The sequence below is a fragment of the Pseudomonas sp. Eth.TT006 genome (genome assembly GCF_054456575.1).
On the sequence record NZ_JBTJEN010000021.1, the window covers coordinates 1 to 55,505 of the forward strand.

A 55,505-nucleotide genomic window follows, 5' to 3' on the forward strand; every position below is an offset into this window, starting at 1 on the left:
GCCAATTCAGCCTATTGTGCGGCAACTCAGGCCACGCGTTCTTCGCCCGGGCTGCGCTCGAAGTAGCGCTTGTACTCACGACTGAACTGCGACGTGCTCTGATACCCCACCCGATGCGCGACCTGCGCCACGCCCAGCCCTTCTGCCACCAGCAACGTCTGCGCCTTGAGCAAACGCAAGCGCTTGAGGTACTGCACCGGCGACAACAACGTGCTGCGTTTGAAGTGTTCGTGAAACGACGAAACGCTCATGTTGGCGCAACTGGCCAGAGTCTCGACATTCAGCGGTTCGGTGTAATGCGCGTGCAGATGGCTGATCGACGCCGCGACCCGGGCGAACTGCCCCTGTTGTTCCACCAGTGCGCGCAACACATCGGCCTGCGGTCCGCGCAGCGCGGTGAACAATAATTCGCGCACCCGCGCCGGGCCGAGAATCTGCCGCTCCAGCGGATCGTGCAGGCAACGCAGCAAGCGTTCGACGCAGCCGCGCATGTCATCGTCGAGCACCACTGACGTCATCGACTCCGGGGTTTGCGCCGGAATGTGCCGCCCCGGCGCCAGCCCCATGGCCAGCACCAGTTCGCCGAGCAGCACGCGGTCGATGGCCACCGACACCCCAAGCAACGGCGCGTCGGGCAAGGCAAAGGTTTCGCACTCGAACGGCACCGGCAGCGCCTGAATCAGGTAGTGCCCAGCGCCATATTCCATGGTGCGCGGGCCGAGGAACGCCAGTTTGCTGCCCTGGGCGATGATCATCAGGCTCGGCTCATAAATGTGCGGGCCGCGCGCGACGTCGCAACTGGCGCGCAACACCTGCACGCCGGGCAACCCGGTCTGGCTGTAACCATCGCACAGCGCCAGCGGCTCGATCAGCGAAACCAGTGTGGCATTGGCATCAAGGTGGCGGGTCAACTGCATCGGAGGGGTCTTCAAAAAAGTCACGGAAAAAGGCAGGCAAGCATCATCGCAGATCCTTTCGCCAATGCGTTTGCCCAGACCTGCATGCCGGAGGATTAGGCATGAGACCCGGAGGAATCGTCATGGCCGCAGCGACAGACGGCGCCCAGAATGTGCCACCTCACCTGTCACTGCTTTTGCGAGGTTCCTCATGTACACCGCTATCGGCTATGCCGCTCAATCGGCCACCACCCCCCTCGCCCCGATGAAATTCGAACGCCGCAGCCCTCGCGCTGACGACGTGGCGATCGAGATTCTGTACTGCGGCGTCTGCCACTCCGACATCCACCAGGCGCGCAACGAATGGGGCATCGCCGTGTACCCGTTGATGCCCGGCCACGAGATCGTCGGCAAAGTCACCGCCATCGGTGCCAACGTCACCCAACACAAAGTCGGCGATCTGGTCGGTGTCGGCTGCATGGTCGACTCCTGCCGCACCTGCGCCGCCTGCCAGCAGAACCTCGAGCAATACTGCCTCGAAGGCCCGACCATGACCTACGCCACGCCGGACCGGGTCGATGGCAGCAACACCATGGGCGGCTACTCGGACAGTATCGTGGTCAGCGAGCACTTCGTCGTGCGCATTCCGGAGAAACTCGATCTGGCCAGCGCCGCGCCGATCCTCTGCGCCGGCATCACCACCTACTCGCCGCTCAAGCACTACGGGGTCAAGGCTGGCGACAAGGTCGGGATTCTCGGCATGGGCGGCCTCGGGCACATGGGCATCAAGTTCGCCAAGGCCATGGGCGCGGAAGTCACGCTGTTCACCCGTTCGGCGAGCAAGGCCGAGGAAGGTCGTCGTCAGGGCGCCGATCATGTGATCGTCTCCACCGATGCCGAGCAGATGGCCGCCGCTGCCGGCCGTTTCGACTTCCTGCTCGATACCATTCCGGTGCAGCACGACCTCAACCCGTACCTGCAAACCCTGCGCTTTGATGGCGTGCACATTCTGGTCGGCCTGATCGAACCGATCGATCCGCCAGTGCATGCCGCCAACCTGGTGCTGGGCCGTCGTGTGCTGGCCGGTTCGTTGATCGGCGGCATCGCCGAAACCCAGGAAGTGCTGGATTTCTGCGCCGAGCATGACATCACCTGTGACATCGAAATGCTCGACATCCGCCAGATCAACGAGGCTTACGCGCGGATGATCGCCGGTGACGTGAAATACCGTTTCGTGATCGACATGGCGACGCTCAAGGTTTAAATCTTTAAACCCAGCTCCGCCGACAGCCGGGCTGTGACCCCTTTGATCAGGGGGATCAGCTCGGCCATTTTTTCCAGCGGCATGTACGGCACGGTGCTGGCGATGCTGATCGCCGCCACAATGCGCTTGCTCGCGTCACGAATCGGCGCCGCCACGCAGCGGATCGACGGTTCGTTGTCTTCCAGATCGAAGGCGTAGCCCCCGGCCACGTACTCGGTCATGCGCTGCTCAAGCTGTTCCCACGATTGCTGGGGATGCTGCGGCCAGAACTGACTTTTCCCACCCGCCGGCAGGCTGAGATCATACAGCCGCTGCCAATCCTGCGGCGCATCATCGAGCATCAACGCCTTGCCGATTCCGGTACGCGCCAGCGGCATGCGATGGCCGACCCGCGAACGCATTTCCGGGCCATAACGTCCCGGATTTTTCAGCAGATACAAGACCTCGTCGCCTTCGCGAATGCCCAGATGCACGGTGTCACCGGTCAGCGCCGACAACTCGTCCAGATACGGCGCAGCCAGACTCACCAGCGGCAACTCTTCGCGCGCCTGAAACCCCAGCTCGATCAGCTTCGGCCCCAGCAGGTAGCCGATTTGCGGGACCACGCGCAGATAGCGTTCGTCCACCAGACAACTGGCCAGACGATGGGTGGTGCTGCGCGTGGTGCCGATCAGCCGGGCGATCTCTTTCAGATCGCGCGCGCCACTGGCCACCGCCTGCACCACCCCCAGTCCGCGAAGCAGCGTCTGGGTGCCGGTGGGCGCGGCGTCCTTGGTTTTTTCCGGGGCGTCTTCCTGCATATCCAGCCTTTACCGTTGAGCGAGGGAACGGGCGGCATTATGGTCGCCCGACGCGAAGCACTACAACTCGATACGCTCGACCTTGCCCACCAGCAGCACGTAGGACAACGCACCGATCAACGCCAGCACGGCAATGTAGGTGATCGCCGGGGCAAACGAATCGCCGCTGGCGAGGAAACCAATGACGATCGGCGTGGCAATCGCCGACAGGTTGCCGATGAAGTTGAACACCCCGCCGGTCAGCCCGAGCAAGCGCGCCGGTGCCAAGGTCGAAACCAGTGACCAGGTGATCGACGCCAGCCCGTTGCCGAAAAACGCCAGCGCCAGAAAGGCAATCACCAACGGCGTCGACTCGACGAAATTGGCGCCGATGATCGAGGTGGAAATCAGCAGCCCGCCAATGATCGGCAGCTTGCGCGCAAAACCCACACTGCAGCCGCGTCGAATCAGCAGATCGGAAAAGAACCCGGAACACAGCACGCCCACGAACGCGGCGAGAAACGGCAACGACGCCAACAGGCCGGACTTGATGAAGTCCATGCCGCGATATTTCACCAGGTAGGTCGGAAACCACGTCAGAAAAAACCACAGCGTCGAGTTCAGGCAGAACTGGCCGAGGTAGATGCCCCACAACTTGCGCTTGCTCAGGACGATGCCCAGATCAGTCCAACTGAACGCAGCCTTGGCGGTTTGCGTTTGAATGTCGACCAGCCCGCCACCCTCGCGGATCAGCTCGATCTCCGCGTCGTTGGCGCCCTTGAAATCGCGCGGCTCGCGATACACCGCGTACCAGATCGCCGCCCAGACAATCCCCGCCGCGCCGGTGGCGACGAACACCATGTGCCAGCCGAATTCATGTTGCAGCCACGCCAGCACCGGGGTCAGAAACGCCAGCCCGACGAATTGCCCGGAGGTGTAGAAACCGATCGCCGTGGCCCGCTCGCGCTCGGGAAACCAGGTGGTGACCACGCGGCTGTTGATCGGATAGGCCGGCGCTTCCAGTGCGCCGACCGCCATGCGCAATACGAACAGCGCGATGAAGCTGGCAGCGAAACCCAGCAGCACCGTGGCCAGCGACCACAGCAGCAGCGCGACACTGTAGAGAATGCGCGGCGGCACCCGATCCACCAGCCAGCCGCCGGGGATCTGCATCGCCGCATAGGTCCAGCCGAACGCGGAGAAAATCAGCCCGACGTGCACCGGATCGATGCCCAGTTCGCTGGTCAGCGCGGGGGCGGCAATCGACAGGTTGCTGCGGTCGAGGTAGTTGATCACCACGGTGATGAACAGCAGCACCATGATGAAGAATCGCTTGCGGCTGGGCGTGACTAGACACGCCTGCCCGGTAAGGGTTTGCGGTGGCATGGGGGTGCCTCTTTTTATGATTATTTGAGGACAGTCTTGAAGCTGAACCGGCCCCTGTGGGAGCTGGCTTGCCAGCGATAGCGGTGCATCTGTTACATCAGTGTCGGATGTGCCGCCGTCATCGCTGGCAAGCCAGCTCCCACAGGGATTGGGGTGGATCAGAGGGTGCTCACCACTCGGCAAAACTGCCATCGGCATGGCGCCAGATCGGGTTGCGCCAGCGGTGGCCGACCGCCGCGCGTTCGATCACGTATTCCTCGTTGATCTCGATGCCCAGCCCCGGGCCGTTCGGAATCTTCACGAAGCCCTGGTCGTAGTCGAACACCCGTGGGTCCTTCACGTAGTCGAGCAAATCATTGCTCTCGTTGTAATGGATGCCCAGGCTCTGCTCCTGGATAAACGCGTTGTAACAAGCGGCGTCGAGTTGCAGACACGCCGCCAGCGCAATCGGCCCCAGCGGGCAATGCAGCGCCAGCGCCACGTCATAGGCTTCGGCCATGTTGGCGATCTTGCGGGTTTCGGTGATGCCGCCGGCGTGGGAAGCATCCGGCTGGATGATGTCGACGTAGCCTTCGCTCAACACCCGTTTAAAGTCCCAGCGCGAGAACAGCCGCTCACCGAGGGCAATCGGTGTGCTGGTCAACGGCGCCAGTTCTTTCAGCGCTTCGTAGTTTTCGCTGAGCACCGGTTCTTCGATGAACATCAGTTTGTACGGATCGAGTTCCTTCATCAGCACCTTGGCCATCGGCTTGTGCACCCGACCGTGAAAGTCGACACCGATACCAACGTTCGGCCCGACTGCGTCACGCACGGCGGCCACGTTGGCCAGCGCGAGATCGACTTTCTCGAAGGAATCGAGGAATTGCAGCTCTTCGGTGCCGTTCATTTTCACCGCCGTAAAACCCCGGCTCACCGCCTCTTTCGCGGCGCGAGCGGTGTCGGCCGGACGGTCGCCGCCGATCCATGAATACACGCGGATCTTGTCACGCACCTGACCGCCGAGCAGATCGCTGACCGACACCCCGAGGGCCTTGCCTTTGATGTCCCACAGCGCCTGATCGATACCGGCCAGCGCGCTCATGTGGATCGCGCCGCCACGGTAAAAGCCGCCGCGATAAAGCACGGTCCAGATGTCCTCGATATTGCGTGGGTCTTTGCCGATCAGGTAGTCGGACAATTCCTCGACCGCTGCAGCCACGGTGTGGGCGCGGCCCTCGACCACGGGCTCGCCCCAACCGGTCACGCCCTCGTCGGTTTCGACCTTGAGGAAGCACCAGCGCGGCGGGACGATGAAGGTGGTGAGTTTGGTGATTTTCATCTTCTTGTCTCTCTTGTAGATGCGCCAGAAATGTTAGCGAAGGGCTTTCCAGGCGGCGACGTAGGCCTTGGCATTTACCGCTACTTGCTCAACTGTCATGCCCGGTTTGAACAGACCGGAACCAAGGCCGAAACCTTTCACGCCGGCATCGATGAACGCCTGCATATTGTCCGGGGTGATCCCGCCGACCGGCGCCAGCACCGTTCCCGCAGGCAGCACCGCGAGCCAGGCTTTAACCACCGCCGGCCCCATCTGCTCGGCCGGGAACAGCTTGAGAATGTCCGCGCCCTCCTCCAGCGCCGCGAAGGCTTCGGTCGGCGTGGCAACCCCCGGTGACAGGTACAGCCCCGCCGCTTTCGCCGCGCGCAGCACTTTGGCGTCGCTGTGCGGCATGACGATCACCTGACCGCCCGCGGCTTTCACCTGCTCGACCTGTTCGGCGGTCAGCACCGTGCCGGCTCCGATCAGGCAATCGGCAGGCAAGGTCTGACGCAGGATGCGGATACTGTCGTACGGCGAAGGGGAATTGAGCGGTACTTCGATGACGCGAAATCCAGCCGCATACAGGACTTCTCCGACAGCGGCGGCTTCCTGCGGATGCAGGCCACGCAGAATCGCGATCAGACCGTTTTCTGCCAGTGCTTGTTTGAGCATGTCAGGCCTCCAGTCAGGGTTAACGGGATGAGGAATCGAGCAGTCCGGCGGCCAGCGCCAGTTGCCACAGGCCACGCTCGGTGGCCTGCTCGGCCAGCGTCACGTTGGCGAAACCGCAGGCATCGAGGGCGCGGCTGTAGCGGGTGCAGAGTTGCGCGTTGCCGATGAGGATGATCGATGGGAGATGCGGACTGTTACGCCGACGGCGTTGCCCTCCAGCCAGTGCTGCCAGCTCATGGCCGATCATCAGCCCCGAGAGGTAATCCGCCTGCGCCGTCGGCGCCAGTTCGCCGGTCAGGCCCAGGGTACGGGCACTGAACAGTGTCGAGAGCACGCCGAGTTCGCCGTCCGCTGACTGCGCGACCTGCACGCCACGGTCAAACGCCGGGCCATCGAAGGACGCAGCCGGTTGCTGGGTGCGCCCGAGAATGCTGTGTTCACTGAGTACGGCGAACACTTCGCCGGTCATGAACGTATCGAAATGCGTGATGCGGCCATCGACCACTTCCACCCATTTGGAATGGCTGCCCGGCAGACCGATCAACAGATCGCCGCCCGCCTCCGCCGGCAGGTTCTGCAGCACGCCAAGTACCTGAGTCTCTTCCCCGCGCATCACATTGGGCAGCCGTGAGCGCTGAATCACGCCCGGAACGATGTGCACCCGAGTGCCGCGCAGACTGATCAGGGTTTGTAGGGAGTTTCCGAGATTGGCGACGTTCGCCGGCGTTTCGCAGTAGGCCGCTTCGCGCCAGCCCTGGGCGCTGCCGACCATGCCGCAAGCGATTACCGGTAGCTCCGGTTGCGCGGCGAGCCAGTCACCACAGGCCTCTTCGAAAGCCAGTTCAAAGCCGTCGGCGCATTCACGGCCGTTGATGACGCGCGGCGTCTTCGGTAGCTGCATGATCCCGGACGACAGCGCACGCTGCTCCAGCACCACCCCGCCCGCCGCGAGTTTGTAAGCACGTAATGAGGTCGTCCCCCAATCGAGCGCGATCAATTGCGCCTGCATCGCTTCACCTGTTTTGTTTTTTGGCAGTGAGTGCGACGGACTATAAACCTTGGCGTGATAAAATCTCAATATATAAATATCATTCCCATATTATGGGATTAGAGTAAAAAAGATCGCAGCCTTCGGCAGCTCCTACAGGGATGAGCATGTAGGAGCTGCCGCAGGCTGCGATCTTTTCTACAGGGTCAGCGACCCTCGGCGAACTCGCGCAGCACCTTGCCATCCATGCGATAACGCACCCATTCTTCCTGCGGCTGCGCGCCGAGGGATTTGTAGAATTCGATGGCCGGGGTGTTCCAGTCCAGTACGCTCCATTCGAAGCGCCCGCAGTCGTTGTCGCAGGCGATTTTCGCCAGATGCCGCAGCAGGGTTTTGCCGGCACCGCCGCCGCGTTGTTCGGGGGTGATGTAGAGGTCTTCGAGGTACAGGCAGTTGCTGCCCAGCCACGTCGAATAGCTGAAGAAGAACACCGCAAAACCGATCGGTACACCGTCGCGCAGGCAGATCAGGCCGTGGGCGGTAGCGCCTTCGCTGAACAGGCTGCGTTCGATGTCGGTGACGCTGGCGATGACTTCGTGGCGGGCCTTTTCGAAATCTGCCAGTTCGGTGATGAAGGCGAGGATTTGCGGCGCATCGCTGGGAGTCGCCGGGCGGATTTCGATCGTCATGAACAGGCCTTGTCGGAAAAGGAAAGCGCCATACTAAGGCCGCGGACCGCGCTCGTCACATGCCAAACCAGGTAGAGAACCTTGTGGTGAGGGGATTTATCCCCGATGGGGTGCGCAGCAGCCCTGAAAAAATGGGACTGCTTCGCACTCCATCGGGGATAAATCCCCTCACCACAGAAGTATCATTCGCTGCAAAATTTGGCTAAGCCTGCAAGGAGGCTCATGAACGCCACTGCTTTTACGCCGCTCACCTCACTCGCCGCCGAGTTGTTGCCCCACGCGCTGGAACCCTCCGGCGACGGCGCCCACGACCTCGCCCATCTGCAACGGGTGTGGCACAACGCGCGCACGCTGCAGGCCGAAGAAGGCGGCGAGCTTGAAGTGTTGCTCGCCGCCGTATTGCTGCACGACTGCGTGGCGGTGGAAAAGAATTCACCGCTGCGCTCGCAGGCTTCGCGGCTTGCCGCAGACAAAGCCGCCAGCGTACTGGCCGACCTGAACTGGCCGGAAAGCAAAATCAGCGCCGTCACCCACGCCATCGAAGCCCACAGTTTTTCCGCCAATATCACTCCGCTGACACTGGAGGCAAAACTGGTCCAGGACGCCGACCGGCTAGAATCGTTGGGCATGCTCGGCGTCGCCCGTACCTTCTACGTGGCCGGGCGCATGGGTAGCGCGCTGTACGACCCGCTCGACCCCGAAGCCAAGGCCCGCGACTACGACGACACGCGCTATTGCCTCGACCATTTCCAGACCAAACTGCTGCACCTCGCCGACGGTTTCCAGACCGCTGCCGGGCAGCGTCTGGCGCAAGTTCGTCATCAGCGTCTGAAAGGTTTCATGGAGCAGTTCAAGGAAGAAATCGGTATCGACTGGTAGCCGTTACTCCGGCGTGCGGTGATCCTGAGATCAGCAAGCTCAGAACTAATCCGCGCCGATGGCATGTTAGATAGTTGAAGCTCAACTCTGCCGGTCAAGGAACCGCGCCATGCCGTCAGCAACACCCCTGGTCTCGAGCCGCCTGTTCGGCCTGTTCTGCCTCGCCAGTTATCTGTTGTCACTGTCGTACGGGTCGACGTTTTTACTGTCGCTATTGATCAGCTCACGCGGGGGTAACGAACACGATGCCGGCAGCGTGATCAGTGCGGCGATGCTCAGCACGTTCGTCGCGGTGCTGGTCTCAGGGCACCTGTCGGATCTTCTCGGTGCGACCCGTTCAGTCGCTTTGTTCGGCCTGTTGCTGGTGGTCGCCAGCCTGGGTTTCGCGCTGACGCCGGGGTTCGGCCATCTGCTGCTGTTTTTCGGTTTGCTGTTGGGTCTGGGCTGGGGCGTTTTCTACACGCTGGGGCCGATCATCGTTGCCAGTCTGGTGACCCCGGCGCAACGGGCGAAATACTTTGCGCTGTTGTCCGGGAGCATGATGAGCGGCATCGGCAGCGGACCGTTGCTCGGGCGGGCCGCCAGTGCCTGCGGCCTGCCCCTGACCTCGGCCTTCTACCTGGCGGCGCTGGCGAGCCTGATCGGCGTGCTGCTGTTCTGGCGTCTGGGAGCACGCCTGCAAGGTACGCAAACCGCTTCGGCGGCCAGGATTAGTTGGCAGGCGACAACTTCGGTGCTCGGCTCCCGGGCCCTGTTCCCGATCATCATGGTCGGTCTGGGTGGCTGCGTATTCGGCGGGCTGTCGAGCTTCCAGACCAGTTACGCCACGGCTCGCTCGCTGGACTACTCACTGTTCTTTCTGGGCTTCATGAGCGCCGCTATCAGCAGCCGAATGCTGATCGCAGGCTTTGTGGTCAAGCGCGATCCTCTGTGGGCTTCGTGTCTGTTGTCGGGGCTGATGCTGGGCTCGATCGTAATGTTCGCGTTCGGCGTAGAAAGCGCTTTCAGCTATCTGCTGGCAGCACTCATGCTCGGCGTCGGTTATGGCCTGACGTACTCGGTGATCAACGGCCTCGCCGCCAACGAAGCGCCCCACGGCGCCACGTCCCAGGCGCTGTTAATGTTCAGCCTGGCTTACTTCATCGGCGTGTTCGGCTTCCCTTTGCTGGCCGGGAAAATCATCGTCGAACACGGCTTGCCAACGTTGCTGCTCGCTGTGCTGGGCGTGGCACTGATGAACTGGCTGATCACGGTTGGCCGACTGCTGTGGCGTTACGCCGGAATCAAAACCCTCGCGCCGGAATAGACCGTTCGTCGTTCATCAGGCACCAATCCAGTTTCAGGGCAGACCAATCAGAGGTAAGGAATTCAATCACTGGAGAAGCCCTATGATCCCGTCAAGGTTGACTGCCCTCGTTTTCGCCGCCCTGCTCAGTCCTGCGGTGTTTGCCGCTTCGACCACCGCAGCAGGCACCGGTCCTACCGACCCGGTTCCATCGCCACGTGCCCCCGCCATCAACAGTGCACCGGGGATGAACACCGATGGTTCCGGCGTGCCATTGATCAATCAGCCACCCGCCACCGGCACCGACCCGCGCACCCAAGGCAGCGATCCTGGCCGCCAGGGTGGCATGAACACCCCTGACGCCCCTGCCACCCCCGATAACGCCGGCCCCGGCGTCGGCTCGAAAACCACCACCGGTGGTTCGGGTTCCGAGGGCGGCAGCCAGTAGTTCGCCGACGCGAGCGTCCTATTCACATCCATGAAGAGGTAACCATGAACGTCGATAAAAACCTGGAAAAAGAAGTCCTCACCCGCCTGCTGCACGCCCATCCGAGCGGACTGGGCAAAGAGGTGCTGGACAACTATCGCGGTGAGAAAGTCGTGGCCAGCGCCCTCGCCGCCCTGCAGGATCGCGGACTGATCCACCATGGCCATGTGACCTGCAACGAGGCCGGCGAACACTCGTTGAATCTGCCGATCAAGCTCAGCGCCGCTGGCGTCGAAGCGGCACGCAAGCTTGAGAACTAGAAAGTCGTGAACGCGTAACCCTGTAGGAGCTGCCGCAGGCTGCGATCTGTTGATTTTAAAATCCAGATCAAAAGATCGCAGCCTGCGGCAGCTCCTACAGATGACCACGTGTGAATCTCATCTACCGACGCAAGGAGAAATCCCATGCCTCGTGGAAGCAAAGACAAATACACCGCCGAGCAGAAGCGCAAGGCCGAACATATCGAAGACAGTTACGAGCACAAGGGCCTGTCCAAAGACGAGGCCGAAGCCCGTGCCTGGGCCACGGTCAACAAGCAGTCGGGCGGCGGCGAGAAGGCCGGCGGCTCCGGGCGCAAGAAGCCGGCGAGCGCCAAGTCCGAGGATCGCAAGGAATCATCGCGACGTGCGGTGGCCAGCCGCAAGGGGCATGCGCGGGACAGCAAAGCGTCGCGCGATGAGCAGACTGTCGACAGTTTGCGCAAGGAGGCTCGGGCGAAGAACATTCCGGGGCGTTCTTCGATGCGCAAGGATGAGTTGATTGCGGCGTTGCGCAAGGCCAGTTGATTTTTGTTGGGAGGCTGATGGCCCCTTCGCGAGCAAGCCCGCTCCCACATTGGATTTGTGTCGTTCAAAAATCCAATGTGGGAGCGGGCTTGCTCGCGAAAGCGTCAGATCAGGCGCCGCAGGACTCACGGATAAACGCATCCACCTCTGCCGCCCCCGGCGCAGTCGCCGGCCCCCACCGCGTCACCGCCAAAGCCGCCGCCGCATTTGCCCTTGAAGCCGCCTCATACATGTCCAAACCCCGCGCCAACCCAGCAACAAACACCCCGGCATGCGCATCCCCAGCGCCATTGCTGTCCACCGCTTTCACGGTAAACCCCGGCACCTGCCGACGCTCCCCGGCCTGTTGAATCCAGCAACCCTGCGGCCCATCGCGGACCACGATCAAGACATCGGTCGGCAAATGCTCGGCAAGCCGATCCAGCGCCTCGGCGATGTCCGCTGCCCCGGTAAAGCGCAGCGCCTCGACACTGTTGCTGGTCCACACATCGATGCGTGGCAGCAGCGCCTGCATCAGCGCTGAATCCGGCGACTCGACCAAGGGACCCGGATCAAACACCACGTTGATCGCCTGCGGCAATGCCAGCGTCCAGTCCAGCAGCGCCTGCGCCTTGCCTGCATGCAGCAGACTGTAACCGCTGACATAAACGTAATCGCCCACCTCGGCCGCCACGCTGTTCAAGTCCTCCTCGGTCACCTCCCCTTCGGCGCCGATGTAGGAAATAAAACTGCGCTCGGCCGAGGCATCGGTCAGTGCCACGCAGATTCCGGTGTCGCGTGGCGCAGGCGTGTGGATGCCGATGTGAATGCCTTCGTCATGCATCGCTTGCCGCGCAAGGTCGCCGAATCGCCCGCTGCCGTGACGGCCGAGATAAACCACCGGCAAGCCATTGCGCACGGCAGCAGCCATCACATTGAAACCGCCACCGGCCTCGAAACCGGCGGACTGCGCCAGCACATCACCGCCGACTTGCGGCAAGCGATCCACGGTCATGACCAGGTCGATAATGACCTGGCCGGTGTGCAACAGCTTAGGCATGAGCACCCTCGACTTGCGCGGCGCGACGGTCTTTTGCCCCGCCCAGCACCAGATAAATACCACCGGCCACGACGAAGGTCACGATCCAGCCCAGCCCGTTGTGGCCCAGCCATGAGTCGGACAGAAAGCCCTTGAACCAGACGTTCTCGGCAGTGGTACCGATGGTGGTGAAACTGAAGCCGAGCACGATGGCAATCGCCCACGCGCCGAACGCGCGCCACTCGACGCCGCCGCGATACCAGTAGGCGCTGCTCGGGCTGACGTCGAGCAGGTCTTGCGGGCTGTAGTAGTGACGATGAATCAGGTCGACCACGAAGATCCCGACCCACGCGGTAATCGGCACCGCCAGCAGGGAAATGAAGGTGATGAACGGGCCGTAGAAGCTGTCGGCGATCAGCATGAAGTAGATCGAGCCGGCGAAGATCGCGACGATGTCCACCACAACCGCGTACACCCGTTTGACCTTCAGGCCGAGCGTCAGAGTGGTCAGACCGGCGGAGTACACCGAGAGGTTGTTCGACAGCAGCAGGCCACCGAACGCGGTGATCAGGTACGGCACGGCCATCCAGGTCGGCAGCATGTCGCGGATCGCCACGATCGGATCCGTCGCCGACGCCAGGTCGTTATTGCCCACCGACAGCAGGCCGCCGAGGGTGATCAGCAGCACCAGCGGAATCCCCGCGCCGAACGCCGCCGACGCCACCAGACGCACGGCTTTGACGCTGCGGTGCTGGTAGCGCGACATGTCCGCACCGGCGTTGGCCCAGCCGATCCCGGTGCCGGCGGCCATGGTGCCGATGCCGATGATCATCGCGCTCAGCGGTGCCGGGGTGGCGTTGAACACGGCGCTCCAGTCGATGGTGGCGCAGAGGAAGCCGCCGACCAGAATGTTCAACGCGCCGAACACGTAGGTCGCCCACTTCTGGATCACCAGCAAGGTGGCGTGGCCGAGGCCGGACACCGACAGCGTCAGCAGGACGAAAATCGCGATGAAGATCAGCGTCAGCACGGGTGCACTCTTCGCCTCGACTGGCGAGCCAAACAGGATCGAGCACAGCGACAGCAACACGAACGCCGCGGTGGTGGTGTTGACCGTTTCCCAACCCAGACGCGACATCAGCGAGACCAGCGTCGGGCCGATGTTACCGCGTACGCCGAAGATCGCCCGCGACAAGGTCAGGCTTGGCGCGCGGCCACGACGGCCGGCAATCGAGATGATCCCCACCACCGCGAACGACCCGGCGGCACCGACAATCGCGACGATGATCGCCTGCCAGATCGCCAACCCGCGAAACGCCACCAGCGTGGCGCCCAGCGGCAGCCCGAGGATGGAAATGTTGGCAGCGAACCAGACCCAGAACAGCTGCAGCGGGTGACCGTTGCACTCGGCTTCCGGCACCGGTTCGATGCCCCGGGTTTCCAGTTGCCCGACGCTTTGCCCGGCGTTTGATGAACTCATGAACGGTGCTCCTGTTTGCCTTTTTTGTGGTTGTGGCAATGATGCAAACGACAAGACATCCGGCCTTCCTGGGCCTGTCTGCGCGATCCATTGCGGGTGAATATTCGATTATGCGGTGTGCCAATCGCTGGCAAGCCAGCTCCCACATGTCCAGAGTGAACCTTAAGGTATGCACTATCCCTGTGGGAGCTGGCTTGCCAGCGATGGCGTCAGTTCAATCAGCGCAAGGCCAATAGCCCCTGCACCAACGGTTCAAGCTCCAGATGATTGACCGCCTTGACCGTGGCAATCATCGGTGCCGGCCAGCTCTCCAGGCCCAGGCAGGCCCCGAGCATCGCGCCCAGAATCGCCGCGATGGTGTCCGTGTCACCACCGAGGCTGGCGGCCATGCACAATGCCTCGAACGCATTCATCTCGCCGATCGCCACTTGCTGCGCCAGGGCGAACGAGACCACCACCGACTCCTGCGACGCTACTGATGTACCGATCACGTCGTACAGCAGATCGGCGAGTAACGCCTTGTCACTGTCGACGCTGATGGTCCGCGCCCAGCCGATGCGCGAAGCGATGCGTCCGCCAGCGACCCAATGCCCGTGGGTTTCTGCCTGTTGCGCAATCTGCTGGCCGAGGTTCAGCGCCTCGCCCAGATCCACGCCGTTGATCCCGGCCGAAACCACCGCCGCCACCGCCGCCGCGCTGGAAATGCCCAGTGTGGTGTTGTGGGTGACCTGACAGGCTTGTACCACGGCGGCGATGAAGCGCTGCGGATCGGCAACATCAGCGGCGATCCCCACCGGGGTGATGCGCATCGCCGCGCCGTTGGTGGTGCCATAGCGCCCGGCCTCTTCCGGCGAGTGGCCGGCGAGGATCATTTCAATCGCACGCTTGGTCGACGGCCCGAGCAGATCCTGCGAGCCCTTGGCCTGCATCTCGGCTTCCCATTCGATCAGACGCTGCGCGAGGATCGCCGGCTCGATCCGGCCCTTGCCTTCGAGCAGCAACTCGCCGACCAGAATCGCCTGTTCGGTGTCATCGGTGATCGAGCCTTTGGGCATATTGGCGGCGATCGGTTGCAGGGGGCCGGCGTCCTGCAGATCGCTGATGCGGCCGAAACGGGTCTTGATCGTTTCGCGGCTCAGCGATTGTGTGGGCATGCCCAGCGCATCGCCGAGGGCCAGGCCATAAAACGCACCGAGGGCGCGGTTGAGGGCGTTCATTTCGACTCTCCGAACTGCAGGTGCAGGCGGAAATGCACGGGATCGAGCAGGCTTTCGACCTGCTCCATGAAGCGGTTCTGCCGGTCGTAGGTGGTGCGCAGAGCCTTGAGGAAAACCGTGCCCACCGGACGCCCGAGCAGTTCGGCGTCTTCGGCATTCAGCGGTTCGGCGCCGATCCATTGATCGCCGCGCTCGCCGATGTAGCCATAGGCGGCCAGGGTGATGGTCAGCGAATTGTCGATCAGACCGACGCGCGGCAGGCTTTCCAGGCCGCCGGTGGCCGGCATCAATGAGCGTTCGAGGGAGACCAGCGTGCCGTCGTTGGAGCGCCGACGCCGGTCGAGAGTGATGAATTGGTCGGTGCCGAAACGCGAGAGCAGATCGGGCCGGGTCACGGCTTCCAGCCGCAGCACTTCGGTATTGATCAGCACCCCGCTGTCGGCCAGCGCCTGCGCCCAGCCGCTGCGCTGGTCGAGTACCACCCCGTCGAAGGTGACGATCGAGCCGACGCCGCTTTGCGTGGCGATGTAATTACGCCGCTTCAGCTCGGCCAGCGCCTCGCGCAGCGTGCCGCGGCTGACTTGGAATTCCTGAGCCAACTGATGTTCGCCGGGCAACAGAAAGCCGTCCTCCATGAGGCCGCTTTCGATGCGCCGGACGAGCTCGTCGACCACCCGTTGTTTCTTGTCAAATCGTACCTGTCTAATCATGTACAAATTGATACCCGAAACGGGTGTGGGCGGGCAAGGGAAATTTGGGGGTCGTGACGAAAGGCGGGAAGATCAAAAGCCCCCCTCACCCTAGCCCTCTCCCGGAGGGAGAGGGGACTGATCGAGGAGTTTGTTCTACTTACATCGACCTGAAATATCGAGTCGAACTCAGGTTTTGAAAATCCAGGAGATCTGCTCCCTTTCCCCTCTCCCGGAGGGAGAGGGAACTGATCGAGGAGTTTGTTCTATTTACATCGACCTGAAATATCGAGTCGAACTCAGGTTTCGAAAACCCTGGAGATCTGCTCCCTTCCCCCTCTCCCGGAGGGAGAGGGAACTGATCGAGGAGTTTGTTCTATTTACATCGACCTGAAATATCGAGTCGAACTCAGGTTTCGAAAACCCTGGAGATCTGCTCCCTTCCCCCTCTCCCGGAGGGAGAGGGAACTGATCGAGGAGTTTGTTCTATTTACATCGACCTGAAATATCGAATCGAACTCAGGTTTTGAAAACCCATGAGATCTGCTCCCTTCCCCCTCTCCCTCTGGGAGAGGGCTGGGGTGAGGGGCTCTTGATCTTAGCGTTGTTTCAGGCGGTCAATCACCACGGCCAACAGCAGAATCGAACCCCGAATCACGTACTGATAAAACGTGTCGATGTTCTTCAGGTTCATCGCGTTCTCGATGATCGCCAGAATCAGCACCCCGGCAATCACATGGCGGATCATGCCGATGCCGCCGCTCAGCGACACCCCGCCGAGCACGCACGCGGAGATCACGGTCAGTTCGAAACCCTGGCCGATCATCGGCTGCCCGGAGGTCATGCGCGAGGCCAGAATCACCCCGGCCAGCGCGCCGATCACACCGTGCACGGCGAAGATGATGATTTTGGTCCGGTCAACGTTGACCCCGGCGAGCAGCGCTGCTTCCTGGTTGCCACCGATGGCCATGGTGTTGCGCCCGTAGGTGGTGTAGTTCAGCAGCCAGCCGAAAAACAGGAAGCAGACGATGGTGATCAGGATCGGCACCGGCACGCCGAACAACTGGCCGTTGCCGAAGACGAAGAACGATTCCTGCGAGACGCCCACCGCTTTGCCGTTGGCAAAAATGTAGGCCAGACCACGGACGATCTGCATGGTCGCCAACGTGGTGATCAGCGCATTCACCCGCAGCTTGGCAATCACGATGCCGTTGATCAGCCCGACAATCAGGCCCATCACCAGCGCCGCGCTGACCCCGAGAAACACGCTGTTGGTGTCGCGCATCACCACTGCCGCCACCACCCCGGCGCAGGCAATCACCGAGCCTACCGACAGGTCGAAATGCCCCGACGCCAGGCAATACAGCATGGTGCACGCGGCAATGCCGGTGGTGGAAATCGCCAGGCCCAGCCCGCGCATGTTCAGCGGCGAGAGGAAGTTATCGATCAGCAAGGTGCAGGCGACGAAAATGCCAATCGCTGCCAGCAGCATGACCCAGTCGTCGAGGAAGCGCCGCAGGTCCAGCGGTTTGCGGGGAGTCGGCAGCGCCTTGTTTTGGATGGTCATCATGTTCACCTCTCAGTTCGCCACGCCGTCAGCGCGATGGCGCGGCAAAGCCAGTTGCAGCAGGTTGGATTCATTGGCCTGGTCGCGGCTGACTTCGCCGCGCAACGCGCCTTCGCACAGCACCAGAATGCGGTCGGAAATGCCCATCACTTCCATCAGATCGCTGGACACCACGATCACCGAAATGCCGTCGGCGGCCAGGTTATGGATGATCTGGTAGATCTCGGCCTTGGCGCCGATGTCGATGCCGCGGGTAGGTTCGTCGAGCAGCAAGACCTTCATCGGCATCGACAGCCAGCGACCGAGAATGGCCTTCTGCTGGTTGCCGCCGGAAAGGAATTTGATCGGCTGCCCGGCATGCGGCGTCTTCACTTTCAGCGCCTTGATCTGCTTGTCGGCGTTGCCCTTCTCCCACAGTCCGCGCAGCAGACAGCCGAGACTGGCATTGGCCCCGCGCGCGCTGATGTTGATGTTCTCCGCGACGCTGGCCAGCGGGATGATTCCCTCTTTTTTGCGGTCCTCGGGACACAGCAGAATCCCGGCGGCAATCGCGTCGCGCGGCGAGCGCAGCTTCAGTTCATGACCGCGCAATTCCAGGCGTCCGGCGCTGCTGCGTTCGAGCCCGCTGAGCAGCCGGAACAACTCGGTACGCCCTGCGCCGACCAGGCCGAACAAACCGAGAATCTCGCCCTTGTGCGCTTCGAAACTCACCGGTTCACGCAGGCCCGGACCGAGCAGACCATCGACTTTCAGCGCCACCGCACCACGCGGGCGGCTGCGGTAATCATAGATGTCCTCGATATCGCGCCCGACCATGCAGGTCACCAGTTGATCATGGGTCAACTGGCTCATGTCGTCGAAGGTGCGCACATAGCGGCCATCCTTGAACACCGTCACCGCGTCGCAGATGCGGAACACCTCTTCCATGCGATGCGAGACGTAGAGCACCACTTTGCCCTCGTCACGCAGGCGCCCGATGATCGCCATCAAACGGTCGATCTCGCGGGCCGAAAGGCTGCTGGTCGGCTCATCGAAGGCGATCACATGCGCGCCACGGGACAGCGCCTTGGCGATTTCCACCAGTTGCCGCTGGCCGAGCGACAGGCGCCCGACCTTGGTCTGCGGATCGATTTCATCAGCCAGGCCCTTGAGGCAGGCCAAGGCGTTCTGGCGCAGGATGCCGCGATTGATCAGGCCGAAACTGGCCGGCAGATGGCCGAGAAACAGGTTCTCGGCCACGCTCATTTCCGGCACCAGATGCAGCTCCTGGTGAATCACCGCGACGCCACTGCCGATGCTGTCGGCGGTCGACTTGAACGCCATGGTCTGCTCGCCGATCTGCAACTCGCCGCTGCTCGGGATGTAGGCCCCGCCGAGGATCTTCAGCAGGGTCGACTTGCCGGCGCCGTTCTCACCCATCAAGGCATGGACCTGCCCCGGGTGGGCGACGAAGCTGATGGCGTCCAGCGCCTTCACCCCGGGAAAGGTCTTGCCGATCCCGTTGAAGCGCAGGCTGCCGCCGCTGCTGCGTTGTTGTGTCTGTACTTGCGCGTGCATAAAGCCACCTCTTTACACCGTTCGTGCCGCGATCAATTCCACAGGCCGATTTTTTCCAGCTCTTGCTTGAAGTTTTCGCGGGTGATCAGGGTGACGTCGTCCATCGCCGTGTACTTCGGTGGCTCTTTGCCGGTGGTGACCCACTCGTACATCATCTCGGCGGTCTTGTAGCCTTCGATGTGCGGGCTCGGCAGCATCGAACCGAAGAAGCCGCTGTTGGGTTTTTTCAGCTCGCCGATGGCGTCGGTGCCGTTGATGCCGATGCCGATCACGTTGGTTGCAGCGAACCCGGCCGCTTCGGTCGCGCGCACGCCGCCAAGCACAGTGTTGTCGTTCATGCCGCCGATGATCAGGTTCTTCGCCGCACTCGGCAGTTTCACCAGCGCCGAGTTGGTGGCGTCCATGCTGCCCGGCACGTCGAGGGTCTTGAGCGCGGCGAACAGGATGTGATCCTTCGGCAGGCCGGCGTCTTCCAGGGATTTGACCGAACCGTCGGTGCGTTTCTTGCCGGTGTCGAGCTCGTTGTAGGTGTTGACCACCGCGTAGGTGTCTTTCCAGTCCCAGTTGCGTTTCTTCGCTTCGGCGACCATCGCGTTGCCCTGCTTCTGGCCGACTTCGAACGCGGCCATGCCGAGGTACGGCACGTCCTCCATGAACTTGCCGTTGGCGTCGACAAAACGGTCGTCGACGGCAATCACTTTGAGGTCATTGAGTTTGGCTTTGGCCATGATTGCCGGACCGAGCGACACATCCGGCGGGCAAATCACGAAGCCCTTGGCGCCGTTGGCGGCGAGGCTGTCGATGGCCGAGAGGGTTTTCTCGCCGTCCGGCACGGCAATCTTGATCAGTTCGAAGCCCTTGTCCTTGGCGGCCTTCTCGGCGAAGGCCCACTCGGTCTGGAACCACGGCTCTTCAGCCTGCTTGACCAGGAAACCGATTTTCACGGCATCGGCGGCCAACAGCGAACTGCTCAGGCTGAACGCGGTGACCGCCAGCGCGGCACTGCACAGGGTACGAATTCCGAATCGACGTTTCATAAGCTGACTCCTTGTTATTTTTTTTGAGCATGTTTTTGAAAAGCTTGGTGTGGTGTTACTGGGTATTCCTGCAATCTGTCGACAATAGTCATATCGTATGATGATTGGATTTCAGGCGTACTTTAACGCCTTAAGCCCGATCCGCTCAGTCGTGGTACATCACCGAGCGCCCACCATCGATGGTGATGCATGAGGCATTAATAAAGGGTGCTTCATCACTGGCCAGAAACACGGCGGTCATCGCCACTTCAATCGGCTGGCCGATGCGTTTGGGCGGGTGCAGATCGAATGCGCGTTGACGCTCGGCGTGCGGGTCGGCAAAACCGTTCCAGTAATCGACGTTCAGTTGCGTCTCGATGTAGCCCGGGGCGACCGCGTTGACCCGAATCCCCTGCGCCGCGTACTCGATGCCCAGCGCCCGGGTCAGTCCGAGCAGGCCGTGTTTGGCCACCGGATACGGGAAGCAGCCGGGAATGATATGGCTGGAATGGGTCGAGGCAATGTTGATGATGCTGCCGACGCCTTGCTCGATCATCTGCGGCAAAACGGCTTTGCAGCCGTACCAGGCGCCGTCCAGGTCGATGGCGAAGCAGCGGCGCCAGTCCTCTTCGGTCATCTGCAGCGGGTCGCGGAATACGTTGACCCCGGCGCAGTTGACCAGCACATCGATACGCCCGTGCAACTCGACCGCGCGTCTGGCCATGGCGTGCAGATCCTGCTGGCGCGACACGTCGGCCTTGATCGCCTGGACGTCGGCACCCTGCTCGCGCCAGTGGGCGGCGACCTTCTCGACCTTATCCGCCTGAATATCGCTGATCACCAATTTTGCTTGCTGCGAGGCGAAGCTGGCGACGATCGCTTCGCCGATGCCTTGGGCAGCGCCGGTCAACAGCACGACTTTGTTCTTCAGACGCTCGCCCCTCGGCGGTGCGGGCACCGGCGGCAAGGTAAGAGGTTCAGCCATGAATCAGGACTCCTGTTTGTTCAGCACAAAAAAACCGGGCATCTGCCGATGTCCGGTCTGGAAGGCTGTGAAAAACAAACAGGCAGGCGCGGCGAGCGACGCCGGGCCGTTGCGAAACGCTGACTCCGCTGGGGAGTGCGATGGAAATTCGCTGCATCACTTCACCTGTTTTGTTTTTTTAAGTGTGAGTGCGTGTTACTGCTGGAGCCGACTATAAACCCGACCGCCAAATAATCTCAATATATAATTTTGCATCCCATATTTTGGGATTTAACCCGCAAATCGCGTGCAGAGCTTGCCCGGCACGTCGACCCGCATTGACAGCACCGCGCCATCCAAAGGATGGTTGTGCGGACTGCGCGCGCTGGTGATGTACAGGGTTTTCAGGTCTTCGCCGCCGAACACGCAGCTGGTCGGACGGCGGACCGGCAAATCAATCCTGCGCTCGACCTTGCCGTCCGGTGTCAGGCGCAACAGGCAACTACCGTCCCAACGAGCGTTCCACACGTAACCTTCGGCATCCATCGCCGAACCGTCAGGCCCGCCCTGCCCGTCCGCGCCGTACCAGAGCTCGGGAGCGCCGAGCGTGCCGTCGGTGTGAATGAAATAACGATTGAGCGTGCCATCGAGACTGTCGCCGAACAGCAACCTGGTGTCGCCGTCGCTCCACAGCAGCGTGTTGGGAATGCCCAACCCAAGCAGAAGTGGCGTGACGCGCTTGTCAGGATCAATGCGGAACAAGCCACCGGAGCGGCGCTCGATCGGCAGGTCTTCACCGTTGTCGCCGATGTTGTTTTGCATGGTGCCAAGCCATAACCGGCCCAAGGCATCGCAACGCGCTTCGTTGGGCCGATTGCCCGGTTGCGGATCGGCGATGCAGAACAGGGTCAGGCGTGGTTCGAGGCCGGGGGAATCCAGATCGAGGCGATAGACGCCGCTGCTCAGGGTCACCAGCGCATCGCCGCTGGCACAGGGAATAAACGCGGAAACGTGCTCGGGCATCTGCCAGATCTGCACATTGTCGCCGATCAGCCGCAGCGCCTGTTTGCCGGCGATATCGACCCAGTACAACGCCTGCGTCGGGGCGTCCCAGAACGGGCCTTCACCGAGTCGGGCGCGGTGTTGGGTTACGGCGGTCCACGTCATGGCAACTCCTTGGATCATATTGTTTTCACTGTGGGAGCGAGCTTGCTCGCGAAAGCGGAGTGTCAGTCAACAGTGAAATATCTGACTTGACGCATTCGCGAGCAAGCTCGCTCCCACAGGGGATGTCGGTGTGTTCAGCTGGCTTTTCTGTCGGCCATGACTTTCGGGTAAAAACGCTTGATCGCCAGGTCGGCGTTGTCAATCAGGGTCATGCAAGCCCACACGCCGCGCGCGGCATCGCGGGTGGCGATGGCGTCGGCCATGTCCTTGTGAATCGGCAAGGTGCGGCGCAATTCGTCGGGGTCGGCGGCGGACACTTCAAACGACACCGCGAGCAGCGCACCGAGGGCCGGGACCATTTGCTCGATGAACTGATTGTGGCTGGCCGCCAGAATGCATTCGTGGAACACCTGGTCGGCGCGGTTGTAATCGATGCCGCTATCCACCGCCCGCTCCAACGCGTTGTAAGCCAGTTGCACTGCTTCGATCTGCGCCAGGCTGGCGCGTTCACACGCCCAGCGCACGGCCATTGGCTCGATGGTGCGGCGCAGATCGAGCAGGTCGTCGACAAAGTTTTCCGGCAAGCCATTGCGTGACAACCAACCGACCACTTGCGGATCGAACAGGTTCCAGCGCCGCACCGGTAATACCCGGGTGCCGACTTTCGGCCCGACTTCGAGCATGCCTTTGGCGACAAGGGTTTTGATCGCTTCGCGGATCACCGTACGACTGACGCCGAGCTGCTGGCCCAGATCCGCCTCGACCTTGATCGTCTGCCCCGGTCTGACCTGGCCGGCAGCGATCCAGCTGCCCAGCCAGTCGACCGTTGACGCATGAAAGCTGCTGGACATGAAAACCTCAAGGCGAGTCGCGATGGGTGAACACGCTAATGATCATATGATTGGCTGTCAACGACAAAAAAGATCGCCGCCTTCGGCAGCTCCTACAGGTATACGTCATGCAGGAGCTGCCGAAGGCTGCGATCTTTTCAAGGTTCAAGGCCGATGCGAAAGAACTCGCCGCCACTCCACACGCCGAGCCAACGCTGCCCGTCGATTTCGCGGCTGACCGCCAGTTCCACCAGTTGGTAGAACACGTTGCGGTGGATCAGCGCTTCGAGGTTACTGCGCACGTGCACGTAAGGCGCGGGTTCCTGGGTCTGCGGATCGATCTCGACGCGGATCGGATGTTCCGGCCCGGCCTCGGCGGTCTCTTCGACGTTGGTGGTGAAACGCAGCAATTGCGCCTCGCCCTCGCCTTCGACTTCCACGGCAATCGCCACGAATGGCGCATCGTCAACCGTGATCCCGACCTTCTCCACCGGAGTAATCAGGAAGTAATCATCGCCATCGCGGCGGATGATGGTGGAGAACAGTTTGACCATCGGCTTGCGCCCGATCGGCGTGCCCAGGTAATACCAGGTGCCGTCGCGGGCGATGCGCATGTCGATGTCGCCGCAGAAGTCCGGGTTCCACAAGTGCACCGGCGGCAGGCCTTTGGTTTTGGGGATCTGTCCCAACAGGTCATTGGCTTTTTGCGGGCCACTCATGGCGTACTCCTTGGGTTATTGGTCGCCGACTCCCAGCAGGCTGCGCGCGTATTGCGCCAGTGGCGGGCCGATCAGGTCTTCCGGCTTGTTGTCGTGGAACGTCAGTAAACCGCCACGACTCTTGATCCGTGCAGTATCAATCAAATACTGGGTGCTGGTCTCGATCAACATGATCTGAATCACCCCGCTGTCGATGCCCAAGCGATCCACGGCTTCCTCATCGAGCCACTCGTCGGAGTTGCCGATGCGGTCGTCAGCCTTGGCGAAACGGGTGTACAGCAGGTAGTGAGCGCCGGCATCGCGGGCTTCGCCCATCGCCTGATCAAGACCCTCCGGCGCCCGCGCGCGGCGGACCATCGGGAAGTATTCGACAAAGCCCTTGAAGGCTTCTTCGGCGACCACGTTCGGCCGCGGGTAGGAGCCACCCGGCGGCGCAAAAGCGCCCTGGGCGATGTAAATGAACGAGTCCGGCTGAATGCGGAAGTTGTTCACCCGGCGGCTGTCACTGTGATCCAGCAGCCCCGCGTCGCTCATCTGATAGCGAGTGCCTTCGGCCATATCGCTGACAGTCATACAGCCGCCAAGCGCCAAAACGGCCAGCAGCAAAACCAGGCTACGCATCCTCATCCTCCAGAAGCCGGTGACGGAAAACCGGCGAATGGCCGTTGAATGCAGCTTTTGCGCCAGCTCAGGATCTTCGGGGGTTTATAAAATGCATTCGCGAGCAAGCTCGCTCCCACAGGGGAACACATTCCAAAGGTGGGAGCGAGCTTGCTCGCGAAAGCGGTTGATCAACCGCCGATAATCTTCATGACGGTAGCGCCACCGGAGAACGCCACTTCCTGCTTGTCGCCCAGCGCCTTGACCAGCAAGCGCTGCAATGCCGGCAGCGCCTGATGGCGTGGTTTGTCGAGCAGGTCGCCGACATAGTGGCGGTTGCTCGACGACAGGCAGCCATGCAGCCAACCGGTCGAGGACAGGCGCAAGCGCGAACAGGTGCGGCAGAACGGCACGCTTTCGTTGGCGATCACGCCGAAATGACCGACACCAGGAATCGCGTAACGCACGGCGGTAGCATCTACCGGCGCATCGGCCTGGGCGTATTCGTAGCGCTCGCCGATCAGGCTCAGCAATTGTTGCAGGCTGACGAACTGTTGCAGGAAGGCATTGCCGTCGCTGGCCAGATGGCCCATACGCATCAACTCGATGAAGCGCAGCTCGTAGCCGCGCTCCAGACAGTATTCGAGCAGCGGCATCACCTGATCCAGGTTCTGCCCGCGCAACGGCACCATATTGACCTTGATCTTCAGCCCGGCGGCCTGCGCCTGATCCATGCCATCGAGCACGGTGGCCAGATCGCCGCCACGGGCGATGCTGCGAAAGGCTGCCGCGTCGAGGGTATCGAGGGACACGTTGATCCGGCGCAGACCGGCGTCCACCAGCAGCGGCAGTTTCTTCGCCAGGAGTTGACCGTTGGTGGTCAGGCTGATGTCGTCCAGGCCCATCTTGCCGACGGCGCTCATGAACGATTCGAGTTTGGGGCTGACCAGCGGCTCACCGCCGGTGATGCGCAAGCGCTCGATGCCGGCGGCTTCAATCAGGTAGGCCACGCCGCGTGCCATGGCCTCGGCCGACAGCTCATCCTGCGCAGCCACCAGCCGCTTGCCATTGGGCACGCAGTAGGTACAAGCGTAATTGCAGGCGGAGGTCAGGCTGATGCGCAAATTGCGAAAACGCCTGCCTTGACGGTCAACGATCATGATCACTCCGGCGATAGAATTTCGAGCCGCTAAAACTTGACTCACAACTCAAGTTTTAGCAAGCCCTATGCCTGAGTATATTCCTGCGGTACTGCGTCATGTTCGAAATCATGGCGCAATAAGGCCGCTGAATGATTCAGCTGCTCGGCGTTTCCGGATCACGCTTGCGCTTGTTGCCCATGCGCACGCCGATGTCCATCAGGAACTGGAAGAAACCTTCCTGATCTTCCAGCACGTTGCTCCAGAACGGCGAGTGATACAGCGCCACGGCGCCGTGCACCAGCGCCCAGGCCGCGCAATAGTGGAAGTACGGCGGCACGTCTTCGAGCTTGCCTTCGCTGATCCGGCCCTTGATCAGCAAGGTCAGGCGTTCGAAGTTCGAGGCACGGATCTTGTGCAGCTCCTCGACCATTTCCGGCACCTGATTGCCTTTTACGACCTTCTCTTCGAGACGATCGAACAGGCGATAACGCTGCGGGTCGCGCATGCGGAATTCGAAGTAGGCACGGGACAGCGCTTCCTTGTCCTTGTCGACATCGGCCGAATGCAGCAGCTCGTTCAAATCGCGCTCGTAATCGAGCATCAGCCGCAGATAGATCTCGGCCTTGGATTTGAAGTGCTTGTAGATCGTGCCTTTGCCGATACCCACGGCATCAGCAATCATCTCGACGGTGACACTGTCTTCACCTTGTTCGAGGAACAGCTTGAGCGCGGTATCGAGAATTTCTTGCTCGCGGCGACGAAACTCACGGACCTTACGGGGTTCTTTGTGCATAAGAAAAGGTCTGTAGGGGTCAAAATTCGAAGCCGCGTATTATGCCTAACTTGCACAAAAATGCACGGATCATCCGACCATATCTGTGTTTCTTGTTCATTTTGCGAACGCGCGGGGTGGAATGAGAACTCAACTGAAGCGCGCGTATTCCAAATTTGTTTAAAAACTCCGACCGGCTAACTGGACTGCACGCCAGACTGATCAATACTTGAACTGTCGGGCGGCATCTCCCCCAAGTGCCGCGCCGGTAAAGGTACCAAGGGACCGCGTGCCTTTGTTTTACTCCTAATGGTCTTAACCCGGATTCACCCCCCAGAACCCGGGTTTTTTTTGCCTGCGATTTGGCGCAAATCCCTGTCACTTACGCACATCGCACCCTGTAGGAGCTGCCGCAGGCTGCGATCTTTTGATCTGTTTTTTTAAAATCAAAAGATCGCAGCCTTCGGCAGCTCCTACAGGATCAGGTTTCTACATGGGCCAGCGGAAACAGGCGCTTGAAGTTCTCGGTGGTCTGCTCGGCAAACCGCTCGTAGTTTTCCCCGCGCAGCATCGCCAGAAACTCCGCCACCTCACGCACGTACTGCGGCAGGTTGGGCTTGCCGCGATACGGAATCGGCGCCAGGTACGGCGAATCGGTCTCCACCAGCAAACGGTCGGCCGGCACTTTGCTCGCCACATCGCGCAGGGCATCGGCATTGCGGAAGGTGACGATGCCCGACAGGGAAATGTAATACCCCATGTCCAGCGCGGCTTTGGCCATGTCCCAGTCTTCGGTGAAGCAATGCAGCACTCCGGCCTGGGGCAGTGCAGCCTCGCGCAGCAGGTTCAGAGTGTCGGCACGGGCGCCACGGGTGTGGATGATCACCGGTTTGCCGGTCTGCTGCGCCGCTTGCAGGTGCAGACGGAACGATTCCTGCTGCAATTCGGCGGCCTCCGGCTCGTAGTGGTAATCCAGACCGGTTTCACCGATCGCCACCACTTTCGGGTGATCGAGTTCGTGCAGCAGCCAGTCCAGCGCCGGCGCAGCGCCCGGCTGCACATCCAGCGGATGCACGCCGACCGAGCAATCGACATCGGCATAGCGCTCGGCGAGGGCTTTGACGTCGGCCGCATTGTCGGCACTGACGCCGATACACAGGAAGTGCCCTACCCCGCGTTGCCGGGCGGCATCGAGTGCGGCATCCAGCGAGCCGTCATGGGCGGCGAGGTCGAGGCGGTCAAGGTGACAATGAGAATCTACGAGCATAAAAGGGCTGCAACTTACATCGTATGAGTGGGACGGTCGGACTTGAGGGCTCCGGCCAGATGGGTTTCGATGCGACTGCGGGCGGTGTTGTCGCCATCGTTGAATTGCACGCCGACACCGGCGGCACGATTGCCCTGCGCGCCTTTGGGCGTGATCCACGCGACCTTGCCGGCGACCGGTATCTTTTCCGCCTCGTCCATCAGGTTCAGCAGCATGAACACCTCGTCGCCCAACTTGTAGCTTTTGTTGGTCGGGATGAACAGGCCGCCGTTCTTGATGAACGGCATGTAGGCGGCGTACAGCACCGACTTGTCCTTGATAGTAAGGGACAGAATGCCGTTGCGCGGCCCCGGGCTCATGGGTTCATTCATGTTGACCTCCTCTGCTGATCTTCAGAGTCTAGGCGCACACAGCCGTTCCGGGGCGATTAACGTCGGCCCGGCAAACTCGCCCATTGCACCAGCAACGCTTCCAGCAACAAGGCCGGATTGAGGTTGGCCTTGCTCAGAACTTTCTGCCGCTGCGCGAGAATCCAGTCCTGAATCTCGAGGACTTTGCCCTGCGCGCTTTTCTGCGCCAGATACTGCACGACCTTGCGCATGTCGGTCAGACCCAGGCCGTTTTCATCCTCGGTCAATTGATAACGCAGGATCAGGCTCGACCAGTCACAGAACCAGTCGAACAGGCGCAGCATGGGAATGTTTTTCCATTCTTCGGCCAGTTGCGTCGGCGATTGCTGCTGTTTGAGCAACTTCTTCACGCCTTCGACCACTTGCGCGCGCTGCTCGCGCACGCCCTGAGCCTGCAGGCTGACCGCCGCCAATGGCGAACCCGCCGCCAGCGTCAGCAGTTCGACGCGCTCTTCTGCGGAACATTCCGGCAGGGCCTGTGCCAGCCATTGCAGGCTCATGGCCTCGCCCGGCAACGGACACGCCTGCTGCACGCAACGACTCTTGATCGTCGGCAGCAAACGGCTCGGCTGGTGGCTGACCAGCAACAGCACAGTATCACCGGAGGGCTCTTCGAGGCTTTTGAGCAAGGCGTTGGCGGCGTTGATGTTCATCGACTCCACCGGTTCGATCAGCACCACTTTGCGCCCGCCCAGTTGCGCGGTCTGCACCACGAAGCTGACCAGATCGCGCACCTGATCGACCTTGATCGCCTTGTCGGCCTCCTCCGGCTCAAGGATGTAGTTGTCCGGGTGGCTGCCAGCGTTGAGCAGCAGACAGGATTTGCACTCGCCGCAGGCCTCGGGCGTCGGCCGCTGGCACAGCAGGCTGGCCATCAACCGTTCGGCGAGCGCGCGCTTGCCGATCCCGGCCGGGCCATGCAGCAAGTACGCATGAGCATGCTGCTTACGGCCGGCCAGTTGCTGCCAGAGACTGTCCTGCCATGGATAGGCCTCAGCCACGGCTCAACTCCAGCAGACGCGGCAATAGCGCGTCCAGTGAGCGCTGCACGTCGACCAGCGGCTGCCCGGCATCGATCCGCACATAGCGTGCAGGATCGGCTTCGGCCCGCTTGAGAAACGCACCGCGCACTGCTTCGAAGAACGCCCGGCCTTCGAGTTCGAAGCGATCCAGTCGGCCGCGAGCACTGGCACGGGCCAGACCGATTTCCACCGGCAGATCAAAAATCAGTGTCAGATCGGGGCGCAAATCGCCCTGGACGAACGTCTCCAGTGTCGCGATACGTTCCAGCGACAAACCGCGACCGCCGCCCTGATAGGCATACGTCGAGTCAGTGAAACGATCACACAACACCACCGCGCCACGGGCCAGTGCCGGGCGGATCACCTCGGCCAGATGTTGGGCGCGGGCGGCGAACACCAGCAACAGCTCAGTGTCGGGGTTCATGACTTCGTCGGCGGGGGCCAGCAGCACATCACGAATACATTCGGCCAGTGGCGTGCCGCCCGGTTCGCGGGTCAGCACCACTTCAATACCTTCGGCGCGCAGACGCTCGGCGAGGTATTCGCGGTTGGTGCTCTTGCCGGCGCCTTCCGGGCCTTCCAGGGTAATAAACAAGCCAGTCACAGGCAGTCCTTAATCAAAGTCATTGCGCGTTTTGCGGTGCCGCAAGCTCTGGCTCGGCAGCAGGCGCCGGCGCAGGATCCTGAGGCGCGACCTGCGGCAGCACTTGCGGCGCAGTATTGGGCGACGCAGCGGGAATCGCCTCTTCGGTCGCGGTGGCCGGTGCAGCCGGAGCATTGGCCGGGGCCGGGCTGGAGCGGTAATCGGCGCGACGCTTGAGTTGGAACTCGCGCACCGCACTGTTGTGCGCCTCCAGATCATCGGAGAACACGTGGCTGCCGTCGCCACGGGCGACAAAATACAGGCTGTTGCCTGGCACCGGATTCAGTGCGGCATGAATCGCTTCGCGTCCGACCATGGCGATCGGCGTCGGCGGCAAACCGGGAATCACATAGGTGTTGTACGGCGTCGGCTCTTTGAGATGGGCGCGGGTCAACTTGCCGGTGTAGCGATCGCCGAGGCCGTAGATCACCGTCGGGTCAGTCTGCAGCTGCATGCCCAGCGCCATGCGGCGCACAAACACGCCGGCAATCTGCCCGCGCTCCTGCGGTACGCCGGTTTCCTTCTCCACCAGCGACGCCATGATCAGCGCTTGATAGGGCTCGCTGTAGGGTGCGTCCGGCGAGCGGTTTTCCCACTCCTTGGCCAACACCTCGTCGAGGCGGTCGAAGGCTTTTTTCAGCAAATCGACGTCGGAGAAACCACGTACGAAACGGTAGGTATCCGGGAAGAACCGACCTTCCGGGAACAGTCCGCGATGGCCGATTTTCTCCATCACTTCGCTGTCACTCAGGCCCTTGAGGGTCTGTTCGATCTTGTCATCCTTGGCCAGGGCGGCGCGGACCTGATGGAAGTTCCAGCCCTCGACCAGGGTCAGGCTGTATTGCACCACTTCGCCACGCTTCCACAGGTCGATCAGACCGTTGACGGTCATGCCCGGCTGCATGCGGTATTCGCCGCTATGGATCGGCGTGCCAGCCAGATTGAAGCGCCAGTAGATGCGCAACCAGAAGGCATCCTTGATCACGCCGTCGGTTTCGAGCTCAAGAAAGGTACGGGTCGGCGTCGAGCCTTTCGGCACATCCAGCAGTTCTTCCTGCGTGATGTTCAGGGGCTGTTCCAGCGCCGAATGAATCTTCCAGGCGCTGGCGCCCATCAGCAGCCCTGCCAGAACCAGTCCGGTTTCCAGCAGCAGCAAGAGTTTACGTCTCACGTATCAGGCATCCAGTAGAGCGCGGGAAATGGTTTGCAGTTTACGGGTGAGCGGGCCAACCGGCCAGCTCAGCGCAGCGTAGGCACGTACCGGCCAGACGCCATACACGCTGTTGCAGATAAACACTTCATCAGCCCATTGCAGCTGTTCGAGGCTGATGTCGCTAATTTGGGTGGGGATGGCCAATGACTCGGCCTGAAACAATATTTCAGCACGCATCACACCGGCAACGCCGCAACGCCTCAGATCCGGCGTGATCAATACGCCGTCGCGCACCAGAAACAGATTGCTGAACACACCTTCGATGACGCGTCCGGCCTGATCAAGCATCAACCCTTCGGCATGCTCGCTGTCGCGCCACTCGGCACGGGCGAGCACTTGCTCCAGACGATTCAGATGTTTGAGCCCGGCCAGCAGAGGCTGGTTCGCCAGCCGCGTGACACAGGGAAACAGACGCACGCCTTGTTCGCCATGCGCGGCAGGGTAAGCAGCAGGCGGATTGCCTTGCAGAATGCGCCGACCCGGCGCTGCAGGATCGGGCGCATAACCACGCAGGCCGTCGCCGCGGGTGAGAATCAACTTGAGCACGCCCTCGCCCATCGCCGCCGCGTAGCTCAGCAACTCCTGGCGGACCCGCTCAAGATCAGCCGCGAGGGCCAGACGCGCGCAGCCCTCGGCCAGACGCGCCAGATGACGGTCCAGCAACACGGGCTGGCCACCGTGCACGGCAATGGTCTCGAACAGACCATCACCGTAAGCCAGGCCGCGATCTTTCAGCGACAGAGCGTCAGCCGGCTGACCGTCGACCCAGCTGTCCATCAGCCAGCGAACCGACGGAACGCCAACGTGCCGTTGGTGCCGCCAAAGCCGAAGGAGTTGGACAGTACGACGTCGATATCCATGTTGCGCGCGGTGTGCGGCACAAAGTCGAGATCGCAGCCTTCGTCCGGCTCTTCGAGGTTGATGGTCGGCGGCGCCACCTGGCTGTTGATCGCCAGTACGCTGAAGATCGCCTCCACTGCGCCCGCCGCACCCAACAGGTGACCGGTCATCGACTTGGTAGAGCTGACCGCCAGCTTGTAGGCGTGCTCGCCGAACACCGACTTGAGCGCATTGGCTTCGGCGAGGTCGCCAGCCGGCGTCGAAGTACCGTGGGCGTTGATGTATTGCACCTGATCGGCATTGATCTTCGCATCGCGCAGGGCGTTAGTGATGCAGCGCGCTGCACCGGCGCCATCGGCAGGTGGCGAGGTCATGTGGAACGCATCGCCGCTGGTGCCGAAGCCAATCAGCTCGGCGTAGATGGTCGCGCCGCGCGCCTTGGCGTGCTCGAGTTCTTCAAGTACCAGCGCGCCGGCACCGTCGGACAGCACGAAGCCGTCACGGCCCTTGTCCCACGGACGGCTGGCGCGGGTTGGCTCGTCGTTGCGGGTCGACAGCGCACGGGACGCGCCGAAGCCACCCATGCCCAGACCGCACGCGGCCATTTCGGCACCGCCCGCGATCATCACGTCGGCTTCGTCGTACATGATGTTGCGCGCCGCCATGCCGATGCAGTGCGTACCGGTGGTACACGCCGTGGCGATGGCGTAGTTAGGCCCCTGCGCACCCAGGTGGATGGACAGGAAACCGGAAATCATATTGATGATCGAGCCTGGCACGAAGAATGGCGAGATTCGACGCGGGCCCGTCTCATGCAGGGTACGGCTGGTTTCTTCGATGTTGGTCAGACCGCCAATGCCCGACCCCATGGCCACGCCAATGCGTTCACGGTTGGCGTCGGTGACTTCCAGCCCGGCGTTGCGCACCGCCTGAAACCCCGCAGCCAGACCGTACTGAATGAACAGGTCGAGCTTGCGCGCTTCCTTGACCGACAGGTATTCCTCGACATTGAAGCCCTTTACCGAGCCGCCAAAACGGGTGGAATAGGCAGAAAGGTCGGTGTGTTCGATCAGACCAATGCCACTGCGGCCAGCCAGAATGCCCTGCCAACTGCTCGGCACATCCGTGCCCAGTGGCGACAACATACCCATACCGGTGACTACGACGCGTCTACGCGACACAGCACTCTCCTTTTTCAAATGACGACTTTGCATCAGGCCTAAAGAAAAAACCGCACGCCATGATGGCAGTGCGGTTTTTCCATGACAGCAGACAACGATTACAAACTATTACGCCTGGTGGCTAGTAACGTAGTCGATTGCAGCTTGTACAGTAGTGATCTTCTCAGCTTCTTCGTCAGGGATTTCGGTCTCGAATTCCTCTTCCAGAGCCATCACCAGCTCAACGGTGTCAAGGGAGTCGGCACCCAGGTCTTCAACGAAGGAAGCGGTGTTGACCACTTCTTCTTCTTTAACACCCAGTTGCTCGGCAACGATTTTCTTGACGCGCTCTTCGATGGTGCTCATACCTTGTTTTCACTCCTAATGGACAAATTCAGGCAGCTGGCCAGTGGGTAAGTGTATAGAAAGGCTTTTCAGCTTTTCAACTGAAAGCTTCATTCCTCGAACCCTGCGGCCACCTGCCTATAAATAGATTGCAGCTTTATAACGGATTTTAGACAGCTCGTATGACATTTTTTTGAAGCAATCCGTCACATTTTACTTACATGTACATCCCACCGTTCACCGGGATTGTAGCCCCAGTGACGTATGCCGCACCGTCGGATGCAAGAAAAGCGACCACGGACGCGATCTCTTGAGCTTGCCCCAGACGACCCAGCGGAATCTGCGTCTGCAAGGCTTCACGCTGTGCTTCAGGCAGTTCGCGGGTCATATCGGTGTCGATAAACCCTGGGGTTACCGAGTTGACCGTAATCGAACGCGAACCGACTTCACGCGCCATTGCCCGGCTGAAACCTTCCAGACCGGCCTTGGCGGCTGCATAGTTTACTTGGCCGGCGTTGCCCATGGCACCCACCACCGAGCCAATACTGATAATTCGACCCCAGCGCGCCTTGGTCATGCCACGCAAAACGCCCTTGGACAGGCGATACAGACTGTTCAGGTTGGTATCGATCACGTCGTACCATTCATCGTCTTTCATGCGCATCATCAGGTTATCGCGGGTGATACCGGCATTATTGACCAGAATCGCCGGCGCACCGAACTGCTCCTGAATGCTCGCCAGCACTGCACTGACCGATTCGTCGCTGGTGACGTTCAGTTCCAGGCCCGTGCCCTGGATACCGTGCTCTTTCAACGTCGCGGCAATCGCTTCGGCGCCTTTGGCGGAGGTCGCGGTGCCAACAACGATGGCGCCCTGACGACCCAGTTCCAGGGCGATAGCCTGGCCGATACCGCGGCTTGCACCGGTGACCAGTGCAACTTTACCTTGCAGACTCATGCAAGTTTCTCCTGATTCAGGCCAGCGCTGCACGGGCGGCAGCGAAAGCGTCTGGGGTATTGAGGTTGGAAGTCGAAACGCCTTCGGCGCAACGTTTGTTCAGACCGGCCAGGACTTTGCCCGGCCCGCACTCGACCAGACTGGTGGCGCCCTTGGCAGCCAGCGTCTGCACCGATTCAACCCAGCGCACGGGTTTGTACAGTTGTTCGAGCAGATCGCGCTTGAGGGTTTCCAGATCGGCCGGCACTTGCGCGCTGACGTTCTGTACCACCGGGATCTGCGGCGCCTGCCAGTCGATGGCGGCGATGGATTCGGCAAAGCGTTCGGCAGCCGGACGCATCAGTTCGCAGTGCGACGGCACGCTGACTGGCAGCGGCATGGCGCGCTTGGCGCCTTTGGCTTTGCACAGTTCGATGGCACGCTCAACGGCAGCCTTGGCGCCGGCAATCACAACCTGGCCTGGGGAATTGAAGTTGACCGCGCTGACCACGTCGCCTTGCGCCGCTTCGGCGCAGGCTGCCAGTACGTCAGCGTCTTCCAGACCGAGAATGGCGGCCATGCCACCCTGCCCGGCGGGAACCGCTTCCTGCATCAACTGGCCACGGCGCTCAACGAGCTTCACCGCGTCAGCCAGGCTCAGGCTGCCGGCAGCAACCAGCGCACTGTATTCACCCAGACTATGACCGGCAACGAATGCCGGACGCGCGCCGCCTTCAGCCAGCCACAGACGCCACAGGGCGATCGAGGCGGTCAGAATGGCCGGTTGGGTCTTGTCGGTTTGATTGAGCAGCTCTTCCGGACCTTGCTGGGTCAGTGCCCACAGGTCGTAGCCCAGAGCATCGGAGGCTTCTTTGAATATTTCGAGAATCAGCGGATGTTGCGCGCCCAGCTCGGCCAGCATGCCGAGGGACTGCGAACCCTGTCCTGGAAAGACGAATGCGAGGGAAGCAGACATGTAACAAGCCCCTAATGATCTTGTCGTCGGAAAAATGGCATCCCGCTAGAGGGACGCAAGAAACTGACAGTTGGATGGCCCTTTGAACCGGGCGGTCACATTTAAGCATTGTCCGACGAAAACGCCTAAGACAACAAATCCTCAAGACGACCATGGAGACGCTCGGGCAGATTCTCCTGAATCTCGATCAGTGCGCGCTGAATCGCACTCTGAAAGCCCTGCACCCCAGCCGAACCGTGACTTTTCACCACAATACCCTGCAAGCCGAGAAAGCTTGCGCCATTATGTCGCGCCGGCGCCAGATCAGCCTGCAGACGCTTCATCAACGGCAGCGCCAGTGCCCCCACAGCGCGTGACGCGAGGTTTTTCTTGAACAACGCCTCGATGCGCGCCGCGATCATCGTCGCCAGACCCTCGCTGGACTTGAGCAGAATATTGCCGACAAAGCCGTCACAGACCACTACATCCGCTTCACCGCGATACAGACCATCGCCCTCGACAAAACCGATGTAGTGGATGCCACGCGCCGCCTGCAACAAGGTCGCGGCCAGCTTGACCTGCTGATTGCCCTTGATGTCTTCGGTGCCGATATTCAGTAGCGCCACCCGTGGCCGGGCAATGCCCAGCGTCTGCGCTGCGACTGACCCCATCACCGCGAACTGCAGCAAGTGTTCGGCGCTGCAATCGACGTTGGCGCCGAGGTCGAGCAACTGGCAGTAACCCTTCTGCGTCGGAATCGCCGCGACCATCGCCGGCCGGTCAATCCCCGGCAAGGTCTTGAGCACGAACCGCGACAACGCCATCAGCGCACCGGTATTGCCAGCGCTGACACAGGCCTGCGCCTTGCCGTCACGCACCAGTTCCAGGGCAACACGCATCGACGAATCCGGCTTGCCACGCAAGGCCTGGGTCGGTTTTTCGTCCATGGTGATGACTTCAGACGCCGGGACAATCGTCAGGCGCGCGCGATCGGCAGCCGACTGGCCGTTGATCAGTTCTTCAAGAAGGGAGGGTTGACCGACGAGGGTCAGGTGCAGCGAGGGCGTAGCAGAAAGGCAAGCAAGGCTGGCCTGAACAATGCTGCGGGGACCGAAGTCCCCGCCCATTGCGTCAATCGCGATGACTTGAGCGGACAAGTGATTACTCGTCAGCGCCCTTGTCGATCACTTTACGGCCACGGTATACGCCTTCTGGCGATACGTGGTGACGCAGGTGAACTTCACCAGTGGTTTTTTCTACAGACAGGGTGCTAGCCTCGAGAGCGTCGTGCGAACGGCGCATGTCACGGGCAGAGCGGGATTTTTTGTTCTGCTGAACAGCCATAATTGATTAACTCCTAAACGTTTGGGTCACGCTTTAACTGCGCCAATACACTGAACGGGTTGGACCGCGTTACCTCGTCCTCGCTCGGTTCGGGTTCATCTGCTCCCGCCGGCTGCTGGCATTCTTCCGGATGATGAGCAGGCACAATGGGCAAGGCGAGCAGAAGCTCCTCCTCGACCAGCGACTGCAGATCCAATGGATCTTCGCCCAGTTCCAGCACGTCATAACCTTTCGGTAACGACTGGGTATTCGCACCCTCCTTCACTACAGCGTAACTGCATTCGCTGTGGATCGGCAGGGTGACCAGCTCAAGACAACGCTGGCAAACCATTTTGACTTCGGTGTCGATAAAGCTGTGGATTACCACAGATTTACGTTCATCTCGTTCAAAAACGAATTTGGCCTGCACCGTACCGACATCGTCGGAAAGCGGGTCGCAGAGTCTCTTCAAATCGGCCAGCAGCAGTTCACCTTGAAGGGTGGTGCCACGGTCAGCCAATTTGCGCGGGTCAACGTGAGGTGGAATCGGGTCATTCAACATAGGCGCAGCATTATAGGGATGCCCCCACCCATGTCAAAGGAAATTGTGCCCTGTCCGTCACTTGCGTGCCTCCGCTAGAATTCGCACCTGCCTCAGGAGACGCCCATGCTGCCTTTATTACTTGCTTCCAGCTCGACTTACCGTCGGGAACTGCTCGCCCGCCTGCACCTGCCGTTCGTCTGCAGCTCGCCGGATATCGACGAAAGCCACCAACCAGGCGAATCCGCCATCGCACTGGTCAAGCGTCTCGCCGAACAGAAAGCCCGGGCACTGGCTGCCAGTCACCCGGCTCATCTGATCATCGGCTCGGACCAGGTCGCCGTGCTCGGCGAGCGCATCGTCGGCAAACCCCACACCTTCGACAAGGCCCGCGAGCAACTGCTGGCCGCCAGCGGCGCCAGCGTGACCTTCCTCACCGGCCTCGCCCTGCTCAACAGCCAGACTGGCCATTGCCAGGTCGACTGCGTGCCCTTCACCGTACACATGCGCCAGCTCGACGAAGCGCGCATAGAGCGTTACCTGCACCTGGAGCAACCCTATGACTGCGCCGGCAGCTTCAAGGCCGAAGGTCTGGGCGTGAGCCTGTTTCAGTCCACCGAAGGGCCGGACGCCACCAGCTTGATCGGCCTGCCGCTGATTCGCCTGATCGACATGTTGCTGGCCGAAGGCGTGCAAATCCCTTAAAGCAAAAGATCGCAGCCTGCGGCAGCTGTAGGAGCTGCCGCAGGCTGCGATCTTTTGTTCTTGAAAACCAATCAGCGCAACGATGGCCCGTGGAAACCCATCCACATCGCCAACTGCTCAGCCACGCTGGCACCGAGCTTCTTCGAGAAGCGATCGAACGGCGATTCCTGAACGGTGAAATCCACCAGCTCTTTCTCGCCAATCACATCCCGCGCAACCGAACTGGCATTGCCCAGACCATCGATCAAACCCAGTGGCAGCGCCTGCTCGCCGGACCAGACCAGACCGGAGAACAGCTCCGAATGCTCCTTGTCCTTCAAGCGATCACCGCGACCCTGCTTGACGCTATTGATGAACTGCTTGTGCGTGGTGTCCAGCACGGTCTGCCAGAACGCAGTCTCGTCAGGCTTCTGCGGCTGGAACGGGTCCAGGAACGACTTGTGCTCGCCCGAGGTGTAAGTGCGGCGCTCGACACCCAGTTTGTCCATGGTGCCGACAAAGCCGTAACCCGCCGCCGTCACGCCGATGGAGCCGACCAGACTGGCCTTGTCGGCATAGATCTGATCCGCCGCACTGGCGATGTAATAGGCGCCGGACGCACCGAGATCGGAAATCACCGCATACACCTTGGTATCCGGATGCAGGCCGCGCAGACGCTTGATCTCGTCGTACACGTAACCCGATTGCACCGGGCTGCCGCCAGGACTGTTGATCCGCAGGATCACGCCCTTGACCTTCTTGTCCTCGAAAGCCGCCCGCAGACTGCCGACAATATTGTCGGCGCTGGCAGGCTCCTTGTCGGCGATCACCCCAGTGACGTCGATCAGCGCGGTGTAGTTCGGACCGCGGGTGGCGCTCTTTTCCATGTCCATCAGCGGCGTGAACAGGATCAGCGCAACAAACAGATAAACAAACGTCAGCAGCTTGAAGAAAATCCCCCAACGCCGCGAGCGACGCTGCTCCTGCACGCCAGCCAGCAACGTCTTTTCCAGCAGCTTCCAGCTTTTCTCGTCACCGTCGTCGGCACTTGCCTTGGCCGGTGCTTTCCATTCGTCGGTCATGCGCGGTACCCCAGCAAAATCGTATTAAGCCTGCTGCCCCAGCCAGGCGTGCAATTCAGAAAAACGGTCGATCGACAGGTGCGGCTCGAACTGCTGCAGCGATTCGATCGACTGCGCGCCATAACTGACCGCCACAGAGGCCATCCCGGCGTTGCGCGCCATCAGCAGATCGAAGGACGAATCGCCAACCATCAATGCGTGTTCAGGCCGCACGCGACAATGCGCGAGAATCTGTTCCAGCATCAGCGGATGCGGCTTGCTCGCCGTTTCGTCGGCAGCGCGGGTGATATCGAAATAATCTTCCCAGCCATTGGCCTTGAGCACCCGATCCAGTCCGCGACGATTCTTGCCGGTCGCCACCGCCAAGTGATAACCCTGCTCGCGAAACGACGCCATCGACTCGACTACACCTTCGAACAACGGCGAAGGTACGGCTTCGGCCGCGATGTAGTGATCGGCGTAATACTCGCGAAACAACGTCATCTCGGCATCGCTGATCGCCGGGTACAAGGTACGGATCGCCTCGGGCAAGCCCAGGCCGATGATGCCTTTGACGGCAAAATCATCACGCAACTCGAAACCGGAACGGGCGGACGCCGAATGCATCGCGTCGACAATCCGACCAATGGAATCGGCGAGGGTGCCGTCCCAATCGAAAATCAGCAGTTTGCAATCAGATGGGCGCACTCAATCGCTCCACAGTCTTGGCCCACATTTCATCGACCGGTGCCTGCAACTTCAACTCACCGCCATCGGGCAGCGGCACGGTCAGCATGTAGGCGTGCAGGAACAGGCGCTTGCCGCCCAGATCGCGGATTTCCTTGCTGAAACCGTCATCGCCGTACTTGGTGTCACCGGCAATGCAGTGCCCGGCGTGCAAGGTGTGCACGCGGATCTGGTGCGTACGACCGGTGATCGGCTTGGCTTCGATCAGGGTGGCAAAGTCGCCGAAGCGGCGCAGGACCTTGAACACGGTCACCGACTCCTTGCCCTCCTCCTCGTCGACTTCGACCATACGCTCGCCGGAGCGCAGATTGCTCTTGCCGAGCGCCGCACGGACCTGCTTGATCGAAGTCGCCCAATTACCGCGAACCAGCGCCATGTAGCGTTTGTCGACACCGTCACCGCGCAATGCCGCGTGCAAGTGCCGCAGCATGCTGCGCTTCTTGGCGATCATCAGCAGACCGGAGGTGTCCCGGTCGAGACGGTGAACCAGCTCCAGCTCCTTGGCATCGGGACGCAACTGACGAAAGGCTTCGATCACCCCGTAATTCAGGCCGCTGCCGCCGTGAACCGCAATGCCGGCGGGCTTGTTGATCACGATCAGGGCCTTGTCTTCGTAGACGATCGAGGCTTCCAGGCGCTGCAACAGCCCTTGGGCCAATGGCACCGGCTCGTCGCGTTCAGGCACGCGAACTGGCGGCACGCGCACGATATCGCCGGCCTGCAGCTTGTATTCGGGCTTGATCCGGCCCTTGTTCACGCGCACTTCGCCTTTACGCAAAATGCGGTAAATCAAGGTCTTGGGCACGCCTTTGAGCCGGGCAAGGAGGAAATTGTCGATTCGTTGGCCGGCATACTCCGGCGAGACTTCAAGCAGTTGAACGCCTGGAGTCGAAGGGGCAGTAGTTGTCATGCCGCGGATGATAACAATTTTTATGGAATTGAAGCACTTAATCATTGCTGCTATAGTCGCGAACGCCGCCAAAAGCGGCCTGGACAGCGGAACCACGGTCAAAAACCGGCCCTGACCAACGCAATTCACCAGGACGCGAGGCCGTCCTACGGGGCTTTCGCTACGTAACGGTGGAGTTTGCAGTTGTAACAAGCGCAGGTGACATGAGGCCTGAATTACACCGTCGAGCAGAGTTTTCACTCGCCCGAGAGGCAAACATTCAAGGCCAGTTCACAAAGTGCAGTCAGCTGCGAATGACCCCGAGCGAAAGCTTCGGAAACATCGCCTGAATTAGCCATGATGCGTGACCTCCCCTTTCGGAGCTCACGGTAAATGCCAACCCGCTGCGGATTCTGCGCGCGGCAGCACCCGAATTATCAGGGATACGTGTAGGGTGGAGATGCACAACCGCTGGACTGTGTAGCAATAGGCTTTATCAAGACGCTTCATCTCGTCCACAGCCACTGGTTGATTCCTCCTCCTGACTGAGTGCTTAAGTAGCCACAGCAAGCAGGACGCGTACGTCGCGATATCGGCCCAATTGGCCTGACATCGCTGGACACGGGAATGGCCAACCACTCCCGACGCACCTGACACCGACCGTGAGAAGTCGTGTGTGCCGAACGCCGTTTCCGGCAGCCCGGAAACCGACGGTACTACATGAAAAGAATGCTGATTAACGCAACTCAACCCGAAGAGTTGCGTGTTGCACTGGTAGATGGCCAACGCCTCTACGACCTGGACATCGAATCCGGTGCACGCGAGCAGAAGAAGGCCAACATCTACAAAGGCCGTATCACTCGCATCGAACCAAGCCTTGAGGCTGCCTTTGTCGATTTCGGCTCCGAGCGCCACGGCTTCCTGCCCCTCAAAGAAATCTCCCGCGAATACTTCAAGAAAGCCCCTGAAGGCCGCGTCAACATCAAGGACGTCCTGAGCGAAGGCCAGGAAGTCATCGTTCAGGTCGAGAAAGAAGAACGTGGCAACAAGGGCGCAGCCCTGACCACCTTCATCAGCCTGGCCGGTCGTTACCTCGTACTGATGCCGAACAACCCGCGTGCCGGCGGCATCTCCCGTCGCATCGAAGGCGAAGAGCGCAACGAACTGCGTGAAGCGCTGAACGGTCTGGTCGCTCCGGCCGACATGGGTCTGATCGTGCGCACTGCAGGCCTGGGCCGCAGCAGCGAAGAAATGCAGTGGGACCTCGACTACCTGCTGCAACTGTGGACCGCCATCAAAGAAGCCTCGCTGGATCGCTCCGCGCCATTCCTGATCTACCAGGAAAGCAACGTGATCATCCGCGCCATCCGCGATTACCTGCGCCAGGACATCGGCGAAGTGCTGATCGACAGCGTCGAAGCCCAGGACGAAGCCCTGACCTTCATCCGCCAGGTGATGCCGCAGTACGCCAGCAAGATCAAGCTGTACGAAGACAGCGTGCCGCTGTTCAACCGTTTCCAGATCGAAAGCCAGATCGAGACCGCTTTCCAGCGCGTCGTTGAACTGCCTTCCGGCGGCTCCATCGTCATCGATCCGACCGAAGCCCTGGTGTCCATCGACATCAACTCGGCGCGCGCCACCAAAGGCAGCGACATCGAAGAAACCGCGCTGCAGACCAACCTTGAAGCCGCCGAAGAAATCGCCCGTCAGTTGCGCCTGCGCGACATCGGCGGCCTGATCGTCATCGACTTCATCGACATGACGCCTGCCAAGAACCAGCGCGCCGTGGAAGAGAAAGTCCGCGAATGCCTGGAAGCCGACCGCGCTCGCGTGCAGATCGGCCGCATCTCGCGCTTCGGCCTGCTGGAAATGTCCCGTCAGCGCCTGCGTCCATCGCTGGGCGAAAGCAGCGGCATCGTCTGCCCGCGCTGCAACGGCACCGGCATCATCCGTGACGTTGAATCGCTGTCGCTGGCGATCCTGCGTCTGATCGAAGAAGAAGCCCTGAAAGACCGCACTGCCGAAGTGCGCGCGCAGGTGCCGATCCCGGTCGCCGCGTTCCTGCTCAACGAAAAACGCAACTCGATCACCAAGATCGAACTGCGCACCCGCGCCCGTATCGTCATTCTGCCGAACGATCACCTCGAAACCCCGCACTTCGAAGTTCAGCGCCTGCGTGACGACAGCCCGGAAGCTGCGACCAACCAGTCCAGCTACGAAATCGCTGCTGCCGCTGCCGAAATCGAAGAAGTCCAGCCAGCCGCGGCGACCCGCACCCTGGTTCGCCAGGAAGCTGCCGTTAAAACTGCACCGGCCCGCGCCAATGCTCCGGTTCCAACCGAAGTTGCCGCGCCTGCCGCCGCTGCACCGGCCCCGGTTGCCGCGCCAGAGCCAAGCCTGTTCAAAGGCCTGGTGAAGTCGCTGGTCAGCCTGTTCGCCACTAAAGAAGAGCCAGCCGCTCCGGTCGTGGTTGAAAAACCGGCCACCGAGCGTCCGGCACGTAACGAAGAGCGTCGCAACGGTCGCCAGCAGAGCCGCAACCGTAACGGTCGCCGCGATGAAGAACGCAAGCCGCGTGAAGAACGTGCACCGCGTGAAGAACGCGCCCCACGCGAGCCGCGTGAAGAGCGTCAGCCACGTGAAGCCCGTGAAGTTCGCGAGCCACGTGAAGCCCGCAGCGAAGCCGCACCGGCCGCCCGCGAAGAACGTGCTCCACGCGCCCCGCGTGAAGAACGTGCACCGCGCGCTCCACGCGAAGACCGCAAGCCGCGTGGCGAGCGCGAAGAGCGTGTGCGTGAACTGCGCGAACCTCTCGACGCTGCCCCGGCCGCGCCAGTGGCTGCCGCTGCAGCGGTGGTTGCCGAAGAGCGTCCGGCGCGTCAGCCACGCGAAGAGCGCGCACCGCGTCCGCCGCGTGAAGAGCGTCAACCGCGCGCCGAACAGGCCGCTGCTGCCGTCGCTGAAGAAGAAGTGAACAGCAACGAAGAGCAACTGCCGGAAGACGGTCAGGACCACGCCGAAGGTGATCGTCCACGTCGTCGCTCCCGTGGTCAGCGTCGTCGCAGCAACCGTCGCGAGCGTCAGCGTGATGCCAACGGCAACGTGATCGAAGGTTCGGAAGAGTCCGAATCCGGCGAAAACACCGAGGCTCCGGGCACCGCCGATCTGGCTGCCGGCCTGGCCGTGACCGCCGCCGTGGCCAGCAGCGTGATTAGCGCTCCTGCGGAAGCACAGGCTCACGAGCAAGCCGAACGCGCCACCGCTGCCACTCTGGAAAACGCTCCAGTGGAAGCGCCGGTGGTTGAAGCCACCACCCCGGTGGAAGTGGTTGCCGCTCCGGAAGTCGAAGTCGCCCCGGTTCGCGAAGCTCAACCTCAGGTTGAAGTCGCTGCCGAGCCTGCTCCGGTTGTCGAGGCACCGGTTGTGGCTGCAGAGCCTGCGGTTGAAACCGTCGCTGAAACCGTGACCGAAACCGTGCGTGAAATTCGCGAAGAACAGACCGCTTTCAACTGGGTTGCCGAGCCAGCCGTCGCTGAAACGCCAGCGCCAGCCGTCGAAGCCCCGGCGGTTGAAGAGGCCAAGGCCGCCGAGCCAGTGGTGCAAGCCGCTGAACCTGCTCCGGCGCCAGTGGTTGAAGCGCCGGTCGTCGAAGCGCCAGTGGTTGCACAAGCCCCGGCCCCGGTGGTTGAAGCCGCTCCAGCCAGCGCCCTGACGCCTAACGGTCGCGCACCAAACGACCCACGTGAAGTGCGTCGCCGCAAGCGTGAAGCCGAGCGCCTGCAGAAGGAAGCCGAACTGGCTGCCGCTGCAGCGCCGGCAACTGAAGTGGTCGAAGCGCCTGCCGTGACTGAAGAAGCCGTGGTTGAATCGGTCATCGCCGAAGCCCCGCGCTCCGTTCAGGACGCGGTCGAGCATCACCAGCCGGCCGAGGAAAAAGAGCACGAGCCTAAACCGCTCGTCTGATTCCAAAGGCCAATAAAAAGCCCCGCCTGAGCGATCAGGCGGGGCTTTTTTATATTCAAAATCAAAAGATCGTCCGAAGGCTGCGATCTTTTGATCTGTCTTTTATTTGAAAACCAACGCCTCTGGCACATCGATATCCCACAACACCCCCGGATCATCCACCGCCACCTCCACCACCCGCCCCTGCCTGAACAACCCCCTGGCACCCCGATCGCCGCTCAGCGCCTGCAGCTCCGGTCCGAACGAACGCCCGAAACCCACCGGATGGCCAAACCCGCCCGCCTGCACCGGCACACTCACCGCATCATCGGCAATCGCCGCCGCCACCCGCTCAATACTCGAGGGCAGGATAAACGGCATATCCCCCAGCACGATCAACCAGCCATCCGCCTGCGGACACGCTGCGACGCCTGCGGCGATACTGTCGCCCATTCCAGTGGATTCAATCGACACCACATCACAGCCATAAGCCTGCGCCATGCGCATCACCTGCGGCCGTGCCTCGGTGGTCACCAGCACGCGCTTACCGAGGTCGGCCGGCAGATTCACCAGCACCTGTTCAATCACCGAACGCACCGCACCATCGCGCCCGGTGCAATCGGCGAGCAGTTTGTCTTTATCCGCACCGGCAATCTGGCGAAAACGACTGCCCTCGCCCGCCGCCAATACGATGACTGCGATGGATCGCTTCATACATCCTCCTCACGACAGCTATCCGGCGCAGCGCCATTCGCGCACGCTGCACCGAACGTTGAGTTGGCGCAGTTTTTACGCCTGCGCCTTCTGCCAGCCCTGCAACTGATAACGCACCGGCAGATTGCGGATGCGCTGACCGGTGGCGGCGAAGATCGCGTTGCACAGCGCTGGGGCAATCGGCGGCACACCCGGTTCACCAACACCGCCCAACGGCACGTCGCCCGGCGGCGTCACCAGATGCACTGCAATGTCCTTCGGCGCCAGCGACATGCGCGCCACTTCGTACATATGGAAATTGTCCTGCTGGACCTTGCCGTCCTTGAAGCTGATTTCACCCAGTACCGCGTTGCCCAGGCCCATCACGCAGGCGCCTTCGAACTGCGAGCGGATCCGCTCAGGGTTGATCTGCGGCCCGCAATCGACGGCGATGTCGGCCTTGTGCACGATCAGCGTGCCATCGTCCTTGACCTCGACTTCGATCACCGCCGCCACATAGGTGACGAAGCTGTAATGCACCGCCAAACCCAGCCCACGCCCCTTGGGCAGGGTCCGCCCCCAACCGGCAGCCTTGGCCGCAGTTTCCAGCACCGTGCGCATGCGCCCGGTGTCGATCGGGTAGCGCTCGGGAGATTCGCCGTAATTCCACTCTTCGCTGAGGGTGCGCGGGTCGATCTGCCGGTCCGGACCGAGCAGCTTGATCTGATACTTGAGCGGATCGACGCCGGCCTTGTGCGCCAGTTCATCGACGAAACTCTGGATCGCAAAGCCGTGGGGAATGTTCGACACCGAGCGATACCAGCCGACCCGGGTGTGCACCTTGGCTTCCGGGTTTTCCAGGCGCACATTGGGTATCGCATAGGCCATGTTGGTGAAGCCCATGCCCAGTTCGAACGCCGCCTCATGGTTCATGCCGGGAGCGAACAGCGCGGTGATGCTCGGTGCCACCGTACGGTGCAGCCAGCCAGAGGGCATGCCGTCCTTGTCGACAGCGGCCTTCAGGTACTCGGCGGACACCGTGTGGAAATACGAGTTGTGGATGTCATCCTCACGGGTCCATTGCACCCGCACGGCTTTGCCGGGGAATTCCTTGGCGAGGATCGCCGCCTCGATGACGAAATCCGGTTTCGATTTGCGCCCGAAACCGCCACCCAGCAGCGTGACGTTAACGGTGACGTTATCGAACGGCAGCCCCAAGCGTTCGGCGATACGCTCGCGGGTCACCTGTGGCGCCTGACTTGGCGCCCACGCCTCGCACGTGCCGTTGTTGTAGCGGGCGATGGCGACCATCGGTTCCATCGGCGCCTGGGCCAGATGCGGCAAATAGTAGGAGGCTTCGAGGCTGCTGGCCGCGCCGCTCAGGGCCTTGTCGATATCGCCGGTATTGCGCACGACCTTGCCGGGCTGGCGCGACGCTGCTTCCAGTTCCTGACGATAAGCGACCGAGTCGTAACTGGCGTTGGGGCCGTCGTCCCACTCGATTTTCAGCGCCTCGCGCCCCTTGATCGCTGCCCAGGTATTGCTGGCGACCACCGCCACACCGCCCAACGGCTGGAATTCCGACGGCAACGGACGGCTTTCGATCTGTATGACTTTCAGAACGCCAGGGACTTTCAGTGCCGCGCTGTCATCCAGCGATTTGACCTTGCCGCCGTACACTGCCGGCCGGGCGACGGTGGCGTAGAGCATGCCGTCGAAATGCACATCGGCGCCGTACACCGCGCGACCATTGACGATGTCGGCACCGTCGATGGCCTTGGTGCCGTCCTTGCCAATGTAGCGAAATTCCGACGGTTGTTTAAGGCGCAGGCTGTCACGCGCCGGCACCGCCAGCGCACTGGCAGCGGCAGCCAGTTCGCCATATCCCAGCTCGCGGCCGGACGGTTTGTGCAGGACCTTGTGCAACTGCGCGTGACACTCGCCCACCGGTACCTGCCACTGCGCGGCGGCGGCCTGTTCGAGCATGGTCCGGGCCGCTGCGCCGCAACGACGCATCGGTTCATACCAGTGGCGCATGCTGCGCGAACCGTCAGTGTCCTGATTGCCGAAGCGCACTTCATCGCCCGGTGCCTGCTGCACTTTGACCTTGGCCCAGTCGGCGTCCAGTTCATCGGCGACCACCATGCTCAGACTGGTGCGCACGCCCTGGCCCATTTCCGAACGATTGCACACCACCGTGACCGTGCCGTCCGCCGCAATGCTGACGTAGACCTTTGGATCGTCGATCCAGCCGTTGGGCATGCCGTCGGCGCCGAACTTCTTCGGTGCATCTGCCGCCAACGCATCCTGCCAACCCCAGGTCGCGGCCAGCACCAAGGCACCGGTGGCGCCAACGCCTTTGAGGAAACCCCGGCGGCTGAGGTTGCTCAGGGCAAAATCATTCGGCAAGCGGCTCATGCCTTGGCCTCCTTCAGGTGAGTGGAAGCCTGGCGGATGGCGGTCTTGATCCGGTTATAGGTGCCGCAACGGCAAATGTTGCCGACCATCGCCTCTTCGATCTGCTCGTCGCTCGGGTTCGGATTGGTCTTGAGCAACGCGGTGGCAGACATGATCTGACCGCCCTGACAGAACCCGCACTGCGCCACGGCGCTGTCGAGCCAGGCTTGCTGGACGACCTGGCCAACCGGGTCGGCGTGCAGGTTGTCGATGGTGGCGACGTCCTTGCCGACTACCGAGCCAATCGGCGTGATGCAGCTGCGCGCCGGCAAGCCGTCGATATGAATGGTGCACGCGCCGCACAGGCCCATGCCGCAGCCGAATTTGGTGCCGTTGTAACCGGCGACATCACGGATAGCCCAGAGCAGTGGCATGTCTTCGGTGACGTCCAGTTGATGGTCCTGGCCATTGAGTTTCAGGGTAATCATGGGCACGCCCGCATATTATTGGTAGTTGCAAGCTGCTAGCTACAAGCTTCAAGGAAAAGCAGTAGCTAGCTCACGATCTGGAATTGTAGCTTGAAGCTTGAAGCTTGAAGCTTGCAGCCGCTTCAATACCGATTGGGCTCCATTTCCAGCTCGACATTGAAACGTTCGGCAATATCTTTCTGGATGCGTTGCGCCAGTTCCAGCAATTGCAGGCCGGTGGCCGTGCCGTAATTGACCAGCACCAGCGCCTGCAATTTATGCACGCCGGCATCGGCCTCGCGAAAGCCCTTCCAGCCCGCGCGCTCGATCAGCCAGCCGGCGGCCAGTTTCATCTGCCCGTCCGGTTGCGCATAGGCCACCAGATCCGGGTGCTGCTGCTTGATCTGCGCCACCAGCGCCGCCGGCACCAGCGGATTCTTGAAGAAGCTGCCGGCATTGCCGAGTACCGCCGGGTCCGGCAGTTTTTCGCTGCGGATGCTGCAGATCGCGCGACTGACATCACTGGGCGTCGGTTGCTCGATGCCCAGTTCGGTCAGGCGCTGGCGCACCGGGCCGTATTCCAGATGCAGATGCGCGACGCGATCCAGCTTGAAGCGCACACGCAGAATCAGCCAACGCCCCGGTTGCTGCTTGAACAGACTGTCGCGGTAGGCGAAGTTGCACTCCTCCAGGCTGAAGTCACGCAACTCGCCGGTCTGGCGATCCAGCGCCGTGAGGCCGGCGAACACATCCTTGATCTCGACCCCGTAAGCGCCGATGTTCTGCATCGGCGCCGCGCCCACAGTGCCGGGGATCAGGCTGAGGTTCTCCAGACCGGAAAAACCCTGCGCCAGCGTGTGCTGCACGAAGGGATGCCACGGTTCGCCGGCTTCGGCCTCGATCACCACGCGATTGCCGTCATCGCTGATCAGCCGAATGCCACGGCTGGCCATGCGCAGCACCAGTGCCGGGATATCCGCGGTCAGCAGCAGATTGCTGCCGCCGCCGATCACCAGCAACGGCACGTCATGGCCCGCGGAATAAGCCAATGCCTCGCGAACATCGGCGTCGCTGTGGGCCTCGGCAAACAGCTGCGCGCGAACGTCGACGCCGAAACTGTTGAACGGCTTCAGCGAAACCTGCGATTGCAGTTGCAAACTCATAACCGGCCCTTCACTTCTATCAACAGTTGGTCACACGCGGTTTCGATCAGGTCCAGCACCTGTTCGAAACCGTGATCGCCGTCGTAGTACGGATCTGGCACTTCGTCGACTACACCGGCGTAACGACGCAAGAACAGGTCCAGTTCCGCCTTGCCGGTGGACGGTTGCAGCGCCTTGAGGTTGCGCAGGTTGCTGTGGTCCATGGCCAGAATCAGGTCGTAACTGGCGAAATCGGCGCGGCTGACCTGTTGCGCACGTTGCGTCGACAGATCATAACCACGCACTTTGGCTGCGGCCTGGCTGCGTTTGTCCGGCGGGTTGCCGACGTGCCAGTCACCGGTGCCGGCGGAAGCCACTTCGACCTGATCGGCCAGCCCGGCTTCACGCAGTTTGTGACGCAACACGCCTTCAGCGGTGGGCGAACGGCAGATGTTGCCCAAGCACACGAACAGAACGCGCATCAGGCCCCCAGCAGGCGACGAACGCGCTCGAGGTCTTCAACGGTGTCGACGCCGGTGGGCGGTGCGATCAACGCGTCGGCCACATGAATCCGCACGCCGTGCCACAGGGCACGCAGTTGCTCCAGCGATTCAGTGTTTTCCAGCCAGCACGGGCCCCAGTTCACGAAGTCCTGAAGGAACCCGGCGCGGTAGGCATAAATACCGATGTGTCGACGGTACGGCACGCCTTCGGGCAACTGCTCGCGGCTCTTGGCGAAGGCATCGCGCGCCCATGGCAGGGTCGCGCGGCTGAAGGTCAGGGCCAGACCGTTGAGGTCGCTGACGACTTTGACCACGTTCGGGTTGAACAGGGTCTCGACGTCTTCGATCGGCTCGGCCAGTGTGGCCATGCGCGCTTCGGTGTGGGCCGCGAGGTTGGCCGCGACCTGATCGATCACGCTCGGCGGGATCAATGGCTCGTCACCCTGCACGTTGACCACGATCGCGTCCGGCGCCAGGCCCAGTTTCGCCGCGACTTCCGCCAAGCGATCAGTCCCGGAATTGTGGTCTTCACGGGTCAGCACCACTTCGGCGCCGAAACCCTGGCACGCCTCGACGATGCGCGCATCGTCAGTCGCCACCACCACACGGGCGGCGCTGCTTTTGCGCGCCTGTTCCCAGACGTGCTGGATCATCGGCTTGCCGGCGATGTCCAGCAGCGGCTTGCCCGGCAGGCGGGTCGAGGCGTAACGCGACGGGATGACAACGGTGAAGGCAGTGGTCATTTATCCAGACGCTCGTCGGTGGTCAGGGTGCGTGCTTCGCTTTCCAGCATCACCGGGATGCCGTCACGGATCGGATAGGCCAGACCGGCGCCCTTGCTGATCAGTTCGGTCTTGTCGGCGCTGAGCTTGAGCGGGCCTTTGCAGATCGGGCACGCGAGGATGTCGAGCAGTTTGGTGTCCATGAACATTCCCTGGATAAAGAGTTAAGGCAAAAGACGATCGGGCAGCAGGCGCAGCAATTGGCTGTCGAACCAGGCCACGAAGGCCGCTGACGGCACGGCATCGACGGCCAGATACCACCAGTCGTCCGCCGCGAAGGCACGGCACTTCACCGCGTCCTTCTCGGTCATCACCAACGGCAATGACGGTGTGAAATTCAAGGCCTGCACGCTGTATTCGGCGTGGTCGGCAAACGCATGGGGGATTGCCCGCCAGTCTAGCGCTTCGAGGGTATTGAAGAAACGTTGCGGATTGCCGATCCCGGCCACAGCGTGCACGGATTGACCGGGGGCAAAATGATCCAGCGGCCGGCGTTCGCCGCTGCGCAGATTGACCAGCGCCGTCGGCTGCAGGCGAAACGCGAAGCCATCGTCACGATCCGCCGTGGCACCGTTGAACAGCACGCCGTCGACGCTCTGCAAGCGCTCGATCGGCTCGCGCAATGGCCCTGCCGGCAGACAGCGTTTGTTGCCCAGGCCCCGGGCGGCATCGATCAGCACCAGCTCCAGATCGCGGGCCAGCCGGTAATGCTGCATACCATCGTCGGAAAGAATCAGATCCAGCGGTTCGCTGGCGAGCAAGGCTTTGACCGCTGCGCTGCGATCCGGGTCGATCATCAACGGCGCGCCGGTACGTTGCACGATCAACAGCGGTTCATCACCGGCGATATCGGCGCTCTGCTCGGCCTCGACCCGCCACGGAAAATGCGGCGGCTTGGCGCCATAACCACGGCTGACCACGCCAACGCGCAAGCCGCGGCGGCGGCAGTGTTCGATCAGCCACAGGATCATCGGCGTCTTGCCGGTGCCACCGACGGTGATGTTGCCGACCACGATCAACGGCACTGGCGACCGATAGATCTGGCCTTCGCCGTCGAGAAAGCGCTGGCGCTTGTTGACCACCACGCGGCGGTAGAGCATTTCCAGCGGCCGCAACAGCGTCAGGGCCGGATGCCCCTGATACCACGCGGCGAGCAAGCGATCGGACAGGCTCATCAGGATTTGGGCGCCGCCTCGACCGTGGTCATGCGCAGATGGCTAAAACCGAGCTTGCCGGCCGCGTCCATGGCGGTGATCACCGATTGGTGCTGGGTCTTGCCATCGGCGCTGATCGACAGCGGCATGTTGGTGTCACCGTTGGATTCTTTCTGCATGGCTTCCATCAGGGTCGCCAGATCGTTCTTCGGCAGAATCTTGTTGTTCACCGAGAACACGCCTTCAGCGCTGATCGCGACATCCAGTTGCTTGAGCTGCTGATCTTCGGCGGGCGAACCGCTGACCGCTTCCGGCAGATCGACGCGCAACTGGGTTTCGCGGGTGAAGGTGGTGGTGACCACAAAAAACAGCAGCAGGATGAACACCACATCGATCAACGACGCGAGGTTGATGTCGATCGTTTCCCGGGGCTTGCGACGGAATTTCACGCTTTTTCCCCGGCCAGATCGACGTCACGGTCGCCCTGCACCACTTCGACCAGTTTGATCGCTTCCTGCTCCATACCCACCACCAGCTCATCGATGCGCCGTTGCAGGAAACGGTGGAAGAACACCGACGGAATACCGACCATCAGGCCCGCTGCGGTGGTGATCAGCGCCTTGGAAATACCGCCGGCCAATACCGAGGCGTTGGTGGTCATGCCGGAACCGGTGAAGGCGCTGAAAATGTCGATCATGCCCAACACAGTGCCCAACAGGCCGAGCAACGGCGACATCGCGGCAATCGTGCCCAGCGCGTTGACGTAGCGTTCGAGTTCGTGGATCACCCGCGCGGCGGCTTCTTCAATGCATTCCTTCATGATCTCGCGACCATGCTTGGAGTTGGCCAAGCCCGCGGCGAGGATTTCACCCAGCGGCGAATTGGCGCGCAGTTCCTTGAGTTTTTCCTTGTTGAGCTGCTTGTCCTTGATCCAGACCCAGACCTGGCCCAGCAGATGCTCGGGGGTGACGCGACTGGCGCGCAGGGTCCACAGGCGCTCGGCGACAATCGCCATGGCCGCGATGGAACTCAGAATGATCGGCAACATCATCCAGCCGCCGGATTTGACCAATTCCCACACAGTGACAGTCCCCTCGAAAAAGTGCGCCACTTTACCATACCGTTTCGCGATTAAGACCCGCTGCCCCGACGACCGTAATGTCGCCAGCGTGCCTGCGCCGATCAACGGGCCGACTGCGGCGGATCGCGCCAGAAGCGCCGTTGCTGACGCAGCGTCCGTGGTGCGCTGAAGGTCCCCAGTTGCAGATGAATGGCGCCTTGCTCGGCGCTGTCGTAGATGCGCAGCCGCTGCTGGCGATAACGCGCAAGTACTGTGGGATGCGGGTGGCCGAACGAATTGCCCTGCCCGCGGGAAATCAGCACGGACTCGGGTTGCAGCGCTTTGAGCAGGGCCATGGATGACGAACTGCGGCTGCCATGATGCGGCGCCTGCAGCCATTGCGTGGGAACGGCCAACGGGCTATCGAGCAGGACGCGCTCGGCGTGCGTGTCGATATCCCCGGTGAGCAACATACGCTCGCCATTGGCCTCGATCTGCAGCACACAGGAACGCTGATTGCTGTCGTGCGCCTCGGACCATTGCCAGAGCTGGAACCGCACACCGTCCCATTGCCACTGCCGGCCACTGTCACATGGCCCGGCATTCAATTCGGCAGGCAATCCCTCTGGGTCGCCGCTGATCACCTGAGCGATCGGCAAACGACGCGCCACGGCTAAGGCGCCGCCAGCATGGTCGGCATCGGCGTGACTGAGCAGCATCAGGTCCAGATGGTCAACGCCGAGCTTGCGCAGTGCCGGTAGCACCACGCGCTCGCCGATGTCGAAATCGCCGAAACGCGGCCCGGCGTCGTACAGCACGCTGTGATTGCGCGTGCGGATCAGGATTGCCAGACCCTGGCCGACGTCGAGTTGCCAGATGTCGGCCACGCCCTCGGGCAATCGCTCGCGCGGTGGCAGCACCAGCAGCAATAACAACGGCCAGCCCAGCGGTCGCATCGGCACGCCACGTGGCAACAGCAACATGACTGCACCAAGACTGCCGAGCATCCAGACCCACCACGACACCGCGGCTGGTATCCACGCCGGCCATTGCCCGGCAATCAGCGCCAGACCGCGAAACAGTAAATCAATCAATCCGCCCGCCAGCCACAACAGGCCTTCGCCAACATAAGGCAACGGTAACAGCGCGGTGCCGAGCAGTGCCGGTGGCAACACCACGAAACTGACCCACGGTACCGCGAGTAAATTCGCCAACGGTCCGCTGAGGCTGATCGGCAGGTTCAGCGCCAGCAGCACCGGGCACAGGCCAATCGCGATCAGCCATTGCGCGCGGGTCCAGGTCTGCCACCAGCGCCACGCGCCGAGGCGGCTGCCGAAGGTGAAGATCAACACCGCCACCGCCGCGAACGACAACCAGAAACCTGGACGCAGGCTGGCCAGCGGATCGAGCACCAGCACCGCGTTGAACGCCAGCAACAGCGGCCACCACGCGCCGAGATGGCGGAAACGCAGGCGCCACAGCAGCACCAATCCGACCATCACACAGGCGCGCTGCACCGGCACCTCAAACCCGGCGAGCAAGCCGTAACCGACTGCCGCCGCAAATGCCAGAGCGCAAGCCCAGGGCAGCCACGGCCAGCGCAGCGGCCACAGCCCGAAACGCGCCAGCCCGGCGACCAGCAGATACATCACCGCCGCCAACAATCCGATGTGCTGCCCGGAAATCACCAGCAAATGCACGGTGCCGGTGTCCTGCAGGATCTGCCAGTCCTCGCGGCTGAGGCCGGAACCGTCGCCCAGCACCAGCGCGGCCAAGGCACCACCGCGGCCCTGCGCGTCCACTTCAAGCAAGCGCTGACGAATACTGTCGCGCCACGCCCAATGGGCTTCGGCCAGGCGCTGGCCGTCTTTGATCGTGCCGGTCGCGCCGATGCGCTGCGCCAGCAACCAGGCTTCGTAATCGAACGCGTCGGGATTGAGCAACCCGCCGGGGCGCTTGAGCTTCACCGCCAGACGCCAGTGCTCGCCGCTATTGATCGGCGGCCCGCCATACCAGGCCAGGCGCATCAGCGAAGGCAGTTGCTCATGTCGCGAGCGCGCGTCGGCCAGCTCGAACCGCACCACCCCGTCGCTGGACTGCGGCAACCCCACTACCCGCCCTTCGACCCAGCGTGTTTCACCATCAAGTTGCCGGGGCAGCCTGTCGTTCAACGCACACTGCGCGCTGAAACCAGCCCAGGTGAAACCGAACAGCCAGAATGCCAACGGGTAGCTGCGAAACGGCAGCAACATCAGCCCGACCATGGGCAACAGCATCAACAACCCGACCGGCGGTAAACCCGGTAAAAAAACCACCGGCAGCAGACCGGCTGCCAGCGCCACCATCCCTGTGCGCATACGCCCGTCCTTGAGAGTCCCCCTTTAGGCGTAGCCGCTGCAGAGCCTGCTCGTCGTCAACAATTGTCACAAAGTCTGAATGGGCGCTTCGTAGAATCCAGACATACTTGCCGCCTTAACCGACCGAGAAGCCTTATGCCCCGGCGCTTATTCAAACGTTACATGCCCGACCCGACAAGCATCAGGGAACACAAATCCTTACGCTTTCTCGGCAAGTTGCTGCATGACCCGAACCTCTGGCACCTCAATCGTCACTCGGTGGCCCGGGCGATGGCCGTGGGCCTGTTCGCCGCGTTCCTGCCGATTCCGGCGCAAATGCTGGTGGCGGCGGCACTGGCGATTACCGTGCGCGGCAACATGCCGATTGCCGTGAGCCTGGTGTGGCTGACCAACCCGATCACTATGCCGGCGGTGTTCTTCTGCACGTATCAGGCCGGGGCTTGGCTGATGAATGTGCCCGCGCGCACCCTGCCCGATTCGTTGACCTGGGAATGGATCAGCGGCGAGCTGTCGACCATGTGGCAACCGTTTCTGCTCGGCTCAGTAGTCTGCGGCCTGCTGCTTGGGATCCTCGCCTATTTCACGGTGATGCTGTACTGGCGCTGGTGGGTGGCGCGGCAATGGGCGCGGCGCAAGAAAAGCCGCCTGCGCTGAACGCAAAACGGCCTCCGCAGTGGAGGCCGTTTTTTTTGTAGCGTCTGAATCGGCTGCATGGATCGCTGTAGGAGCTGCCGCAGGCTGCGATCTTTTGATCTTGTTTTTTAAAAGCAAAATCAAAAGATCGCAGCCTGCGGCAGCTCCTACAGGGGTGCAACGGTTCTTC

Annotated in this window: 58 protein-coding genes (1 of these 58 running past the window's edge); 9 read left to right on the forward strand and 49 right to left on the reverse strand. The window is 61.6% G+C overall.

Annotated elements, in window-relative coordinates; all coding sequences use genetic code 11:
* Window positions 1-26: 26 nt before the first annotated feature.
* Complete coding sequence (locus ACXR0M_RS24610) at window positions 27-917, reverse strand: AraC family transcriptional regulator (protein WP_047295740.1); 891 nt, start codon at window positions 915-917, stop codon at window positions 27-29.
* A 190-nt stretch (window positions 918-1,107) separates the two neighbouring features.
* Between ACXR0M_RS24610 and ACXR0M_RS24615 the strand changes: the two genes are divergently transcribed.
* Window positions 1,108-2,160 carry an NAD(P)-dependent alcohol dehydrogenase gene (locus tag ACXR0M_RS24615; RefSeq protein ID WP_458834250.1) on the forward strand — a complete coding sequence of 351 codons (1,053 nt, stop codon included), beginning with the start codon at window positions 1,108-1,110 and terminating at the stop codon, window positions 2,158-2,160.
* Here the strand turns inward: ACXR0M_RS24615 and ACXR0M_RS24620 are convergent.
* The 6 genes from ACXR0M_RS24620 to ACXR0M_RS24645 form a co-directional block, all read right to left on the reverse strand.
* Window positions 2,157-2,960 carry an IclR family transcriptional regulator gene (locus ACXR0M_RS24620; protein ID WP_458834251.1) on the reverse strand — a complete coding sequence of 268 codons (804 nt, stop codon included), beginning with the start codon at window positions 2,958-2,960 and terminating at the stop codon, window positions 2,157-2,159. The two genes, ACXR0M_RS24615 and ACXR0M_RS24620, sit on opposite strands and share 4 nt — an antisense overlap.
* A 60-nt stretch (window positions 2,961-3,020) precedes the next feature.
* On the reverse strand, window positions 3,021-4,325 hold the full coding sequence (locus ACXR0M_RS24625) for an MFS transporter (protein WP_458834252.1): 1,305 nt from the start codon (window positions 4,323-4,325) through the stop codon (window positions 3,021-3,023).
* Between the two features lie 169 nt (window positions 4,326-4,494).
* The gene (gene dgoD / locus ACXR0M_RS24630; RefSeq protein ID WP_007961968.1) at window positions 4,495-5,643 is read right to left on the reverse strand and encodes a galactonate dehydratase; all 1,149 of its coding nucleotides are present in this window, start codon (window positions 5,641-5,643) and stop codon (window positions 4,495-4,497) included.
* A gap of 33 nt (window positions 5,644-5,676) precedes the next feature.
* The gene (locus ACXR0M_RS24635; RefSeq protein ID WP_458834253.1) at window positions 5,677-6,297 is read right to left on the reverse strand and encodes a 2-dehydro-3-deoxy-6-phosphogalactonate aldolase; all 621 of its coding nucleotides are present in this window, start codon (window positions 6,295-6,297) and stop codon (window positions 5,677-5,679) included.
* A 19-nt stretch (window positions 6,298-6,316) separates the two neighbouring features.
* Window positions 6,317-7,306 carry a 2-dehydro-3-deoxygalactonokinase gene (locus tag ACXR0M_RS24640; protein ID WP_458834254.1) on the reverse strand — a complete coding sequence of 330 codons (990 nt, stop codon included), beginning with the start codon at window positions 7,304-7,306 and terminating at the stop codon, window positions 6,317-6,319.
* A 185-nt stretch (window positions 7,307-7,491) separates the two neighbouring features.
* A complete protein-coding gene (locus tag ACXR0M_RS24645) occupies window positions 7,492-7,974 on the reverse strand; it encodes an N-acetyltransferase family protein (protein ID WP_458834255.1) in 483 nt (160 codons plus the stop codon).
* Window positions 7,975-8,196: 222 nt separating this feature from the next.
* Here ACXR0M_RS24645 and ACXR0M_RS24650 point away from each other — a divergent pair, with 222 nt between their 5' ends.
* The 5 genes from ACXR0M_RS24650 (at window position 8,197) to ACXR0M_RS24670 (ending at window position 11,410) form a co-directional block, all read left to right on the forward strand.
* Entirely contained in the window at window positions 8,197-8,853 is a 657-nt protein-coding gene (locus ACXR0M_RS24650) for an HD domain-containing protein (RefSeq protein ID WP_458834256.1), read from the forward strand.
* 109 nt (window positions 8,854-8,962) lie between these two features.
* Window positions 8,963-10,159 (forward strand): MFS transporter, encoded by a 1,197-nt coding sequence (locus tag ACXR0M_RS24655; protein ID WP_458834257.1) that lies wholly within the window; start codon window positions 8,963-8,965, stop codon window positions 10,157-10,159.
* Between the two features lie 82 nt (window positions 10,160-10,241).
* A complete protein-coding gene (locus tag ACXR0M_RS24660) occupies window positions 10,242-10,586 on the forward strand; it encodes a hypothetical protein (RefSeq protein ID WP_458834258.1) in 345 nt (114 codons plus the stop codon).
* Window positions 10,587-10,630: 44 nt separating this feature from the next.
* Window positions 10,631-10,885 (forward strand): hypothetical protein, encoded by a 255-nt coding sequence (locus tag ACXR0M_RS24665; RefSeq protein WP_458834259.1) that lies wholly within the window; start codon window positions 10,631-10,633, stop codon window positions 10,883-10,885.
* Between the two features lie 144 nt (window positions 10,886-11,029).
* The gene (locus tag ACXR0M_RS24670; RefSeq protein ID WP_458834260.1) at window positions 11,030-11,410 is read left to right on the forward strand and encodes a Rho termination factor N-terminal domain-containing protein; all 381 of its coding nucleotides are present in this window, start codon (window positions 11,030-11,032) and stop codon (window positions 11,408-11,410) included.
* Between the two features lie 109 nt (window positions 11,411-11,519).
* Here the strand turns inward: ACXR0M_RS24670 and ACXR0M_RS24675 are convergent, their stop codons facing one another.
* The 27 genes from ACXR0M_RS24675 to ACXR0M_RS24805 all read right to left on the reverse strand — a co-directional run bounded on the left by ACXR0M_RS24675 (window position 11,520) and on the right by ACXR0M_RS24805 (window position 36,825).
* Window positions 11,520-12,449: a PfkB family carbohydrate kinase gene (locus ACXR0M_RS24675; protein WP_458834261.1), complete on the reverse strand. Its 930-nt coding sequence runs from the start codon at window positions 12,447-12,449 to the stop codon at window positions 11,520-11,522.
* Entirely contained in the window at window positions 12,442-13,908 is a 1,467-nt protein-coding gene (locus ACXR0M_RS24680) for a purine-cytosine permease family protein (RefSeq protein ID WP_458834262.1), read from the reverse strand. Before ACXR0M_RS24680 ends, ACXR0M_RS24675 begins: the two co-directional genes overlap by 8 nt.
* 218 nt (window positions 13,909-14,126) lie before the next feature.
* Complete coding sequence (locus ACXR0M_RS24685) at window positions 14,127-15,125, reverse strand: ADP-ribosylglycohydrolase family protein (RefSeq protein ID WP_458834263.1); 999 nt, start codon at window positions 15,123-15,125, stop codon at window positions 14,127-14,129.
* Window positions 15,122-15,835, reverse strand: coding sequence for a GntR family transcriptional regulator (locus tag ACXR0M_RS24690; protein WP_458834264.1), 714 nt, complete (start codon window positions 15,833-15,835; stop codon window positions 15,122-15,124). Before ACXR0M_RS24690 ends, ACXR0M_RS24685 begins: the two co-directional genes overlap by 4 nt.
* Before the next feature lie 577 nt (window positions 15,836-16,412).
* Entirely contained in the window at window positions 16,413-17,381 is a 969-nt protein-coding gene (araH, locus tag ACXR0M_RS24695) for an L-arabinose ABC transporter permease AraH (protein WP_027612371.1), read from the reverse strand.
* A 12-nt stretch (window positions 17,382-17,393) separates the two neighbouring features.
* Complete coding sequence (gene araG, locus ACXR0M_RS24700; protein ID WP_458834265.1) at window positions 17,394-18,938, reverse strand: L-arabinose ABC transporter ATP-binding protein AraG; 1,545 nt, start codon at window positions 18,936-18,938, stop codon at window positions 17,394-17,396.
* Between the two features lie 32 nt (window positions 18,939-18,970).
* Window positions 18,971-19,975: a substrate-binding domain-containing protein gene (locus ACXR0M_RS24705; RefSeq protein WP_458834266.1), complete on the reverse strand. Its 1,005-nt coding sequence runs from the start codon at window positions 19,973-19,975 to the stop codon at window positions 18,971-18,973.
* A gap of 145 nt (window positions 19,976-20,120) precedes the next feature.
* Window positions 20,121-20,939 (reverse strand): SDR family oxidoreductase, encoded by an 819-nt coding sequence (locus ACXR0M_RS24710; RefSeq protein WP_458834267.1) that lies wholly within the window; start codon window positions 20,937-20,939, stop codon window positions 20,121-20,123.
* A gap of 270 nt (window positions 20,940-21,209) precedes the next feature.
* Window positions 21,210-22,085: an SMP-30/gluconolactonase/LRE family protein gene (locus ACXR0M_RS24715; RefSeq protein WP_458834268.1), complete on the reverse strand. Its 876-nt coding sequence runs from the start codon at window positions 22,083-22,085 to the stop codon at window positions 21,210-21,212.
* Between the two features lie 134 nt (window positions 22,086-22,219).
* Window positions 22,220-22,936 (reverse strand): FadR/GntR family transcriptional regulator, encoded by a 717-nt coding sequence (locus ACXR0M_RS24720; RefSeq protein WP_458834269.1) that lies wholly within the window; start codon window positions 22,934-22,936, stop codon window positions 22,220-22,222.
* 137 nt (window positions 22,937-23,073) lie between these two features.
* On the reverse strand, window positions 23,074-23,634 hold the full coding sequence (locus tag ACXR0M_RS24725; protein WP_458834270.1) for a DUF1285 domain-containing protein: 561 nt from the start codon (window positions 23,632-23,634) through the stop codon (window positions 23,074-23,076).
* Between the two features lie 15 nt (window positions 23,635-23,649).
* Window positions 23,650-24,255, reverse strand: a complete 606-nt coding sequence (locus tag ACXR0M_RS24730; protein ID WP_458834271.1) for a DUF4823 domain-containing protein — start codon at window positions 24,253-24,255, stop codon at window positions 23,650-23,652.
* Between the two features lie 170 nt (window positions 24,256-24,425).
* Window positions 24,426-25,394, reverse strand: coding sequence for a GTP 3',8-cyclase MoaA (locus ACXR0M_RS24735; RefSeq protein WP_458834272.1), 969 nt, complete (start codon window positions 25,392-25,394; stop codon window positions 24,426-24,428).
* A 136-nt stretch (window positions 25,395-25,530) separates the two neighbouring features.
* A complete protein-coding gene (locus tag ACXR0M_RS24740) occupies window positions 25,531-26,169 on the reverse strand; it encodes a TetR/AcrR family transcriptional regulator (protein WP_090285183.1) in 639 nt (212 codons plus the stop codon).
* A 460-nt stretch (window positions 26,170-26,629) separates the two neighbouring features.
* The gene (locus ACXR0M_RS24745) at window positions 26,630-27,415 is read right to left on the reverse strand and encodes a TatD family hydrolase (protein WP_458834273.1); all 786 of its coding nucleotides are present in this window, start codon (window positions 27,413-27,415) and stop codon (window positions 26,630-26,632) included.
* 14 nt (window positions 27,416-27,429) lie between these two features.
* Window positions 27,430-27,786 (reverse strand): PilZ domain-containing protein, encoded by a 357-nt coding sequence (locus tag ACXR0M_RS24750; RefSeq protein WP_458834274.1) that lies wholly within the window; start codon window positions 27,784-27,786, stop codon window positions 27,430-27,432.
* Between the two features lie 56 nt (window positions 27,787-27,842).
* A complete protein-coding gene (locus ACXR0M_RS24755; protein ID WP_458834275.1) occupies window positions 27,843-28,826 on the reverse strand; it encodes a DNA polymerase III subunit delta' in 984 nt (327 codons plus the stop codon).
* Window positions 28,819-29,451 (reverse strand): dTMP kinase, encoded by a 633-nt coding sequence (tmk, locus tag ACXR0M_RS24760; RefSeq protein ID WP_458834276.1) that lies wholly within the window; start codon window positions 29,449-29,451, stop codon window positions 28,819-28,821. Before tmk ends, ACXR0M_RS24755 begins: the two co-directional genes overlap by 8 nt.
* Window positions 29,452-29,470: 19 nt before the next feature.
* Window positions 29,471-30,661 carry an endolytic transglycosylase MltG gene (mltG, locus tag ACXR0M_RS24765; RefSeq protein WP_458834277.1) on the reverse strand — a complete coding sequence of 397 codons (1,191 nt, stop codon included), beginning with the start codon at window positions 30,659-30,661 and terminating at the stop codon, window positions 29,471-29,473.
* 3 nt (window positions 30,662-30,664) lie between these two features.
* Window positions 30,665-31,480: an aminodeoxychorismate lyase gene (gene pabC / locus ACXR0M_RS24770; protein ID WP_458834278.1), complete on the reverse strand. Its 816-nt coding sequence runs from the start codon at window positions 31,478-31,480 to the stop codon at window positions 30,665-30,667.
* Window positions 31,480-32,724, reverse strand: coding sequence for a beta-ketoacyl-ACP synthase II (gene fabF, locus ACXR0M_RS24775; RefSeq protein WP_458834279.1), 1,245 nt, complete (start codon window positions 32,722-32,724; stop codon window positions 31,480-31,482). Before fabF ends, pabC begins: the two co-directional genes overlap by 1 nt.
* 108 nt (window positions 32,725-32,832) lie before the next feature.
* Window positions 32,833-33,069: an acyl carrier protein gene (gene acpP, locus ACXR0M_RS24780; RefSeq protein ID WP_003175607.1), complete on the reverse strand. Its 237-nt coding sequence runs from the start codon at window positions 33,067-33,069 to the stop codon at window positions 32,833-32,835.
* Window positions 33,070-33,265: 196 nt separating this feature from the next.
* Window positions 33,266-34,006, reverse strand: a complete 741-nt coding sequence (gene fabG / locus ACXR0M_RS24785) for a 3-oxoacyl-ACP reductase FabG (RefSeq protein ID WP_007967600.1) — start codon at window positions 34,004-34,006, stop codon at window positions 33,266-33,268.
* A 16-nt stretch (window positions 34,007-34,022) separates the two neighbouring features.
* A complete protein-coding gene (fabD, locus tag ACXR0M_RS24790; protein ID WP_458834280.1) occupies window positions 34,023-34,961 on the reverse strand; it encodes an ACP S-malonyltransferase in 939 nt (312 codons plus the stop codon).
* A gap of 125 nt (window positions 34,962-35,086) precedes the next feature.
* The gene (plsX, locus tag ACXR0M_RS24795; protein WP_458834281.1) at window positions 35,087-36,097 is read right to left on the reverse strand and encodes a phosphate acyltransferase PlsX; all 1,011 of its coding nucleotides are present in this window, start codon (window positions 36,095-36,097) and stop codon (window positions 35,087-35,089) included.
* Between the two features lie 4 nt (window positions 36,098-36,101).
* Window positions 36,102-36,284, reverse strand: a complete 183-nt coding sequence (gene rpmF / locus ACXR0M_RS24800) for a 50S ribosomal protein L32 (RefSeq protein WP_003179396.1) — start codon at window positions 36,282-36,284, stop codon at window positions 36,102-36,104.
* A 13-nt stretch (window positions 36,285-36,297) separates the two neighbouring features.
* On the reverse strand, window positions 36,298-36,825 hold the full coding sequence (locus ACXR0M_RS24805; RefSeq protein ID WP_038364482.1) for a YceD family protein: 528 nt from the start codon (window positions 36,823-36,825) through the stop codon (window positions 36,298-36,300).
* A gap of 105 nt (window positions 36,826-36,930) precedes the next feature.
* Between ACXR0M_RS24805 and ACXR0M_RS24810 the strand changes: the two genes are divergently transcribed.
* Window positions 36,931-37,509, forward strand: a complete 579-nt coding sequence (locus ACXR0M_RS24810; protein WP_458834282.1) for a Maf family protein — start codon at window positions 36,931-36,933, stop codon at window positions 37,507-37,509.
* 71 nt (window positions 37,510-37,580) lie between these two features.
* On the opposite strand, the gene sppA is transcribed toward ACXR0M_RS24810, so the two are convergent.
* The 3 genes from sppA to rluC are packed head-to-tail and all read right to left on the reverse strand — an operon-like array spanning window position 37,581 to window position 40,206.
* Window positions 37,581-38,570 carry a signal peptide peptidase SppA gene (gene sppA / locus ACXR0M_RS24815; RefSeq protein WP_458834283.1) on the reverse strand — a complete coding sequence of 330 codons (990 nt, stop codon included), beginning with the start codon at window positions 38,568-38,570 and terminating at the stop codon, window positions 37,581-37,583.
* Window positions 38,571-38,594: 24 nt separating this feature from the next.
* Window positions 38,595-39,257, reverse strand: coding sequence for an HAD-IA family hydrolase (locus ACXR0M_RS24820; RefSeq protein ID WP_458834284.1), 663 nt, complete (start codon window positions 39,255-39,257; stop codon window positions 38,595-38,597).
* A complete protein-coding gene (gene rluC, locus ACXR0M_RS24825; protein ID WP_007950779.1) occupies window positions 39,244-40,206 on the reverse strand; it encodes a 23S rRNA pseudouridine(955/2504/2580) synthase RluC in 963 nt (320 codons plus the stop codon). The genes ACXR0M_RS24820 and rluC overlap by 14 nt, the downstream gene beginning before the upstream one ends.
* Before the next feature lie 699 nt (window positions 40,207-40,905).
* On the opposite strand from rluC, the gene rne reads away from it, so the two are divergent.
* Window positions 40,906-44,148 carry a ribonuclease E gene (rne, locus tag ACXR0M_RS24830; RefSeq protein WP_458834285.1) on the forward strand — a complete coding sequence of 1,081 codons (3,243 nt, stop codon included), beginning with the start codon at window positions 40,906-40,908 and terminating at the stop codon, window positions 44,146-44,148.
* Between the two features lie 102 nt (window positions 44,149-44,250).
* On the opposite strand, the gene ACXR0M_RS24835 is transcribed toward rne, so the two are convergent.
* The 11 genes from ACXR0M_RS24835 to ACXR0M_RS24885 all read right to left on the reverse strand — a co-directional run bounded on the left by ACXR0M_RS24835 (window position 44,251) and on the right by ACXR0M_RS24885 (window position 54,682).
* Window positions 44,251-44,841, reverse strand: a complete 591-nt coding sequence (locus ACXR0M_RS24835) for a nucleotidyltransferase family protein (RefSeq protein ID WP_458834286.1) — start codon at window positions 44,839-44,841, stop codon at window positions 44,251-44,253.
* 75 nt (window positions 44,842-44,916) lie between these two features.
* Window positions 44,917-47,238: a xanthine dehydrogenase family protein molybdopterin-binding subunit gene (locus ACXR0M_RS24840; protein WP_458834287.1), complete on the reverse strand. Its 2,322-nt coding sequence runs from the start codon at window positions 47,236-47,238 to the stop codon at window positions 44,917-44,919.
* Window positions 47,235-47,705 carry a (2Fe-2S)-binding protein gene (locus ACXR0M_RS24845; RefSeq protein ID WP_458834288.1) on the reverse strand — a complete coding sequence of 157 codons (471 nt, stop codon included), beginning with the start codon at window positions 47,703-47,705 and terminating at the stop codon, window positions 47,235-47,237. Before ACXR0M_RS24845 ends, ACXR0M_RS24840 begins: the two co-directional genes overlap by 4 nt.
* 122 nt (window positions 47,706-47,827) lie before the next feature.
* Window positions 47,828-48,847, reverse strand: coding sequence for a UDP-N-acetylmuramate dehydrogenase (gene murB / locus ACXR0M_RS24850; RefSeq protein ID WP_458834289.1), 1,020 nt, complete (start codon window positions 48,845-48,847; stop codon window positions 47,828-47,830).
* Window positions 48,844-49,308, reverse strand: a complete 465-nt coding sequence (locus ACXR0M_RS24855; RefSeq protein WP_458834290.1) for a low molecular weight protein-tyrosine-phosphatase — start codon at window positions 49,306-49,308, stop codon at window positions 48,844-48,846. Before ACXR0M_RS24855 ends, murB begins: the two co-directional genes overlap by 4 nt.
* The gene (gene kdsB, locus ACXR0M_RS24860; RefSeq protein ID WP_458834291.1) at window positions 49,308-50,072 is read right to left on the reverse strand and encodes a 3-deoxy-manno-octulosonate cytidylyltransferase; all 765 of its coding nucleotides are present in this window, start codon (window positions 50,070-50,072) and stop codon (window positions 49,308-49,310) included. Before kdsB ends, ACXR0M_RS24855 begins: the two co-directional genes overlap by 1 nt.
* Window positions 50,069-50,254, reverse strand: a complete 186-nt coding sequence (locus ACXR0M_RS24865; RefSeq protein ID WP_003174668.1) for a Trm112 family protein — start codon at window positions 50,252-50,254, stop codon at window positions 50,069-50,071. Before ACXR0M_RS24865 ends, kdsB begins: the two co-directional genes overlap by 4 nt.
* A 21-nt stretch (window positions 50,255-50,275) precedes the next feature.
* A complete protein-coding gene (lpxK, locus tag ACXR0M_RS24870; protein ID WP_458834292.1) occupies window positions 50,276-51,286 on the reverse strand; it encodes a tetraacyldisaccharide 4'-kinase in 1,011 nt (336 codons plus the stop codon).
* Window positions 51,286-51,714 (reverse strand): ExbD/TolR family protein, encoded by a 429-nt coding sequence (locus ACXR0M_RS24875; RefSeq protein ID WP_105705320.1) that lies wholly within the window; start codon window positions 51,712-51,714, stop codon window positions 51,286-51,288. Before ACXR0M_RS24875 ends, lpxK begins: the two co-directional genes overlap by 1 nt.
* Window positions 51,711-52,346 carry a MotA/TolQ/ExbB proton channel family protein gene (locus ACXR0M_RS24880; RefSeq protein WP_025112997.1) on the reverse strand — a complete coding sequence of 212 codons (636 nt, stop codon included), beginning with the start codon at window positions 52,344-52,346 and terminating at the stop codon, window positions 51,711-51,713. Before ACXR0M_RS24880 ends, ACXR0M_RS24875 begins: the two co-directional genes overlap by 4 nt.
* 101 nt (window positions 52,347-52,447) lie before the next feature.
* A complete protein-coding gene (locus ACXR0M_RS24885) occupies window positions 52,448-54,682 on the reverse strand; it encodes a DNA internalization-related competence protein ComEC/Rec2 (protein ID WP_458834293.1) in 2,235 nt (744 codons plus the stop codon).
* 135 nt (window positions 54,683-54,817) lie between these two features.
* On the opposite strand from ACXR0M_RS24885, the gene ACXR0M_RS24890 reads away from it, so the two are divergent.
* On the forward strand, window positions 54,818-55,336 hold the full coding sequence (locus ACXR0M_RS24890; RefSeq protein ID WP_458834294.1) for a DUF2062 domain-containing protein: 519 nt from the start codon (window positions 54,818-54,820) through the stop codon (window positions 55,334-55,336).
* A gap of 167 nt (window positions 55,337-55,503) precedes the next feature.
* On the opposite strand, the gene ACXR0M_RS24895 is transcribed toward ACXR0M_RS24890, so the two are convergent.
* A protein-coding gene (locus tag ACXR0M_RS24895; protein WP_458834295.1) for an ABC transporter permease crosses the window boundary here: on the reverse strand, window positions 55,504-55,505 show a 2-nt sliver of it. The gene runs 778 nt beyond the window's last position; just 2 of its 780 coding nucleotides fall inside the window; its start codon lies off the right edge, out of view; only part of the stop codon is in view: it crosses the right edge, with 2 bases visible at window positions 55,504-55,505.

What these genes read in the sequence shown, in the direction of transcription:
- ACXR0M_RS24610 (WP_047295740.1), bottom strand. Translation starts at nt 917, where the DNA reads ATGCAGTTGACCCGCCACCTTGATGCCAATGCCACACTGGTTTCGCTG.
- ACXR0M_RS24615 (WP_458834250.1), top strand. Translation starts at nt 1,108, where the DNA reads ATGTACACCGCTATCGGCTATGCCGCTCAATCGGCCACCACCCCCCTC.
- ACXR0M_RS24620 (WP_458834251.1), bottom strand. Translation starts at nt 2,960, where the DNA reads ATGCAGGAAGACGCCCCGGAAAAAACCAAGGACGCCGCGCCCACCGGC.
- ACXR0M_RS24625 (WP_458834252.1), bottom strand. Translation starts at nt 4,325, where the DNA reads ATGCCACCGCAAACCCTTACCGGGCAGGCGTGTCTAGTCACGCCCAGC.
- dgoD (WP_007961968.1), bottom strand. Translation starts at nt 5,643, where the DNA reads ATGAAAATCACCAAACTCACCACCTTCATCGTCCCGCCGCGCTGGTGC.
- ACXR0M_RS24635 (WP_458834253.1), bottom strand. Translation starts at nt 6,297, where the DNA reads ATGCTCAAACAAGCACTGGCAGAAAACGGTCTGATCGCGATTCTGCGT.
- ACXR0M_RS24640 (WP_458834254.1), bottom strand. Translation starts at nt 7,306, where the DNA reads ATGCAGGCGCAATTGATCGCGCTCGATTGGGGGACGACCTCATTACGT.
- ACXR0M_RS24645 (WP_458834255.1), bottom strand. Translation starts at nt 7,974, where the DNA reads ATGACGATCGAAATCCGCCCGGCGACTCCCAGCGATGCGCCGCAAATC.
- ACXR0M_RS24650 (WP_458834256.1), top strand. Translation starts at nt 8,197, where the DNA reads ATGAACGCCACTGCTTTTACGCCGCTCACCTCACTCGCCGCCGAGTTG.
- ACXR0M_RS24655 (WP_458834257.1), top strand. Translation starts at nt 8,963, where the DNA reads ATGCCGTCAGCAACACCCCTGGTCTCGAGCCGCCTGTTCGGCCTGTTC.
- ACXR0M_RS24660 (WP_458834258.1), top strand. Translation starts at nt 10,242, where the DNA reads ATGATCCCGTCAAGGTTGACTGCCCTCGTTTTCGCCGCCCTGCTCAGT.
- ACXR0M_RS24665 (WP_458834259.1), top strand. Translation starts at nt 10,631, where the DNA reads ATGAACGTCGATAAAAACCTGGAAAAAGAAGTCCTCACCCGCCTGCTG.
- ACXR0M_RS24670 (WP_458834260.1), top strand. Translation starts at nt 11,030, where the DNA reads ATGCCTCGTGGAAGCAAAGACAAATACACCGCCGAGCAGAAGCGCAAG.
- ACXR0M_RS24675 (WP_458834261.1), bottom strand. Translation starts at nt 12,449, where the DNA reads ATGCCTAAGCTGTTGCACACCGGCCAGGTCATTATCGACCTGGTCATG.
- ACXR0M_RS24680 (WP_458834262.1), bottom strand. Translation starts at nt 13,908, where the DNA reads ATGAGTTCATCAAACGCCGGGCAAAGCGTCGGGCAACTGGAAACCCGG.
- ACXR0M_RS24685 (WP_458834263.1), bottom strand. Translation starts at nt 15,125, where the DNA reads ATGAACGCCCTCAACCGCGCCCTCGGTGCGTTTTATGGCCTGGCCCTC.
- ACXR0M_RS24690 (WP_458834264.1), bottom strand. Translation starts at nt 15,835, where the DNA reads ATGATTAGACAGGTACGATTTGACAAGAAACAACGGGTGGTCGACGAG.
- araH (WP_027612371.1), bottom strand. Translation starts at nt 17,381, where the DNA reads ATGACCATCCAAAACAAGGCGCTGCCGACTCCCCGCAAACCGCTGGAC.
- araG (WP_458834265.1), bottom strand. Translation starts at nt 18,938, where the DNA reads ATGCACGCGCAAGTACAGACACAACAACGCAGCAGCGGCGGCAGCCTG.
- ACXR0M_RS24705 (WP_458834266.1), bottom strand. Translation starts at nt 19,975, where the DNA reads ATGAAACGTCGATTCGGAATTCGTACCCTGTGCAGTGCCGCGCTGGCG.
- ACXR0M_RS24710 (WP_458834267.1), bottom strand. Translation starts at nt 20,939, where the DNA reads ATGGCTGAACCTCTTACCTTGCCGCCGGTGCCCGCACCGCCGAGGGGC.
- ACXR0M_RS24715 (WP_458834268.1), bottom strand. Translation starts at nt 22,085, where the DNA reads ATGACGTGGACCGCCGTAACCCAACACCGCGCCCGACTCGGTGAAGGC.
- ACXR0M_RS24720 (WP_458834269.1), bottom strand. Translation starts at nt 22,936, where the DNA reads ATGTCCAGCAGCTTTCATGCGTCAACGGTCGACTGGCTGGGCAGCTGG.
- ACXR0M_RS24725 (WP_458834270.1), bottom strand. Translation starts at nt 23,634, where the DNA reads ATGAGTGGCCCGCAAAAAGCCAATGACCTGTTGGGACAGATCCCCAAA.
- ACXR0M_RS24730 (WP_458834271.1), bottom strand. Translation starts at nt 24,255, where the DNA reads ATGCGTAGCCTGGTTTTGCTGCTGGCCGTTTTGGCGCTTGGCGGCTGT.
- ACXR0M_RS24735 (WP_458834272.1), bottom strand. Translation starts at nt 25,394, where the DNA reads ATGATCGTTGACCGTCAAGGCAGGCGTTTTCGCAATTTGCGCATCAGC.
- ACXR0M_RS24740 (WP_090285183.1), bottom strand. Translation starts at nt 26,169, where the DNA reads ATGCACAAAGAACCCCGTAAGGTCCGTGAGTTTCGTCGCCGCGAGCAA.
- ACXR0M_RS24745 (WP_458834273.1), bottom strand. Translation starts at nt 27,415, where the DNA reads ATGCTCGTAGATTCTCATTGTCACCTTGACCGCCTCGACCTCGCCGCC.
- ACXR0M_RS24750 (WP_458834274.1), bottom strand. Translation starts at nt 27,786, where the DNA reads ATGAATGAACCCATGAGCCCGGGGCCGCGCAACGGCATTCTGTCCCTT.
- pabC (WP_458834278.1), bottom strand. Translation starts at nt 31,480, where the DNA reads ATGGACAGCTGGGTCGACGGTCAGCCGGCTGACGCTCTGTCGCTGAAA.
- acpP (WP_003175607.1), bottom strand. Translation starts at nt 33,069, where the DNA reads ATGAGCACCATCGAAGAGCGCGTCAAGAAAATCGTTGCCGAGCAACTG.
- fabG (WP_007967600.1), bottom strand. Translation starts at nt 34,006, where the DNA reads ATGAGTCTGCAAGGTAAAGTTGCACTGGTCACCGGTGCAAGCCGCGGT.
- fabD (WP_458834280.1), bottom strand. Translation starts at nt 34,961, where the DNA reads ATGTCTGCTTCCCTCGCATTCGTCTTTCCAGGACAGGGTTCGCAGTCC.
- rpmF (WP_003179396.1), bottom strand. Translation starts at nt 36,284, where the DNA reads ATGGCTGTTCAGCAGAACAAAAAATCCCGCTCTGCCCGTGACATGCGC.
- ACXR0M_RS24805 (WP_038364482.1), bottom strand. Translation starts at nt 36,825, where the DNA reads ATGTTGAATGACCCGATTCCACCTCACGTTGACCCGCGCAAATTGGCT.
- ACXR0M_RS24810 (WP_458834282.1), top strand. Translation starts at nt 36,931, where the DNA reads ATGCTGCCTTTATTACTTGCTTCCAGCTCGACTTACCGTCGGGAACTG.
- sppA (WP_458834283.1), bottom strand. Translation starts at nt 38,570, where the DNA reads ATGACCGACGAATGGAAAGCACCGGCCAAGGCAAGTGCCGACGACGGT.
- rluC (WP_007950779.1), bottom strand. Translation starts at nt 40,206, where the DNA reads ATGACAACTACTGCCCCTTCGACTCCAGGCGTTCAACTGCTTGAAGTC.
- rne (WP_458834285.1), top strand. Translation starts at nt 40,906, where the DNA reads ATGAAAAGAATGCTGATTAACGCAACTCAACCCGAAGAGTTGCGTGTT.
- ACXR0M_RS24835 (WP_458834286.1), bottom strand. Translation starts at nt 44,841, where the DNA reads ATGAAGCGATCCATCGCAGTCATCGTATTGGCGGCGGGCGAGGGCAGT.
- ACXR0M_RS24840 (WP_458834287.1), bottom strand. Translation starts at nt 47,238, where the DNA reads ATGAGCCGCTTGCCGAATGATTTTGCCCTGAGCAACCTCAGCCGCCGG.
- ACXR0M_RS24845 (WP_458834288.1), bottom strand. Translation starts at nt 47,705, where the DNA reads ATGATTACCCTGAAACTCAATGGCCAGGACCATCAACTGGACGTCACC.
- murB (WP_458834289.1), bottom strand. Translation starts at nt 48,847, where the DNA reads ATGAGTTTGCAACTGCAATCGCAGGTTTCGCTGAAGCCGTTCAACAGT.
- ACXR0M_RS24855 (WP_458834290.1), bottom strand. Translation starts at nt 49,308, where the DNA reads ATGCGCGTTCTGTTCGTGTGCTTGGGCAACATCTGCCGTTCGCCCACC.
- kdsB (WP_458834291.1), bottom strand. Translation starts at nt 50,072, where the DNA reads ATGACCACTGCCTTCACCGTTGTCATCCCGTCGCGTTACGCCTCGACC.
- ACXR0M_RS24865 (WP_003174668.1), bottom strand. Translation starts at nt 50,254, where the DNA reads ATGGACACCAAACTGCTCGACATCCTCGCGTGCCCGATCTGCAAAGGC.
- lpxK (WP_458834292.1), bottom strand. Translation starts at nt 51,286, where the DNA reads ATGAGCCTGTCCGATCGCTTGCTCGCCGCGTGGTATCAGGGGCATCCG.
- ACXR0M_RS24885 (WP_458834293.1), bottom strand. Translation starts at nt 54,682, where the DNA reads ATGCGCACAGGGATGGTGGCGCTGGCAGCCGGTCTGCTGCCGGTGGTT.
- ACXR0M_RS24890 (WP_458834294.1), top strand. Translation starts at nt 54,818, where the DNA reads ATGCCCCGGCGCTTATTCAAACGTTACATGCCCGACCCGACAAGCATC.